This is a genomic window from Pigmentiphaga sp. GD03639 (assembly GCF_029845405.1).
GTDB lineage: Bacteria > Pseudomonadota > Gammaproteobacteria > Burkholderiales > Burkholderiaceae_B > Pigmentiphaga > Pigmentiphaga daeguensis.
The window spans coordinates 1-54,216 of the sequence record NZ_JAOCLR010000032.1 but is presented as its reverse complement, the minus strand read 5'-3'; the positions used below and the strand labels follow the sequence as shown (position 1 = coordinate 54,216).

General features: G+C 65.8%; 55 protein-coding genes and 12 pseudogenes. 51 read left to right on the top strand and 16 right to left on the bottom strand.

All coding sequences use genetic code 11. From position 1 onward, the window contains the following. Positions 1 to 61: 61 nt before the first annotated feature. The gene (gene apaG, locus N5K27_RS24450; RefSeq protein ID WP_279819760.1) at positions 62 to 436 is read right to left on the bottom strand and encodes a Co2+/Mg2+ efflux protein ApaG; all 375 of its coding nucleotides are present in this window, start codon (positions 434 to 436) and stop codon (positions 62 to 64) included. A 119-nt stretch (positions 437 to 555) separates the two neighbouring features. On the opposite strand from apaG, the gene rpe reads away from it, so the two are divergent. The 3 genes from rpe to N5K27_RS24435 all read left to right on the top strand — a co-directional run bounded on the left by rpe (position 556) and on the right by N5K27_RS24435 (position 3,800). After that, the gene (rpe, locus tag N5K27_RS24445) at positions 556 to 1,272 is read left to right on the top strand and encodes a ribulose-phosphate 3-epimerase (protein ID WP_279819757.1); all 717 of its coding nucleotides are present in this window, start codon (positions 556 to 558) and stop codon (positions 1,270 to 1,272) included. A gap of 27 nt (positions 1,273 to 1,299) precedes the next feature. Further along, complete coding sequence (locus N5K27_RS24440) at positions 1,300 to 2,010, top strand: phosphoglycolate phosphatase (protein WP_279819754.1); 711 nt, start codon at positions 1,300 to 1,302, stop codon at positions 2,008 to 2,010. A 269-nt stretch (positions 2,011 to 2,279) separates the two neighbouring features. Further along, positions 2,280 to 3,800, top strand: coding sequence for a chorismate-binding protein (locus tag N5K27_RS24435; RefSeq protein ID WP_279819751.1), 1,521 nt, complete (start codon positions 2,280 to 2,282; stop codon positions 3,798 to 3,800). 105 nt (positions 3,801 to 3,905) lie between these two features. Here the strand turns inward: N5K27_RS24435 and N5K27_RS24430 are convergent, their stop codons facing one another. Continuing rightward, positions 3,906 to 4,487, bottom strand: coding sequence for a LuxR C-terminal-related transcriptional regulator (locus N5K27_RS24430; protein WP_087840683.1), 582 nt, complete (start codon positions 4,485 to 4,487; stop codon positions 3,906 to 3,908). Between the two features lie 101 nt (positions 4,488 to 4,588). Between N5K27_RS24430 and N5K27_RS24425 the strand changes: the two genes are divergently transcribed. Genes N5K27_RS24425 through N5K27_RS24390 form a run of 8 tightly spaced genes read left to right on the top strand, consistent with a single transcriptional unit; the run spans position 4,589 to position 13,798 of the window. Continuing rightward, a complete protein-coding gene (locus tag N5K27_RS24425) occupies positions 4,589 to 5,557 on the top strand; it encodes a tripartite tricarboxylate transporter substrate binding protein (RefSeq protein ID WP_279819748.1) in 969 nt (322 codons plus the stop codon). 3 nt (positions 5,558 to 5,560) lie between these two features. After that, positions 5,561 to 6,781: a CoA transferase gene (locus N5K27_RS24420; RefSeq protein WP_087840681.1), complete on the top strand. Its 1,221-nt coding sequence runs from the start codon at positions 5,561 to 5,563 to the stop codon at positions 6,779 to 6,781. A 24-nt stretch (positions 6,782 to 6,805) separates the two neighbouring features. Next, positions 6,806 to 7,765, top strand: coding sequence for a hydroxymethylglutaryl-CoA lyase (locus N5K27_RS24415; RefSeq protein ID WP_087840680.1), 960 nt, complete (start codon positions 6,806 to 6,808; stop codon positions 7,763 to 7,765). Between the two features lie 16 nt (positions 7,766 to 7,781). Further along, on the top strand, positions 7,782 to 8,567 hold the full coding sequence (locus N5K27_RS24410; protein ID WP_087840679.1) for an enoyl-CoA hydratase-related protein: 786 nt from the start codon (positions 7,782 to 7,784) through the stop codon (positions 8,565 to 8,567). A 9-nt stretch (positions 8,568 to 8,576) separates the two neighbouring features. Further along, positions 8,577 to 10,577, top strand: coding sequence for an AMP-binding protein (locus tag N5K27_RS24405; RefSeq protein WP_087840678.1), 2,001 nt, complete (start codon positions 8,577 to 8,579; stop codon positions 10,575 to 10,577). Continuing rightward, the gene (locus tag N5K27_RS24400) at positions 10,574 to 11,728 is read left to right on the top strand and encodes an NADPH:quinone oxidoreductase family protein (protein WP_087840677.1); all 1,155 of its coding nucleotides are present in this window, start codon (positions 10,574 to 10,576) and stop codon (positions 11,726 to 11,728) included. Before N5K27_RS24405 ends, N5K27_RS24400 begins: the two co-directional genes overlap by 4 nt. A gap of 36 nt (positions 11,729 to 11,764) precedes the next feature. Further along, entirely contained in the window at positions 11,765 to 12,553 is a 789-nt protein-coding gene (locus N5K27_RS24395; protein ID WP_087840676.1) for an enoyl-CoA hydratase-related protein, read from the top strand. A gap of 33 nt (positions 12,554 to 12,586) precedes the next feature. Continuing rightward, a complete protein-coding gene (locus N5K27_RS24390; protein ID WP_087840675.1) occupies positions 12,587 to 13,798 on the top strand; it encodes an acetyl-CoA C-acetyltransferase in 1,212 nt (403 codons plus the stop codon). A 13-nt stretch (positions 13,799 to 13,811) separates the two neighbouring features. On the opposite strand, the gene N5K27_RS24385 is transcribed toward N5K27_RS24390, so the two are convergent. Genes N5K27_RS24385 through N5K27_RS24365 form a run of 5 tightly spaced genes read right to left on the bottom strand, consistent with a single transcriptional unit; the run spans position 13,812 to position 18,258 of the window. Beyond that, complete coding sequence (locus N5K27_RS24385; RefSeq protein WP_087840674.1) at positions 13,812 to 14,612, bottom strand: IclR family transcriptional regulator; 801 nt, start codon at positions 14,610 to 14,612, stop codon at positions 13,812 to 13,814. Then, the gene (locus N5K27_RS24380; RefSeq protein ID WP_165963320.1) at positions 14,609 to 15,400 is read right to left on the bottom strand and encodes a helix-turn-helix domain-containing protein; all 792 of its coding nucleotides are present in this window, start codon (positions 15,398 to 15,400) and stop codon (positions 14,609 to 14,611) included. Before N5K27_RS24380 ends, N5K27_RS24385 begins: the two co-directional genes overlap by 4 nt. Then, positions 15,387 to 16,592, bottom strand: coding sequence for an acetyl-CoA C-acetyltransferase (locus tag N5K27_RS24375; RefSeq protein ID WP_087840673.1), 1,206 nt, complete (start codon positions 16,590 to 16,592; stop codon positions 15,387 to 15,389). The genes N5K27_RS24380 and N5K27_RS24375 overlap by 14 nt, the downstream gene beginning before the upstream one ends. Positions 16,593 to 16,610: 18 nt before the next feature. Further along, positions 16,611 to 17,360 (bottom strand): 3-oxoacyl-ACP reductase FabG, encoded by a 750-nt coding sequence (fabG, locus tag N5K27_RS24370; protein WP_087840672.1) that lies wholly within the window; start codon positions 17,358 to 17,360, stop codon positions 16,611 to 16,613. A 16-nt stretch (positions 17,361 to 17,376) separates the two neighbouring features. Beyond that, on the bottom strand, positions 17,377 to 18,258 hold the full coding sequence (locus tag N5K27_RS24365; protein ID WP_087840671.1) for a MaoC family dehydratase: 882 nt from the start codon (positions 18,256 to 18,258) through the stop codon (positions 17,377 to 17,379). A gap of 241 nt (positions 18,259 to 18,499) precedes the next feature. Between N5K27_RS24365 and N5K27_RS24360 the strand changes: the two genes are divergently transcribed. The 3 genes from N5K27_RS24360 (at position 18,500) to N5K27_RS24350 (ending at position 22,855) form a co-directional block, all read left to right on the top strand. Beyond that, positions 18,500 to 19,654, top strand: a complete 1,155-nt coding sequence (locus N5K27_RS24360; protein ID WP_087840670.1) for an acyl-CoA dehydrogenase family protein — start codon at positions 18,500 to 18,502, stop codon at positions 19,652 to 19,654. 23 nt (positions 19,655 to 19,677) lie between these two features. Continuing rightward, positions 19,678 to 20,937, top strand: coding sequence for an acetyl-CoA hydrolase/transferase C-terminal domain-containing protein (locus tag N5K27_RS24355; protein ID WP_243724658.1), 1,260 nt, complete (start codon positions 19,678 to 19,680; stop codon positions 20,935 to 20,937). A 637-nt stretch (positions 20,938 to 21,574) separates the two neighbouring features. Further along, positions 21,575 to 22,855 carry an integrase arm-type DNA-binding domain-containing protein gene (locus N5K27_RS24350; RefSeq protein ID WP_060784731.1) on the top strand — a complete coding sequence of 427 codons (1,281 nt, stop codon included), beginning with the start codon at positions 21,575 to 21,577 and terminating at the stop codon, positions 22,853 to 22,855. A gap of 27 nt (positions 22,856 to 22,882) precedes the next feature. Here the strand turns inward: N5K27_RS24350 and N5K27_RS24345 are convergent, their stop codons facing one another. Continuing rightward, entirely contained in the window at positions 22,883 to 23,476 is a 594-nt protein-coding gene (locus N5K27_RS24345) for a cysteine hydrolase family protein (protein ID WP_060784732.1), read from the bottom strand. A 327-nt stretch (positions 23,477 to 23,803) separates the two neighbouring features. Here N5K27_RS24345 and N5K27_RS24340 point away from each other — a divergent pair. Next, positions 23,804 to 24,061, top strand: a pseudogene (locus N5K27_RS24340) (Arm DNA-binding domain-containing protein); the annotation flags it as partial. Then, positions 24,059 to 24,160: pseudogene (locus N5K27_RS24335) on the top strand (IS5/IS1182 family transposase); the annotation flags it as partial. The pseudogenes N5K27_RS24340 and N5K27_RS24335, both read left to right, overlap by 3 nt. Here N5K27_RS24335 and N5K27_RS24330 read toward each other — a convergent pair. Next, entirely contained in the window at positions 24,126 to 24,614 is a 489-nt protein-coding gene (locus tag N5K27_RS24330; RefSeq protein WP_279819727.1) for a hypothetical protein, read from the bottom strand. The pseudogene N5K27_RS24335 and the gene N5K27_RS24330 overlap by 35 nt on opposite strands. A gap of 249 nt (positions 24,615 to 24,863) precedes the next feature. Beyond that, entirely contained in the window at positions 24,864 to 25,271 is a 408-nt protein-coding gene (gene cadR / locus N5K27_RS24325; RefSeq protein WP_004364961.1) for a Cd(II)/Pb(II)-responsive transcriptional regulator, read from the bottom strand. Between the two features lie 95 nt (positions 25,272 to 25,366). Between cadR and N5K27_RS24320 the strand changes: the two are divergent. Further along, positions 25,367 to 25,669, top strand: a pseudogene (locus N5K27_RS24320) (cation transporter); the annotation flags it as partial. Positions 25,670 to 25,832: 163 nt separating this feature from the next. Here the strand turns inward: N5K27_RS24320 and N5K27_RS24315 are convergent. The 3 genes from N5K27_RS24315 to N5K27_RS24305 are packed head-to-tail and all read right to left on the bottom strand — an operon-like array spanning position 25,833 to position 28,641. Then, the gene (locus N5K27_RS24315; RefSeq protein WP_279819766.1) at positions 25,833 to 26,846 is read right to left on the bottom strand and encodes a zinc-binding alcohol dehydrogenase family protein; all 1,014 of its coding nucleotides are present in this window, start codon (positions 26,844 to 26,846) and stop codon (positions 25,833 to 25,835) included. Between the two features lie 41 nt (positions 26,847 to 26,887). Continuing rightward, positions 26,888 to 27,694: an SDR family NAD(P)-dependent oxidoreductase gene (locus tag N5K27_RS24310; protein WP_279819723.1), complete on the bottom strand. Its 807-nt coding sequence runs from the start codon at positions 27,692 to 27,694 to the stop codon at positions 26,888 to 26,890. A gap of 44 nt (positions 27,695 to 27,738) precedes the next feature. Then, positions 27,739 to 28,641 carry a hypothetical protein gene (locus N5K27_RS24305; protein WP_279819720.1) on the bottom strand — a complete coding sequence of 301 codons (903 nt, stop codon included), beginning with the start codon at positions 28,639 to 28,641 and terminating at the stop codon, positions 27,739 to 27,741. A 138-nt stretch (positions 28,642 to 28,779) separates the two neighbouring features. Here N5K27_RS24305 and N5K27_RS24300 point away from each other — a divergent pair, with 138 nt between their 5' ends. The 5 genes and pseudogenes from N5K27_RS24300 to N5K27_RS24280 all read left to right on the top strand — a co-directional run. Then, positions 28,780 to 28,968: a hypothetical protein gene (locus N5K27_RS24300; RefSeq protein WP_279819768.1), complete on the top strand. Its 189-nt coding sequence runs from the start codon at positions 28,780 to 28,782 to the stop codon at positions 28,966 to 28,968. Positions 28,969 to 28,977: 9 nt separating this feature from the next. Next, a pseudogene (locus N5K27_RS24295) lies at positions 28,978 to 29,214 on the top strand (integrase core domain-containing protein); the annotation flags it as partial. A gap of 263 nt (positions 29,215 to 29,477) precedes the next feature. Beyond that, entirely contained in the window at positions 29,478 to 29,600 is a 123-nt protein-coding gene (locus N5K27_RS24290; protein ID WP_279819717.1) for a zinc-binding dehydrogenase, read from the top strand. Between the two features lie 49 nt (positions 29,601 to 29,649). Then, positions 29,650 to 30,396: a CmcJ/NvfI family oxidoreductase gene (locus N5K27_RS24285; RefSeq protein WP_279819715.1), complete on the top strand. Its 747-nt coding sequence runs from the start codon at positions 29,650 to 29,652 to the stop codon at positions 30,394 to 30,396. Positions 30,397 to 30,449: 53 nt separating this feature from the next. Further along, positions 30,450 to 30,635 (top strand): annotated as a pseudogene (locus N5K27_RS24280) (transposase); the annotation flags it as partial. Between the two features lie 268 nt (positions 30,636 to 30,903). Here N5K27_RS24280 and N5K27_RS24275 read toward each other — a convergent pair. Together N5K27_RS24275 and N5K27_RS24270 are read right to left on the bottom strand one after the other, a co-directional pair. Continuing rightward, the gene (locus N5K27_RS24275; RefSeq protein WP_279819712.1) at positions 30,904 to 32,130 is read right to left on the bottom strand and encodes an FAD-dependent oxidoreductase; all 1,227 of its coding nucleotides are present in this window, start codon (positions 32,128 to 32,130) and stop codon (positions 30,904 to 30,906) included. Next, positions 32,127 to 32,834, bottom strand: a complete 708-nt coding sequence (locus tag N5K27_RS24270; RefSeq protein WP_279819709.1) for an FCD domain-containing protein — start codon at positions 32,832 to 32,834, stop codon at positions 32,127 to 32,129. Before N5K27_RS24270 ends, N5K27_RS24275 begins: the two co-directional genes overlap by 4 nt. A gap of 196 nt (positions 32,835 to 33,030) precedes the next feature. Here N5K27_RS24270 and N5K27_RS24265 point away from each other — a divergent pair. The 11 genes and pseudogenes from N5K27_RS24265 to N5K27_RS24215 form a co-directional block, all read left to right on the top strand. Continuing rightward, positions 33,031 to 33,902, top strand: a pseudogene (locus tag N5K27_RS24265) (alpha/beta hydrolase). Between the two features lie 7 nt (positions 33,903 to 33,909). Beyond that, the gene (locus N5K27_RS24260) at positions 33,910 to 34,332 is read left to right on the top strand and encodes a 2Fe-2S iron-sulfur cluster-binding protein (RefSeq protein WP_279819706.1); all 423 of its coding nucleotides are present in this window, start codon (positions 33,910 to 33,912) and stop codon (positions 34,330 to 34,332) included. A gap of 1 nt (position 34,333) precedes the next feature. Beyond that, a complete protein-coding gene (locus N5K27_RS24255) occupies positions 34,334 to 35,278 on the top strand; it encodes a catechol 2,3-dioxygenase (RefSeq protein ID WP_279819703.1) in 945 nt (314 codons plus the stop codon). A gap of 83 nt (positions 35,279 to 35,361) precedes the next feature. Next, positions 35,362 to 35,484, top strand: a pseudogene (locus N5K27_RS24250) (4-hydroxy-2-oxovalerate aldolase); the annotation flags it as partial. Between the two features lie 40 nt (positions 35,485 to 35,524). Further along, entirely contained in the window at positions 35,525 to 35,713 is a 189-nt protein-coding gene (locus N5K27_RS24245; RefSeq protein ID WP_279819700.1) for a 2-hydroxymuconate tautomerase, read from the top strand. A gap of 288 nt (positions 35,714 to 36,001) precedes the next feature. Continuing rightward, on the top strand, positions 36,002 to 36,982 hold the full coding sequence (locus tag N5K27_RS24240) for a tripartite tricarboxylate transporter substrate binding protein (RefSeq protein WP_279819697.1): 981 nt from the start codon (positions 36,002 to 36,004) through the stop codon (positions 36,980 to 36,982). A gap of 287 nt (positions 36,983 to 37,269) precedes the next feature. After that, positions 37,270 to 38,766 carry an aromatic ring-hydroxylating dioxygenase subunit alpha gene (locus N5K27_RS24235; RefSeq protein WP_279819694.1) on the top strand — a complete coding sequence of 499 codons (1,497 nt, stop codon included), beginning with the start codon at positions 37,270 to 37,272 and terminating at the stop codon, positions 38,764 to 38,766. Between the two features lie 65 nt (positions 38,767 to 38,831). Then, positions 38,832 to 39,332 (top strand): aromatic-ring-hydroxylating dioxygenase subunit beta, encoded by a 501-nt coding sequence (locus N5K27_RS24230; RefSeq protein WP_279819691.1) that lies wholly within the window; start codon positions 38,832 to 38,834, stop codon positions 39,330 to 39,332. Positions 39,333 to 39,544: 212 nt separating this feature from the next. After that, positions 39,545 to 39,886 (top strand): hypothetical protein, encoded by a 342-nt coding sequence (locus N5K27_RS24225; protein WP_279819688.1) that lies wholly within the window; start codon positions 39,545 to 39,547, stop codon positions 39,884 to 39,886. Beyond that, complete coding sequence (locus tag N5K27_RS24220) at positions 39,883 to 40,236, top strand: non-heme iron oxygenase ferredoxin subunit (protein ID WP_279819685.1); 354 nt, start codon at positions 39,883 to 39,885, stop codon at positions 40,234 to 40,236. Before N5K27_RS24225 ends, N5K27_RS24220 begins: the two co-directional genes overlap by 4 nt. Before the next feature lie 230 nt (positions 40,237 to 40,466). Further along, a pseudogene (locus tag N5K27_RS24215) lies at positions 40,467 to 40,838 on the top strand (phenol hydroxylase); the annotation flags it as partial. Here N5K27_RS24215 and N5K27_RS24210 read toward each other — a convergent pair. After that, positions 40,825 to 41,747 (bottom strand): annotated as a pseudogene (locus tag N5K27_RS24210) (LysR substrate-binding domain-containing protein). The pseudogenes N5K27_RS24215 and N5K27_RS24210 sit on opposite strands and share 14 nt — an antisense overlap. 126 nt (positions 41,748 to 41,873) lie before the next feature. On the opposite strand from N5K27_RS24210, the gene N5K27_RS24205 reads away from it, so the two are divergent. The 18 genes and pseudogenes from N5K27_RS24205 to N5K27_RS24120 all read left to right on the top strand — a co-directional run. Next, positions 41,874 to 42,245 carry a 2Fe-2S iron-sulfur cluster binding domain-containing protein gene (locus N5K27_RS24205; protein ID WP_008328848.1) on the top strand — a complete coding sequence of 124 codons (372 nt, stop codon included), beginning with the start codon at positions 41,874 to 41,876 and terminating at the stop codon, positions 42,243 to 42,245. Between the two features lie 21 nt (positions 42,246 to 42,266). Next, entirely contained in the window at positions 42,267 to 43,211 is a 945-nt protein-coding gene (locus tag N5K27_RS24200) for a catechol 2,3-dioxygenase (RefSeq protein WP_008328854.1), read from the top strand. 144 nt (positions 43,212 to 43,355) lie between these two features. After that, entirely contained in the window at positions 43,356 to 43,787 is a 432-nt protein-coding gene (locus N5K27_RS24195) for a heme-binding protein (protein WP_279819666.1), read from the top strand. 22 nt (positions 43,788 to 43,809) lie between these two features. Then, positions 43,810 to 45,264 carry a 2-hydroxymuconic semialdehyde dehydrogenase gene (locus N5K27_RS24190; protein ID WP_279819662.1) on the top strand — a complete coding sequence of 485 codons (1,455 nt, stop codon included), beginning with the start codon at positions 43,810 to 43,812 and terminating at the stop codon, positions 45,262 to 45,264. A gap of 188 nt (positions 45,265 to 45,452) precedes the next feature. Beyond that, a complete protein-coding gene (locus N5K27_RS24185) occupies positions 45,453 to 46,319 on the top strand; it encodes an alpha/beta hydrolase (RefSeq protein WP_279819659.1) in 867 nt (288 codons plus the stop codon). Positions 46,320 to 46,342: 23 nt separating this feature from the next. Next, entirely contained in the window at positions 46,343 to 47,128 is a 786-nt protein-coding gene (gene dmpE, locus N5K27_RS24180; protein WP_279819656.1) for a 2-oxopent-4-enoate hydratase, read from the top strand. A 19-nt stretch (positions 47,129 to 47,147) separates the two neighbouring features. Then, on the top strand, positions 47,148 to 47,936 hold the full coding sequence (gene dmpH, locus N5K27_RS24175) for a 2-oxo-3-hexenedioate decarboxylase (RefSeq protein WP_279819654.1): 789 nt from the start codon (positions 47,148 to 47,150) through the stop codon (positions 47,934 to 47,936). A 25-nt stretch (positions 47,937 to 47,961) separates the two neighbouring features. Further along, on the top strand, positions 47,962 to 48,291 hold the full coding sequence (locus N5K27_RS24170; protein ID WP_279819651.1) for an antibiotic biosynthesis monooxygenase: 330 nt from the start codon (positions 47,962 to 47,964) through the stop codon (positions 48,289 to 48,291). 57 nt (positions 48,292 to 48,348) lie between these two features. Next, complete coding sequence (locus tag N5K27_RS24165) at positions 48,349 to 48,552, top strand: hypothetical protein (RefSeq protein ID WP_279819648.1); 204 nt, start codon at positions 48,349 to 48,351, stop codon at positions 48,550 to 48,552. Then, positions 48,549 to 49,352 (top strand): SDR family oxidoreductase, encoded by an 804-nt coding sequence (locus N5K27_RS24160; RefSeq protein ID WP_279819644.1) that lies wholly within the window; start codon positions 48,549 to 48,551, stop codon positions 49,350 to 49,352. The genes N5K27_RS24165 and N5K27_RS24160 overlap by 4 nt, the downstream gene beginning before the upstream one ends. 32 nt (positions 49,353 to 49,384) lie before the next feature. After that, the gene (locus tag N5K27_RS24155; RefSeq protein WP_279819641.1) at positions 49,385 to 50,299 is read left to right on the top strand and encodes an acetaldehyde dehydrogenase (acetylating); all 915 of its coding nucleotides are present in this window, start codon (positions 49,385 to 49,387) and stop codon (positions 50,297 to 50,299) included. 14 nt (positions 50,300 to 50,313) lie between these two features. Then, positions 50,314 to 51,354, top strand: coding sequence for a 4-hydroxy-2-oxovalerate aldolase (gene dmpG, locus N5K27_RS24150; protein ID WP_279819638.1), 1,041 nt, complete (start codon positions 50,314 to 50,316; stop codon positions 51,352 to 51,354). A 12-nt stretch (positions 51,355 to 51,366) separates the two neighbouring features. Next, the gene (locus N5K27_RS24145) at positions 51,367 to 52,344 is read left to right on the top strand and encodes a tripartite tricarboxylate transporter substrate binding protein (RefSeq protein WP_279819635.1); all 978 of its coding nucleotides are present in this window, start codon (positions 51,367 to 51,369) and stop codon (positions 52,342 to 52,344) included. 18 nt (positions 52,345 to 52,362) lie between these two features. Next, entirely contained in the window at positions 52,363 to 52,554 is a 192-nt protein-coding gene (locus N5K27_RS24140) for a 2-hydroxymuconate tautomerase (protein ID WP_279819632.1), read from the top strand. Positions 52,555 to 52,565: 11 nt separating this feature from the next. Continuing rightward, positions 52,566 to 53,351: pseudogene (locus N5K27_RS24135) on the top strand (1,6-dihydroxycyclohexa-2,4-diene-1-carboxylate dehydrogenase). A gap of 11 nt (positions 53,352 to 53,362) precedes the next feature. Beyond that, positions 53,363 to 53,926, top strand: coding sequence for a hypothetical protein (locus N5K27_RS24130; protein WP_279819626.1), 564 nt, complete (start codon positions 53,363 to 53,365; stop codon positions 53,924 to 53,926). Next, positions 53,880 to 53,981 (top strand): annotated as a pseudogene (locus tag N5K27_RS24125) (IS481 family transposase); the annotation flags it as partial. The gene N5K27_RS24130 and the pseudogene N5K27_RS24125, both read left to right, overlap by 47 nt. A gap of 28 nt (positions 53,982 to 54,009) precedes the next feature. Continuing rightward, positions 54,010 to 54,216, top strand: a pseudogene (locus N5K27_RS24120) (integrase); the annotation flags it as partial.

Sequence of the window (54,216 nt, the reverse complement as noted above, 5' to 3'; positions counted from 1 at the left end):
CGCCGGTCCACCCGCATCGCCCCCTGGGGGGCGCCCGTAAGGGCGTAGGGGGGGACCTCATTCAATGCAGCGTGCGGGGCATGGCCAGGACGAACTCGGGGATGTCGACTTCGAAAGGCATGCCGTTCTCGCCCACGCAATGGTAGGTGCCGCGCATGGTGCCAACCGGGGTGGGAAGCGGGCAGCCGCTGGTGTACTCGAAGCTTTCGCCCGGCTGCAGCAGGGGCTGCTGGCCCACGACTCCCAGGCCCCGGACTTCCTGCTGCTGCTGATTGCCGTCGGTGATGATCCAGTGGCGGCTGATCAATTGGGCGGGTTCGGATCCGGTGTTGGTGATGCGGATGGTGTACGCAAAGACGTACTGCCGCTGGGCCGGGTCGGATTGGTCGGACAGGTAGCGGGGCTGTACGGTCACCGTGAGTTCGTGAGATTTCATGCGTGCGCCATAGGGATCTGACAAGCTTCTACAATGGGATGCATCCGGCCGGTCCGGAGTCCGCGGGCAAGGCGTCCGCAAAGACGTCCGGCACCTTGCTTCTGTAAACGGAATATCTTATGCCAGCCTTCACCATTTCCGGGCCCGCTTCCACGCGCATCGCCCCCAGCATTCTATCCGCCGATTTCGCCCGCTTGGGGGAAGAGGTGCGCAATGTCGTGGCCGCCGGTGCCGATTGGATACATTTCGACGTGATGGACAACCATTACGTGCCCAACCTGACCATCGGCCCCATGGTCTGCGAAGCCATCCGCCCGCACGTGCAGGTACCCATCGACGTGCACCTGATGGTCGAGCCGGTGGACGCCCTGATCCCCATGTTCGCCAAGGCCGGCGCCGATGTCATCACTTTCCACCCCGAGGCCTCGCGCCATGTCGACCGGACCCTGGCGCTGATCCGCGACCAGGGCTGTCAGGCCGGTCTGGTGTTCAATCCCGCCACCCCGCTGGACTGGATGGACCACGTGATGGACAAGCTGGATCTGGTGTTGCTGATGTCGGTCAACCCGGGCTTCGGCGGCCAGAGTTTCCTGCCGTCGGCGCTGGACAAGCTGCGCCTGGCGCGCGGCCGGCTGGACCGCTGGCGCGCCGAGACCGGACGAACCGTCCTGCTGGAGGTCGACGGCGGCGTGAAGACCGACAACATCGCCGCGGTTCGGGCGGCGGGCGCCGACACCTTCGTCGCCGGGTCGGCCATCTTCGGCAAGCCCGACTACGCGGCGGTCATCAAGGAAATGCGCGCGCAGATCGCCAAGGGCGATCCGTCCTGCGCCTGAGCGCAACCCGGCAAGCAAGGAGCCCGCATGACTTTTCGCGCCGTACTGATCGACCTCGACGGCACCCTGGTGGATTCCGTGCCCGATCTGGCGAGCGCCGCCAACGCCATGCGGGTCGAGTTCGGCCTGGCACCCCTGCGCGAAGACGTGATCGCCACGTTCGTCGGCAAGGGCATGGAGAACCTGGTCCATCGCGCGCTGTCGGGCAGCCTGGAAGGCCTGGCCGGCCAGGAGCGTTTCGCGCAGGCGCTGCAGACCTTCCGCAACGCCTACCATGTGGTCAACGGCGAGAAGGCGCGCATTTTCGGCGGCGTGATCGAGGGCTTGCAGGCCATGAAGGCACAGGGCTTGCGGATCGCCGTCGTGACCAACAAGCCGGCCGAGTTCACCGGCCCGCTGCTGGAACGGATCGGCCTGCGCGCGTACTTCGACGCGGTGATCAGCGGCGACAGCGTGGCCCGCAAGAAACCCGACCCCATGCCCATGCTGCACGCCTGCGGGCTGCTGGGCGTCGAACCCGTCGAGGCGGTGGTGGTGGGCGACTCGATGAACGACGCCTCGGCCGCCAAGGCCGCCGGGTGCCGCGTGCTGCTGGTGCCCTATGGCTACAACGAGGGGCGCGACGTGCAGGCGATCGAGTCCGATGGTATAGTTTCCTCGCTTTTGGACGCGGCGCAGTGGATTGCGCAGTCCCAGGTCCTGTCCCGGACCACGGTGGTTACACCGCCTTCGTTCTAGTTTCTTCCCAGGGTCTTTCCCGCACAAAATGGTTGCCATGACTCAGCCGTTCGCCCAATCCTGCGCCTGGTGGCGCTGGTGGCGTTCGTCCGCCGGGTAGTGGTGATTCTTTCCGGCCGTACGTCAGCGCGCTGACCGGCCACACAAGCAAGCATTCCGATACGAATCTCCCCGCCCGAGTCCTGCCGGATCGTCGGGGCATGTCTGCTCGTGCGTTCCGGACACGGCCTCCGGCGGAGCCGCAACATTCCACGCGATACGAGGCAAACATGACCGAAGTCGAATTCCAGGCCCTGGCCGCCCAGGGATACAACCGCATTCCGCTGGTATCCGAGACCTACGCCGATCTCGACACCCCGCTCGGGCTCTACCTGAAGCTGGCGCAGAACGGTCCGCGGCGCGGTGCCATGAGCTGCCTGCTCGAGTCGGTGGTGGGCGGCGAACGCTTCGGACGCTATTCGTTCATCGGCCTGCCGGCGCGCTCCTTCATCCGCGCCCGCGGCCGCAGCGTGGAAGTGGTGACCGACGACCAGGTGGTCGAGCGCCACGAGGGCGATCCGCTCGCTTTCATCGCCGAATACCAGAAGCGCTTCAAGGTTGCCCTGCGCCCCGGAATGCCCCGTTTCGTGGGTGGGCTGGCCGGCTACTTCGGCCACGACATGGTCCGCCACATCGAGCCGCGCCTGGGCCCCTGCACCAAGCCCGACCCCGTCGGCATGGGCGACCCGGTGCCCGACCTGCTGCTGCTCCTGATCGACGAACTGGCCATCATCGACAACCTGAGCGGACGGCTTTACCTGATGGTCTACGCCGACCCCTCCCAGCGGGAAGCCTATGCCCGCGCCCGCACCCGCCTGCTGGACCTGCGCACGCAGTTGCGCCGCCCGGTCGAGATTCCGTACAGCCAGGCCAGCATGGTCACCGAGGCGCGGCGCGACTTCCAGAAGCCGGACTACCTGGCTGCGGTGCGCAAGGCCAAGGAATACATCGCCGCCGGCGACCTGATGCAGGTCCAGGTGGGCCAGGTCATCGCCAAGCCCTTCCGCGATTCGCCGCTGTCGCTGTACCGCGCGCTGCGCTCGCTCAATCCGTCGCCGTACATGTACTTCTGGAACTTCGGCGATTTCCACGTCGTCGGTTCCTCGCCCGAGATCCTGGTGCGGCAGGAGGCGGTGCAGGAACAGGGCGAGACCCGCAGCCGGGTCACCATCCGGCCGCTGGCGGGCACCCGGCCGCGTGGCGGCACGCCCGAGGAAGATCTGGCACTGGCCGAGGAACTGCGCGCCGATCCCAAGGAGATCGCCGAGCATGTCATGCTGATCGACCTGGCCCGCAACGACGTCGGCCGCATCGCCGAAATCGGCTCGGTGCAGGTGACCGACCAGTTGGCGATCGAGCGCTATTCACACGTCATGCACCTGGTGTCCAACGTCACCGGGCTGCTGCGCCGGGACATGAGTTCCATGGACGTGCTGCGCGCGACCTTCCCGGCCGGCACGCTGTCGGGTGCCCCCAAGGTGCGGGCGCTGGAACTGATCGACGAACTGGAGCCCGTACGGCGCTGCGTATACGGCGGGGCGGCGGGCTACCTGAGCTACGGCGGCGAAATGGACCTGGCCATCGCCATCCGCACCGGCGTGATCAAGAACGGCATGCTGTACGCGCAGGCGGCCGCCGGCGTGGTGGCGGATTCGGAACCCGAGAAGGAATGGCTGGAGACGGAGGCCAAGGCGCGGGCGGTGCTGCGGGCGGCCGAGCAGGTGCAGCTGGGACTGGACGATCCGGTATGAGGATCGTCCGGTGCAAAGGCCGCCCGGTTGGTGAACCGGGCGGCCTGTCTTCGTGGCGGCAGGGCGGCGAACATGGCGCCGATCCCCTGCCGACGAGCCCGCTACCTACGCGAACCTGGATATCAACGCCGCAGTATTGGCCACCCCGGCTCGCTCGAGCAGCTGCGCGCGGTGCTTTTCCACGGTGCGCGGACTGATTTGCAGGGTCCGGGCGATTTCCTTGCTGGTCAGCCCCTTTCTCAGCAGCGCCAGGACCTCTTTCTGCCGCCGGGGCAGGCCGCCCATGCTCGTGTCCTGCTGGGCCGGATAGAGCGCCCATACCATCTTCGCAAAGGGATCCTTGGCGTCCAGGCTGCGGCCGAACGCCTTGATGAGCAGGGCCGAGCCCGTGCGGGTGCGCCAATGGACGATCGTTTCGCAATGCGGCGACGCCGCAAATGCGACGATGCCCTGCCTTCCGCGGGCGTCGTATTCCGATTCATTGTCGTAGAACGAGCGGAGGCTCTGGCCGCTTATTTCGGGAAGCTCGTAGTCCAGTAGTTCGGCGAATCGGTCGTTGCACCACAGAACGCTGCGTCGGGTGGTGAGACAGGTCGGCACCGGGGAGAAAAGGGACGCAAGAGCAGCCAGACTCATCATGTCGGCGACTCCGCGCGGGATGAACTGGGTATTCGTACGACCTTCCATTTGGAGAGCCTCCGTCTAGACTGCACCACTACGCGGATACCATAACATCATACGCGCAAACGAGACAACTGGCCTGTCATCCAGGCCCATAGGTGGTGCTCATGAATCGTCTGTTCAAGCCTTTGTTGCACTTGTTCTCGGCCTCCGTGCTGGTTGCCGGCAATGCCTACGCCGAGGCGTATCCGCAGCGGCCGGTAACGATCATCGTTCCATTCGCCGCGGGCAGCGGGACGGACATCTTCGGCCGAATCGTCGCCGAGGAACTCGGCAAGAAACTGGGTGGTTCGTTCATCGTCGACAACAAGCCGGGCGCATCCGGGGCGATCGGCTCGAGCGCGGTGGCGCGCGCCAAGCCGGATGGCTATACGCTGCTGATCACTTCCAGCGCGACGCATTCGGCCGCGCCGTGGCTGGTCAACAAGATCAGCTACGACCCCAAGGCGGATTTTTCCCATGTCACGGTTCTTGTCGAGGCCAACTACCTGTTGCTGGTCGGCGAGACCAGTCCCGCCAAGTCGCTGTCGGAATTCGTGAGTTATGCGGCCAGCAAGGGCGACCGGCTTACCTACGGGTACGGCAGTCCCACGTCGCAGGTCCTGTTTGCCGCCTTTGCGGATCTGCTGGGCATCCATGCCGAAGGCATTCCCTACAAAAGCCAGCCGCAGACCTTGACCGATCTGGTCGGCGGCCGGCTGGACGTGGCGGTGGCCGATGTTCCGGCCGCGCAGCCGTTCGTCGAAGGGAAGAAGGTGCGCCCGCTCGTCATCAGCACGTCGACCCGGCTGTCCGCCGTTCCGACCGTTCCCACGCTGGCCGAGAGCGGCTATCGGCCCCTCGGCATTTCCGGCTGGATGGGCGTGGCCGCGCCCGCCGGCACGCCGGTAGAGATCGTCGAGCGGTTGAACGCCGCGCTGAAAGAAATCGTGAACCAGGAAAATGTTTCGTCGCGCTTCCTGGGCATGGGCCTGAAGCCGAACTACATGAGCCTGGATGCGGTGACTGCCTTCGTCTCCAGCCAGCTCGAGGCGTGGGGAAACTATGCAAGGAAGGCAGGCATCAAGCCTGAGTGATTCATGACCGGTCCATTGTCCAAGTATCGAATCCTCGACCTCAGCACGATAGGGATGGGGCCTTATGCCACCCAGATCATGGGCGACCTGGGGGCGGATATCATCAAGATCGAGGAGCCCGGCGGCGGCGACATGATGCGCGCGCAGGCGCAAGGCAGAAACCCAGGCATGTCGCCGCTGTTCCTGACGCTGAACCGGAACAAGCGCAGCCTGGTGCTGAATCTGAAGTCCCCGCGGGGCCGCGAAGTCCTGCTCCGGCTGATCCGCGATGCCGACGCATTGATCACCAACATACGCCCCGGCGCGTTGAGCAAGCTGGGCGTGGATTACGAGTCGGTCAGGCACTGCAACCCCAGGCTGGTGTACTGCTCCCTGGTCGGCTTCGGCAGCAAGGGCCGCTATGCCGGCAGGCCGGCGTTCGACGACATCATCCAGGGAGTGTCCGGACTGGCGGGCCTGCACGCGCGCACCCACGGATCGCCGCAGCTCGTGCCGGCCTGGATCGCCGACCAGACGGTCGGGCTGGTCGCCGTCCACACGGTGCTGGCCGCCCTTCTGGAAAGAGAGGCGACGGGGCTGGGCCAGCACGTCGAGGTGCCGATGTTCGAGTCCATGGTGCAGTTCGTCATGACGCCTCATCTGTGCGCGCACACCCTGCAGCCGCCGACGCATCCGGCCGGCTACAAGCGGCTGTTCGAGCGCCGCGTCCACGCCACGAGCGACGGGCACATTTGCGGCGGCCCCTATACGCGCGACCAGTGGCATCGCTTCTTCGACATTGCCGGCCGGCCGGACATGGCGGCGTCGGGCCGCTATGACACGCAGCTGGATATCGCCGGGCATATCGACGAGCTCTACGACGCGTTCGCCGAGGCCTTGTCGCGGGGCTCCACCGCCGAATGGCTCGACAAGCTGCTGGCGGCCGACATCGCCGCCATGCCGATCCATACCCTGGAGTCCATCCAGGACGACCCGCATCTGAAGGACGAGGGATTCTTCGTCGATTCCCGGCATCCGACCGAGGGCCTGATCCGGACGATGAACGTGCCGACGGACTGGTCCCGGAGCGTACCGGAGCACCGGCGCCATGCGCCCAGCCTGGGCGAGCACAGCGAGGAAATCCTGAAGGAGCTTGGCTATGCGCCCGATGACATCCAGGCCCTGTTCGATTGCGGGGCGAGTCATGCGCACCGGGGATCCCCGGGCGCCGGGAACGATCTTTGACCGACGAGAATCAGGACAGGAACCATGAGCGATTTGCCAAGAGCGGTCGAGTTTCACGAGGAAGGGCCGCGCGAGGGTTTTCAGATCGAACCCGCCATTTATCCGCTCGAACAGCGGGCCAGGCTGGTGGAGCGGCTTGCGGCTAGCGGCCTGAAACAGGTGCAGGTCGGTTCGTTCGTGAGTCCGAAGGCGGTGCCCGCGATGGCGGACACGGCCGAATTGTTCGGCGCCATCCGCAAGCGCGACGGCGTCAGGTACACCGCGCTGTGGCTGAACGAAACGGGATTCCGCCGGGCCTCGGCCACGCCGGGCGTCGATCTCGACGGCAAGCTGATCTTCTATACGACCGATACGTTCTGCCTGATGAACAACAACTGCACGGCGGCGCAGCAGCGCGAGCGGCAGGCCGCATGGGCGCGCATGTACGTGGACGCCGGCGTGCCGCTCGAAAAAGCCTATGTGATCACCTCCTTCGGATGTAACTACGAAGGAGCGGTGCCGCTGGAGCGGGTGCTGGAGAACGTGCGCTTCCTGGTCGGGCTTTGCAAGGAGCTGGCCGTTCCGCTGCCGGCGATCTACCTGGCCGACACCGTGGGCTGGGCCGATCCCGAGGCCATACGCCGGGTGGTCGGCGCCGTGCGGACGCTGCTGCCCGAGGCGCGCATCGGCACGCACCTGCACGACACCCGCGGCATCGGCGCCGCCAATGTCCTGGCCGCGCTGCAGATGGGGGTCGACCTGTTCGACAGTTCGGTCGCGGGCCTGGGCGGCTGCCCTTTCGCGAAGCACGCCAATGCGCAGGGCGCCGGCAACATCTGCACGGAAGACATGGCCTTCATGTGCGAGGAGATGGGCATTGCGACGGGCCTGGATCTCGACGCGCTCATCGAGGCGGCGCTTTGCGCCGAGCAGATCATCGGCCGTCCCCTGGCCGGCAAGCTGATGCACGCCGGCCGGCCCGCACGCAAGCAACTGGTTTCCTGAACTGGAGAGATATTCCATGGAACAGCAAGACGATCTCCTCTTCACTGTCGACGAAGGCATCGCCACGGTGACGATCAACAGGCCGAAGCAGCGCAACGCGCTGTCGATCTCGGTCTCGAACGGCCTGGCGAAGCTGTGGCAGAAGATCGACGAGACCCCGTCCATCCGCGTGGTCATCCTGACGTCGGCGGAGTGCGGAACCTTCTGCGCCGGCCTGGACCTGAAGGAAGCCGCACGCATGAAGGCGGAAACGGGGGAGGACATATTGACGTTTCATCGGGACCCGTTCCAGACCCGCATGCGCCGGGTCAGGGTGCCCATCATCGCGGCGATGACGGGGCACGTGGCGGCGGGCGGCATGCTGTTGAGCCTGAACGCCGACATTCGCGTGGGGCTGGCGGGCGCGCGGATCGGCATCACCGAAACGAAGATCGGACGCGGATCGCCGTGGGGCATGCCGCTGGTCTGGATGCTGCCCGAGCCCATACTCATGGAAATGACGATGACCGGCGACATGTATCCGATCGAGAAGCTGGAAAAGCTGGGCTTCGTCAACTATCTCGAACCCGATGCCGCCAGTGTCCACGCGCGGGCCCGGCAGCTGGCGGAGCGCATCCGCGACAATGCGCCGCTTTCGGTGGCCGCGGGCAAGCGCGCGATCCTGACCGCGATGAGCGTCGGCTGCGACAACGCCGCCGAAGCGGCCTTCCACATTTATCGCAACGTGTACGCGAGCAACGATGCGCAGGAAGGGCCGCGCGCGTTTGCCGAAGGGCGTGCTCCCGTGTGGGCGGGCAACTGAGCCAGCACCATGCGGATTCCCAGCCATGATGCGGCCTCTTTCGCCTGGGTGCCCAGCGCGGAACAGATGGCGCGGTCCGTTCTTGCCCGCTTCCTGGGGCACACCGGGATGGCCGATTTCGCCGAGCTCGAACGGCGCGCGGACGCGGACCCGGGATGGCTGACCGAGCAGGTCCTGCGGTTCTGCGACTTTCGCTTCTATCGGCCCTATGCGCGGATTCTGGATACGAGCCGCGGCATCGAGCGCGCCGACTGGTGCGTGGGCGGCACGACGAATATCGTGCTGAACTGCCTGGACCGCCACCGCGGGACGGCCATATGGGACAAGGAATTCCTCGTCTGGGAAGGCGAGGACGGGCAGGTCCGCCGCTTCACCTACGGCGAGTTCGACCGGCAGGTAGGCCGGCTTGCGGCGGCGCTGCTCGCGCTGGGCATACGGCAGGCCGATCGTGTCGCCCTCTATCTGCCCAACATCCCGGAAGCCTTCGTCGCGCTGTTCGCGGTCATCAAGATCGGCGCGATCGCGGTACCCCTGTTCTCCGGCTTCGGCGTCGAGCCGCTGGTTTCGCGCCTGCGGGACGCCGGCGCGCAGGCGGTCATCACCGCCGGCGGCACGTGGCGCCGGGGATCTTTCGTGCCGATGAAAGCGGTGCTCGACGCGGCCCTGGAGGAGGTTCCCGGCGTGTCGAGCGTGGTCGTGGTCGGCCGGCAGAACAGCCCGCAAGCTCCGATGACACCGGGCAGGGACCGCGATTGGGACACGCTGCTCGCCGCCCAGCAGGCCATTCCGGACACCGCCGAGCTGCCCGCGGAGGCGCCCGCGATCCTGCTGTATACCTCCGGAACGACCGGCAAGCCCAAGGGATGCGTCTGGACGCAGGTCAGCTTTCTTGCGTCGATGGCGCTGCGCGACGTGCACATCTGCGGCGACTTTCGCCAGGACGACCGGCTTTTCTTCATGAGCGACATGGGGTGGATGGTGGGGCCGATGAGCGCGCTGCTGCCGTCCTATTTCGGCGCCAGCGTCCTGCTCGCCGAAGGCGTGCCGGACTATCCCCGGCCCGATCGATTCTGGAACCTGGCCGACGGCCATGCGGTCAGTTATCTCGGCGTCTCGCCCACCATCGTGCGCGGCCTCATGCGGTACGGCCCGGAAAGCGTGGACCGGCTTGCGCTGAGCCGTCTGCGCATCACCTGCTCGGGCGGCGAACCGTGGAACGATGCCGCCTGGCTCTGGTTCTTCGAGCACGTCTGCCGGCGCCGGATCCCCATCGTCAATCTGGTGGGCGGTACCGAAGTGTGCGGCTGCAACTTCGTCGGCACCGTGTGCCATCCCATGCAGCCGGGCTCGTTCTCGGCGCGCGGGCTGGGGTGCGGGGTGGATATCGTCGATGAACAGGGGAGCCCCGTGGCGGATGGCGTCGTGGGCGAACTGGTGCTGCGCAACCCCGGCATCGGCATGACCAAGAGCATCTGGGGCGACGACGAGCGCTATCTGGATACCTATTGGCGGACCTTGCCGGGCGTGTGGGTGCACGGGGACCTGGCGGTGCGCGATCGCCACGGCCTTTATTACGTACTCGGCCGCAGCGACGACACGATCAAGGTATCCGGCAAGCGCACCGGCCCGGCCGAGCTCGAATCGGTCCTGACCAACACCGGCGAGGTGATCGAGGCCGCGGTGATCGGCGTCCCGGACGACAAGAGCGGCTCGGCCATCGTCTGCGTCTGCGTGCCGATGAAGGGGGCGGCGGGCGACGAGGCCCTGGGCGCCAGGCTGTCGGATGCGCTGCGCGCCCGCATGGGCGCGGCATATCGGCCCAAGCACGTGTACATCGTGGACGATCTTCCCAGGACGAGAAACATGAAGATCATGCGCCGCGTGGTCAGGGCGGCCTACCTGAGCCTGCCCGTCGGCGACCTGTCGTCCTGCGTGAATCCGGAAAGTGTCGCCGCGCTCGGCCGGTACTTCGGCACGGCGGCGCAAGCGCAAAAAGGAGAAGAGCAATGAACAGGGCAAGCGATACCGGGGCATCTGCGTGGAAGGCCGGGCGGCGGGCGGTCTTCACCGAACTGGGCGAAGATCCCATGGACGCGCTGCAGAACTTCTTGCGGGTCGAGGAACAGCCGCCGCCGGATCCCCGTGGCTGCAAGCCGCATGAAGTCATCGTCCGCATCGAGAGCTCCGCCGTGTCTTGGATCGATCTGGTCATGGCCAGCGGCCAGTATCAGCACCGCTGCCATCCGCCCTACATTCCGGGCGTGGAATACAGCGGCGTGGTCGAGTGGACGGGAGACGAAGTCGATCCGGAGCAAATCGCCGTCGGCGACCGTGTCCTGAGCGATTTCATCGCCGCCGGCCCGCGTTCCAAGACTGATTACCAGAGCGCGGGCGGCTTTGCCGGCTACGCCGTGGTGCCCGCCTCGGCGCTGGCGCGGATCCCGGAAAGGCTGAATTTCGACCAGGCCGCCAACCTGCTCGCGAGCTACGAGACCGCCTACCATTGCCTGATCACGCGCGGCCGCGTGCAGGCGGGCGAGACGGTCCTGATACACGGGGCGTCCGGCGCCTCGGGCCTGGCCGCGGTGCAGATCTGCCGGATGCTGGGCGTTCGCGTCATCGCCACCGGCCGCTCGGATGAAAAGCTGGCGCTGGTCCGGTCCCAGGGCGCGGATGCGGTGATCAACCTGCGCGGCGGCGATCCGTCTTCGGGCCTGCGCCCGTTTCGCGACGAGGTGAAGGATCTGACCGGCGGCCGTGGCGTCGACGCGGTCTACGACGCGGTCGGCGGCGAGGTGTCGCTCGAAAGCCTGCGCTGCGTGGCCTTCGGCGCGCGTTTCCTGATCGTCGGCTGGACGTCGACCCCCGACGTGGCCGACGGCAAGGGTCGCCGCGGGTCGCCGCGCGCCAATCAGCTTCCGACCAATCTCATCCAGATGAAGGGCCTGGATGTGCTGGGCTGCCCGGCCGTCATCACGGTCGAGCGCGACCCGCGAAAGCGCGAGCCCCGCAAGTCCCATATCCTCGAATGGGCCGCGCAGGGCAAGATCGCGCCGCATGTCTCGCGCGTCTTCCCGATCAGCAAGGCCACGGACGCCTTGCGCGCGCGCTGGGACGGCGGCATCGCGGGGGGCTGCGCCGTGCGCCCGTGGGAATTCTGAAGCGGCCGCTCATCGGCCTACGAAAAGGGAAAGAACATGACGTTCCAGGACATCGTCTACGACAAGCGCCAGGGGGTCGCGCGCATCACCATCAATCGGGAAAAGGTGATGAATGCATTCCGCGCCGAGACCGTGGAGGAGATGATCGACGCCTTCCGCGATGCCGACCACGACCCGCAGATAGGCGTGGTGGTGCTGGCCGGCGCAGGCGAACGGGCATTCTGCACCGGCGGCGACCAGAGTTCGCACGAAGGCAGCTATGGCGGGCGGGGCGTGGTCGGCCTGCCCGTGGAGGAGCTGCATTCGGCGATGCGCGACTGCCGCGTGCCGGTCATCGCGCGCGTGCAGGGCTATGCCATCGGCGGAGGCAACGTGCTCGCCACGCTGAGCGACATCACCATCGCTTCCGAGAAGGCGGTGTTCGGCCAGGTGGGGCCCAAGGTCGGATCGGTGGACCCGGGGTGGGGAACCGCCTATCTGGCGCGGCTGGTCGGCGAAAAGAAGGCGCGCGAGATTTGGTACTTCTGTCGCCGCTATACCGCGGTCCAGGCTGAAGCGATGGGGCTCGTGAACGTGGTCGTGCCGCACGACCAACTGGATGCCACCGTGGATGCCTGGTGCGCGGAGCTGCTCGAGCGCAGTCCCACCGCCCTGGCCATCGCCAAGCGTTCGTTCAATGCCGACAGCGACAATATCCGCGGCATCAGCAATACGGGCCTGGAAGCGCTCGCGCTTTTCTACCAGACCGAGGAATCGAAGGAAGGCGCCAGGGCCTTTCGCGAGAAGCGCAAGCCCGACTTCCGGGCCGCGCGCGGCCGGACATAGCGGGATCCGCGGATCTACGGCGAGTGTCATGCCATGAGAGAAGCAGTGATATGCGAGCCGATCCGCACACCGGTCGGACGATATGGCGGTGTGTTCCGCGATGTGCCGGCGGCCGATCTGGGCGAGGCCGTGCTCCGGGCGCTGCGGGACCGCGCCGGATTCGACCCCGCCGCGGTGGACGAGGTCATCTTCGGCCAGTGCTATCCGAACGGCGAGGCGCCGGCCATCGGACGCATCGTCGCCCTGAACGCCGGTTTCGGCGCGCAGACGCCCGGCCTGCAGCTGGACCGGCGCTGCGGCTCGGGCCTGCAGGCGGTGCTGGATGCCGCCATGCGGGTACAGACCGGTGTGGCGGACTTCGTGGTCGCCGGCGGCGCCGAAAGCATGAGCCAGGCTGAGCACTATTCGCTCGGCGCCCGCTGGGGGGTGCGGGGCGATTCGACGCCGTTCTGGGATCGGATCGCGCGCGGGCGGATCACCTCCGGCGGCAAGTATCACCCGGTCCCGGGCGGCATGCTGGAGACGGCCGAGAATCTGCGGCGGGAATTCGGCATCTCCCGGGCAGACCAGGATCGGTTGGCGCTGCGCTCGCATGTGCATGCCGTCCAGGCCCGCGACAGCGGCCGCTTCGACGCCGAGATCGTGCCGGTGACGGTCGAGGGCAGGCGCGGGTCGCACGTGGTGGCGATCGACGAGCATCCCCGCGCGGATGCCTCGCTGGAGGACATGGCGGCCCTGAAGCCTGTCCGGCTTGCCGTGGATGCGCAGGCCACGGTGACCGCAGGCAATGCCAGCGGACAGAACGACGGCGCCGCCGCGTGCATCGTCACCACGCGCGAGAAGGCCGAAAGCCTGGGGATCCGTCCGCTTGCGCGGCTGGTCGCCTGGGCGGCCGCGGGCGTCGAGCCCGAGCGCATGGGCATCGGGCCGGTTCCCGCGACGGAGCGGGCGCTGCGGCGCGCGCGCTTGTCCCTGAAAGACATGGACCTGATCGAGCTGAACGAGGCCTTCGCGGCCCAGGTGCTGGCGTGCACGGCCGCGCTGTCGTTCCAGCCGGGCGATTTCGATCGCTTGAACGTCAATGGTTCCGGCATATCCCTGGGGCACCCGGTCGGCGCCACGGGCGTGCGCATCCTGGCGACGATGCTGCGCGAGCTGGATCGCCGGGCAGGGCGCTACGCGCTGGAAACCATGTGCATCGGCGGCGGCCAGGGGCTCGCGGCGATATTCGAACGATTGGCCTGAACGCCTGCCGGGATCACGGTTCGCCGTCGAATCCCCGCAGGAGCTTTTCCAGCCGCGCCGCCGCCTCGATCAAGGCCGGGGCGATGCGCCTGCGTTCGGCTTCGGCGGCCCTGGGCCGCAACAGCACTTTTCCGCAGCTCAGCGCCAGGAGGATGCGCCGGCGGCCGATGGCGACCGGCAATGCCACGGCGTAGGCGTCGCGCTGGTAGTCGCCCAGCACGGCGCAGGTTCCGGTAGCGTCGAGCTCCGTGAAACTGGCGTGGATCCGCGCCTTCAGGCGGGCCGGATCGGCGGCCTGTTTCTGCAATGCCCGGACGAGCGACGCGCGCTGCCTGGCGGGCAGGCCCCACAGGTAGGCGTGGCCGATGGCCGTGCGCCCCATGGGCAGCAGCGAACCCAGGCCCATCCTTAGCGTGGCCACCTTGTGGCTGGCCCGGTATCCCAGATAGAGCATGTCGAGCTGGTCGCGCGCGGCCAGGGCGACCGACACGTCGAGCCGGTCGGCAAGGTCCTGGAGCAGGGGGTTCGCAAGGCCGATGAGTTCGCTCGACGAGACGTAGGCGTGGCCGATGCCGAGGGGCATGGGCCCCAGTTCGAACGTCCGCCGGCCGGGCGACTGCCGCAGGAATCCCGTTTGCAGCAGCGTGCTGGTCAGCCGGGACACCGTCGCCTTGGGCAGGCCCGTGCGGCGCACGAGTTCGGCGTTGGAAAGCGCCTGGCGGTCCGAGCGGAACGCGCGCAGCACCTGCAGGCCCCGCGCGACGGTCAGCAAGGCGGGCTCGCCGGTTTCCCGGTCGGGGTGGGGGGCGTTCATGGCGTCAGAAGCGACTGGCAGATTTCTCTGCTCATGGCCGCGAGGTGCGGCCCCAGTTCCCGCTCCACGCGGATGCGCGACAGGCGGGCGGCCGGGCCGATGCACGACAGCACGAGCGGCGCCTGGCCGACCGCCGCGAGCGGTGCGGACACGATGCCCAGGTTCGGATCCCACTGCGCCGGGCCGGCGCAGAAGCCCTTGTCGTGGACTTGCGAGATGGATTCGCCCAGCAGGCGCCTGAGCGTCTGCCAATCGCGCCGCGCGCGCCGCTCGATCTTTTCGAACAAGTAGTAGCGCTCGGTTTCGGGAAGCGCCGCGAGCAGGGTGCCGCCTATCGGAAACGAGGCGAGGCCGACCCGCATGCCTGCCTCGAGGAGCGGCGGGGCGGAGGATGGCGCAGGCTGGAAGCGCCCGACCAGGACCATTTGCAGGCGATCGCGCGCGTGCAGCGTCACGAGGGTGTCGTGCCGAGCGGCGAAGGCCTGCATGCGCGGCGCCGCCGCCTGCGGGATGTTCGAGTCCGCGGCGGCGCCGTAGCCCAGGGACAGCACGGCGGGCGCCAGGCGGTACCGGCGCGCCGGCCCGTCGTGCAGCAGGTAGCCCAGGGCCAGGAGCGTTCGCGTGATCCGGCTTACCGTTGAGGGCGGCAGGCCGGTGCGCGCGGCCAGTTCCCGGTTGCCGAGCGCGCGGTCGCGGATGCCGAACGCGGCCAGCACGTCCAGCGCCCGGGCCAGGGGCGCGACGAACGGCCGCGGGCCCCGCGAGCGCGGAATGTCAGGCGCGCTCAACGATGGCGGCGAGGCCCTGGCCCCCGCCGATGCACATGGTTTCCAGCGCATACCGGCCCTTGCGGCGCCGCAGTTCGTGCAGCAGGGTCGTCATGATGCGCACGCCCGTGGCGCCGACCGGATGCCCCAGGGAAATGCCGGAGCCGTTGACGTTGAGCCGGTCTTCGAGTTCGTCCATCGAACGGCCCCAGCCCTGGACGCAGGCCAGCGCCTGGCAGGCGAATGCCTCGTTCAGCTCGATCAGGTCCATCTGGTCCAGGCCGAGGCCAGTGCGCGCCAGCACCTTCCGGGTCGCCGGCACCGGCCCGATGCCCATGCGGGACGGTTCGCAGCCGGCGGCGGCCCAGCCGACCAGCCAGCCCATGGGTTCCAGCCCGAATTCGCGCAGCTTGTCTTCGGCCACGATCAGGCAGGCCGAGGCCGCGTCGTTCTGCTGGCAGGCGTTGCCCGCCGTGACGACGCCGTCGCGCAAGATGGGCTTGAGCCGGGCCAGGTCCTCGGCGGTGGTGCCGCCGCGCACGCCTTCGTCCCGTTCGACGATCACCGGATCGCCCTTGCGCTGGGGCACGGCCACGGGAACGATCTCGTCCCTGAAGTGGCCGGCTTCCCAGGCCGCCGCGGCCCGCCGGTGGCTGCGCGCGGCGAACCGATCGCACGCTTCGCGGCCGATGCCGTAGTCGCGCGCCAGGTTCTCGGCGGTTTCTATCATGCCGCTGATCCGGCCGAAGCGGTGTTCCGGCTGGGAGCGCTCGCGCCCGCGGTCCAGCCGGTCGTGCAAGCGGACGGACCCCGCCCGGCTGCCCCAGCGCATCCGCGTGGTGTAGTACTCCACGTTGCTCATGCTTTCCACGCCGCCGGCCATGACTACGTCGGCCGCGCCGGTCTGCACCATCATGGCGGCCGTGGCGATGGCCTGCAGGCCGCCGCCGCAGCGCCGGTCCAGCTGCATGCCGGGCACGTCGACCGGCAGGCCCGCCTGCAGGGCGATCCAGCGGCCCGTGCAAGGCGTTTCGCCGCTCATGTAGCTGTGCGCGAACACCACGTCGTCGAGGCGTTGCGGATCCAGGCCCGTGCGCTCGACGATGGCGCGGGCGACGACGGCGCCCAGTTCCTCGACCGGGACGGTTCTGAACGCGCCGCCGAACGCACCGACGGGGGTGCGCAGCGGGGAAACGATGGCAGCTCTTCTCATGCTCGAATTCCCTGGGGATCAGCCGAACCGGCCGCCCGTGACGTGCAGGACCTCGCCGCTGATGAATCCGGCCCTTTCGCTGGCCAGGAACGCCACCGCGTCGGCGACGTCGCCGGGCTGCCCGGCGCGCTTGATGGGCTGCATCTGGACGGCCCGCTCCTTGATGATGTCATAGGTCGGCAGCGCCTGCACCATCTCCGTTTCCATGAAGCCGGGCGCCACGCAGTTGACCGTGATGCCGTAGCGCCCCTCTTCCATGGACAGGGCCTTGGCCATGCCGATCAGGCCGGCCTTGGCCGCGGAGTAGTTGGCCTGAGTGGGATTGCCCAGGTGGGCGCGCGAGCTGATGTTGATCACGCGCCCCCAGCCTTGCGCGATCAGGTGGGGCATGACCGCGCGCGAGGCGAGAAACGCGCCCTTGAGCATGACCTCCATGACCCGGTCCCAATCGTCTTCGCTCATCTTGACCAGGTGCTTGTCGCGCGGAAAGCCGGCATTGTTGACCAGGATGTGGACGCCGCCGAAGGTGGCCACGGTTTCGTCCACCAGGCGCTGGACGTCGCCGGGCCGGGTGATGTCGCCGATGACGCAGTGCGCCGCCAGCCCCGCGTCGCGCAACGATGCCGCCGTCGCCTCGGCCAGTTCGCCCTGGATGTCGGTCACGACCACCCGCGCGCCTTCCTCGGCCAGGCGCCTTGCGGCGGCCGCCCCCAGGCCGCGCGCCGAGCCGGTCACGATGGCCACTTTGTCTTTCAATCCCAGATCCATGATGTCTTCCTTGGCGTCAGTCGAGGGTGGCGCAGGCGTTGTCGAGCACGGCGACGCCGCGCTCGATGGCGGTGGTGCGCAGCGAGATGACGCGGCCGTCCGCCCACATCTCGGTACGCAGGGTGTCGCCGGGAAAGGCGGGGGCCGTGAACCGCACCCGCATTCCCGTGAGCCGGCCGGCGTCGTAGCCCAGCCACGTGCGCAGGACCGCGTGGGCGGCAACGCCCATGGTGGCCATGCCATGCAGGATGGGCCGGTCGAAGCCGGCCGCGCGCGCGGCGTCGGGCGCCGCATGCAAAGGATTGGAATCGCCGCTCAAACGGTAGATGAGGGCGGCCTGCGGCAGCGTGGGCAGGTCGCACACGGCGTCGGCGGGGCGATCCGGCATGGCGTGCGCCGGCGGCGGTCCGCCTGCGCTGCCGCCCTGGCCGAAGCCGCCGTCGCCCCGCAGCAGGCTGAGCTGGGTCACGGTGGCCAGCAGCCGGCCGCTGGCCGCGTCTCGGATATCGCGGCGCTGTTGCAGGAAGGCGCCTTTGCCTGCGCCCCGGTCCCAGAGCCCGCTGACCTGGTTGGTCCCCAGCACCCGGCCGCTCGCCGGCAGGGGAGCGTGCCACTCGATGGCCTGCTCCGCATGGACCACCCTGCGCCAGTCGATGCCGGTGTCGGGTTCGCGCGCCCAGAAGCCCGGATAGGCCAGCACGTTCGCCAGGGTGGGCATGGCCTTCAGGGCGAGGCCGTCCACGCCCTCGTAGACGTAGTCCAGCTGGCCGGCATCGAGCGGGTCGAAGCCCATGCCGATGCCGAGCGCGTAGAGCTGGGTATCACGGGCCGTGTAGGCATGTTCCATCGTGCCGAACCGGCGCGACAGAAGCGCGGTGGGGGAGATCGAGGTAGGCATCGTCGAGGTGTCCGCAGCAGGCCCCCACCTTGCGGCCGACCCGCGGGCATCGTCAATGAGGCCGTTCCCTTTGTTCCGTACGTCGGAATTACGGCGCAAGACGGAAGCGTGGGCGCATCGATGGCCCGGGGGGCGCTCCGGGCCGCGCAAACCGATGTACGGAACATGATCGGATGGAGCATTGACGCCATCGCGCCGGCCCGCCCAGGATGCAGCGTTCCCACCGAATCCGTTGGCCACCATGATCCGCGATCAAGAAACCCTGAACGGCCTGCTCGGCACCATTGCCCGTTTCGTGCGCGAGCGCCTCATTCCCAACGAGGACATCGTCGCCGAGACCGATGAAATTCCCGCGGACATCGTTGCCGACATGAAGTCCATGGGCCTGTTCGGGCTGACCATTCCCGAACGCTTCGGCGGCCTGGAACTCACGATGGAAGAAGAGGCGCTGGTCGTGTTCGAGCTGTGCCGCGCCTCGCCGGCGTTCCGCTCGCTCATCGGCACCACGGTGGGCATCGGTTCGCAGGGCATCCTGTTCGACGGCACGCCCGAGCAGCAGCAGAAGTACCTGCCGCGCCTGGCGACCGGCGAGCTGGCCGCCTCTTTCGCGCTGACCGAGCCCGAGGCCGGCTCCGACGCGGCATCGCTGCGCACCACCGCCATCCGGGAGGGCGACCATTACGTGGTCAATGGCACCAAGCGCTTCATCACCAACGCGCCGCAGGCCGGCATCTTCACGTTGATGGCGCGCACCGATCCCGCCGACAAGGGGGCGCAGGGCGTGTCCGCCTTCATCGTCGATGCGGACTCGCCCGGCATCGGCTTCGGCAAGCGCGACAGGAAAATGGGCCAGAAGGGCGCGCACACCTGCGACGTCATCTTCGACAACGTGCGCGTGCCTGCCGGGAACCTGATCGGCAAGGAAGGCCAGGGCTTCAAGACCGCCATGAAGGTGCTGGAAAAGGGACGCATCCACATCGCCGCCGTCTGTGTCGGGGTGGCCGAGCGCATGCTGGACATGGCGCTCGGCTATGCCATGGAGCGCAGGCAGTTCGGCCAGCCGATCGCCGGTTTCCAGCTGGTGCAGGCCATGCTGGCCGACAGCAAGGCCGAGATCTATGCCGCCCGCTGCATGGTGCTGGACGCGGCCCGCCGCCGGGACGACGGACTGCCGGTAAGCACCGAGGCGTCGTGCGCCAAGATGTTCGCCTCGGAGATGTGCGGCCGCGTGGCCGACCGCGCCGTGCAGATATTCGGCGGCGCCGGCTACATGAGCGAATACGGCATCGAACGCTTCTACCGCGACGTGCGGCTGTTCCGCATCTACGAAGGCACGACGCAGATCCAGCAGACCGTCATCGCGCGCAACATGGTCCGCGCGATGGGCGGGCGCTGAGGCGCCCGCGCGCGATCGATCCCGTGACCGCCGCCATGGAGCCCGCCGTGTTCGACCTCGCGCCGCACATCCGGCCCGGGGACACCGTGCTGTGGGGGCAGGCGCAGGCGCAGCCCCTGACGCTGATCCGCGCGCTGGTGGAGCAGCGCCGCCGCGTCGGGCGGGTGCGCGTCTTCCTGGGTATCGGCCATGGCCTCGAGCCGGTCCTGGCGCCCGAGCTGGCGGACGACATGGATTTCGTCGGATACTGCGGCGCGGGCTCCAACCGGACGCTGCTGCGCTCGGGCGTCATGGACATCCTGCCGGCGCACTACTCCGAGATGGACCGGATGATTCGCGCAGGGCGGCTCAAGGTCGACGTGCTGTTCCTGCAGTTGTCGAAACCCGACGAGGCGGGGCGCTACAGCCTGGGGATGGCCCGCGACTACCTGGTGTCCGCGCTGGACGCGGCCCGGACGGTGATCGCGGAAGTGGACGAGGACGTGCCCTGGACCTTCGGCGGCCCTTATCTGCGCGAAGGCGACGTCGACCTACTGGTGCCTGCTTCGTGCGGACCGGCGGTGCCCGGAGCGCCGGCCGAACCCGACGCAACGGCGCAGCGGATCGGCCGCCACGTGGCCGGCCTGGTGCCGGACGGCGCCACGATCCAGACCGGGATCGGCACGATTCCCGATGCCGTCCTGGCCGCGCTCGGGGATCACCGGGACCTGGGCGTCCACTCGGGCAGCCTGAGCGAGCGCATGGTGTGGCTGACCGAGGCTGGCGTGATCACCAACCGGCGCAAGCCGATCGACACCGGCGTGACTGTGGGCGGCCTGTTGTTCGGCGGAGAGCGGGTGCGGCGCTTCGTGCACAAGAACCCGGCGGTGCGGTTGCGCGAGACAGGCTACACCCATGCGGGCCCGGTCCTGGACCGCCTGGGCCGGTTCGTCGCCATCAACTCCGCGGTCGAGGTGGATCTGACCGGCCAGGTCAATTCCGAGGTGGCCGGCGGCCGCTATGTCGGCGCGGTGGGGGGGATAGCCGACTTCATGCGGGCCGCCGGCAGGAGCCGGGACGGGGTCCCCGTCATTGCGCTGCCCGCGACGGCGGGCGGGGCCAGTCGTATCGTCGCGAGCTTGTCCGGCCCCGTCACCCTGCCCAGAAGCGACGCCGGCATCGTCGTGACCGAGCACGGCGCGGCCGACCTGCGCGGATTGACGCTGCGCCAGCGGGCGCAGCGCATGCTGGCGATCGCGGCGCCCGAGCATCGCGAGGCCCTGGCCCGGGCAGCGGGCATTTGACGGGCCGGGCCTGCGGGGCCCGTGGCCGCCGATTGTTCCGTCCCCATTTCTTCCGTTCGACAAGCGAATCGCGGTCGCGATAGAATCGCCCCGGAGCAGAAACGCGCAACCTTGCCGCGGCTCCCAACTCGCGCCAGAAAGACATGAACCGCATCGTTCCGAATCAAGCAGCTCAGTGGTGGCGCTTCCGCTAGGAAGCGGCACGTCGTTGCGGTTCGAAACTGCACCCTGCCGCCGTACCCGGTGGCAGGTCGCGAATTCACACAGCTCCCCGGCACGGCGGCTCCCGATCCAGGAGATTGCCCGTGCATCCAGCAGTACTTCCCCTTGCTAGCCGAACCCCCGCGCATGCCTGCCGCGGCTCGTCGTTCGCGTGGCGGCGCCCGTTCGCGGACGGCGCGATCGCCGATGTGTTCCCGGCCCATGGCCGGCTCGATTCCAAGGGATGACCGACATGCTGCTGATGGTGGATAACTACGATTGAGGTCCACTGGCTTCCATCAACCTCCACGGAGAAACTCTAAGTCCTTGTTTTTAAAGGGTTGATCGTCCATCGAGCGATTCTGAAAGCTGGACAAATCCAGTGCTCATGTGTGTAATGGAGTGTGTAACGGGCCAATTTGGAGGCGTTATACACATGGCACTCACAGCACTCAATCTTCTCTCGGCGCGCAAAGTGGAAACGGCGCAGCCCAGGCCCAAGGTGTACCAACTCCGGGACGGAGGCAGCCTCTTTTTGCGCGTTCAGCCTAACGGCTCCAAGCTCTGGTGGTACCGCTACCGGCTGGGCGGCGCTGAACAGGTGTACTCGATCGGGGTATACCCAAAAATCACGCTGGAGGCGGCCCGTGCGGAACGGGACCGGGCAAAGGCGTTGGTCAAGAAGGGACTCGACCCCATCGTAGAGAAGAAGGCGGCGATCGCCCTCCAGGCCGACACATACGAACGCACGTTCGAGACCGTTGCTCGGGAGTGGATCGTCAGCAATGCTCACTGGAGCGAGTACTACACCAACCAAGTCACCAGCTACCTTGAGAAGGATGTTTTCCCCCGGATTGGCAAGTTGCCGATCAGCAGCATCAGGGCTCCACATCTGCGCCCCATCATCAAGGATGTGGCGGCTCGTGGCGCGAAGACTGTGGCGATCCTCATTCGCCAGTGGTGTGGGCAAATCTTCAGTTATGCGGCTGCCCAAGGTCTCTGCGAATTCGATCCTGCCGCCTTGCTCAAGGGACTGGTCAAGCGCCCTCAGGTCCGCCACAACCCTCCTTTGACATGGGCAGAGATCCCGGACTTTCTCAATCGGGTGGACAACGAAGGGGGTTATCAGACGACAGTCCTCGCCCTCAAGCTGATGGCCTTGACCTACGTGCGCACCGTAGAACTGCGCAAGGCCTCCTGGGAAGAGTTCGACCTGGACAACGCCATGTGGTCGATTCCGTCCGAGCGTATGAAGATGCGACGCCCCCATTTGGTTCCCCTGTCACGGCAGGCGGTGGCCGCTCTTAGGGAGCTACATGCTCTAACTGGCGGCGGCAAAGTATTGTTCCCGAGCTACAGGAAGCCGGGACAAGTGATGTCGGCAACGACGCTCAATCAAGCACTCAAGCGCATGGGTTATGGCGGGCGGTTTTCGTCCCATGGCTTCCGTTCGACCGCCACGACGATCCTTGGGTTGCTTGGGTATCCCGAAAAGCGGGTCGATCTCCAACTCGCACACTCGAAGAAGAACAAGGACTCCTCGCGCGCTCCATACGACCACACGAAGTTCGTGGAATCGCGCAAGGTGATCATGCAGGACTGGGCCGACATCCTCGACGCATTGAAGTCGGAGAAAAGCGTTGAAGATGTCACGAGGGCCTTCGGACCCATGTCGAAGCGTCGAACGGCTTTGCTTCGAGTTATCGAGCGCGAGTGACGCCAGCGCGTTAGCCGGGCGAGGCCTCTATCGGATCGACGTACCCGAACGCACCACGACCGCGTAGAGATCGGCGATCGTCGCCAAAGCGCCCTCATGCAGGGCCGCGGCTTCCACATTCACCACGTCCGTGCGGATGGCCCGCGTCGCGCAGGCATCGGCCACCACGGTGGGCTGGTTGCCGCGTAGAAATGCACCCTCGGCGGTGAACGTCACGCACATGTGGGTCATGAATCCCATGACGATGACCTGTTTGTTACCGGCCGCCTCAACGCGCTCGCCCAAATCGGTGCCGACGAATGCATTGGGCGCCGTCTTGACGACCACGGGCTCGTTGGGCAGCGGCGCGACGGCGGGATGAATCTGACCGATCTCGGCGGCGAGGTCGTAGGGCGAGCCCTCTCCACCGTCGTGAACGACATGGATGATGTTGGTGTCGGCGGCGCGCGCCCGGGTCAACAGTTCAGATGCCGAAGCCAGCGCCGGCTGCCAGCCGGCCAGTTCCATGACGCCGCGCGTGTAGGTGTTCTGATAGTCCACGAGGATCAAGGTGGCACCGTCTAACGTGGCCGGTGTGGGGTCCAGTCCGTTGAGCTGGCGCAGCGTGGTCGAGGAGTTCATGGTTGTACTTCCTTGAATGGGAGTGAAATCAGGTCCTTCGGGGACTATCGCCACTTATCGAAAATCCACCGTAACGTGTTGATTTCAAAGGAAATACGTCACGGCAGCTATCGGTGACTATCGCCGGGCAGCGAAACGGATTGACGGTAGAGGTGACGGTAGAAACCGGAGGCCGGATTAAGACCTCCTTGTTTACTATCGAGACCAAATCGGTCTTTGACGGTAAATCGCTCCTCTGGGAAGCTTGTTTCATGCGGCTTTCCGGGTATCAGCAGGTCTCCTGACCCCTGACGGTAAAAGCCGTCACGAACAGGAGGAAAAACCTCGATGCTTACCGACACCGCACTGCGCAATTTGAAGCCTAAGTCCTTGACTTATAAGGCTTCTGACCGGGATGGAATGTACGTGACGGTATCGCCCAGCGGTACCGTCACCTTCCGCTTCGATTACCGTCTCAACGGCCGCCGCGAGACCCTGACCATTGGCCGCTACGGGCCGGCGGGCATTTCTCTGGCGATGGCCCGCGAAAAGCTGCTGGATGCCAAGAAGGCCGTCGCCCAGGGCAAGTCTCCGGCGCACGAGAAGCTGCGTACTCGTTTCGAGCGCCGCATCGACATTCATGTCGCGTTGCTCTCGCTGGCCTGCTGCGTTATCTGCATTCGCCATCTCCCACCGTTTTGTTAGCCGCTCTAAATGGCCCATCCAAGGCGTGTTCACCGAGCAAGCCTGGCGACGGTGGCACACGAGCGCTGGTCAACTCGCACATCAAGCACCTGATTTCGGCCACGCGGGCGGGGCTCTGCATGCGTGCCGTCAACCGGAGTAGGTACAGCCCGAGCTGTTCCGCGCCCGAGCGCTCATAGACATCCGTGAGCAGGATCACATACCCGGCGTCACGTATCTGCAGGAACAACGACTCCATGCCGCTGCGCGCAACATCCAGCAGGTCTTCCATCGGCAAGCGATGGTCTTGCAGGGCAGTCGCGGTGAGGACGCGCGGCGGGTCACTGCGTCCCGGGTCGAGCCTGTGAACGCCCATCGACCGCTGCCTTGAGCGCTCGATCACGTCGTCTGCACGCCAGGACATGTCCGAGGTGGCCTCATGACCGGGTGCACTCCAGTGGCTGCTGAATGCCATGTTTGTCTCCTGGCTTTTTTCTCCTGGCGCCCGCATCAGGGCGGTTTCATCCAGGCGGTCGTGTCTGTCGCAATGTGGCGAGACCTACAAGCTCTGCCGCAGCCTCACCGCGACACCGTTAGCCTTTGCACGCTCAATGATAGGTCCGAAGCTCGAAAAAATGGGTAAGCGGATTAAATGGTTGATCTTACCTTTGCATGAGAGTGAGACAGACCGGCATCTCATCGGATTATCTGGTTGATGCTTCACCTACTGCTGGTGCATGTTTCCTTCGCTAATTCCAGCAAGAACCCCGCACGCCTCAACTTCCCGGTCATCGTTGCAACTCGCTCTCAGTGAAACGAGTTGTTTCTCAAGCGCTTGCAGAGCGGTTATCTGCGACCGCACATGAGAGATGTGATCATCGAGCAAGGCGTTGACGGCGGTACAAGGCTGATGAGGGTCGTCCTGATAGCTCTGTAGTTCGTGAATCTCAGCCAGTGACAGGCCCAGGATTCTGCAGCGACGGATGAAGGCCAGCCCCTCACCATGCTTCTCGGTATAGACACGGTAACCGTTGTCCTGCCGATCAGGCGGCGGCAACAAGCCCTGCTGTTCATAGAAGCGGATCGTCTGTGTTTCGACCCCTACCAACTGCGCCAACTGACCAATGCGCATCAGCCTCCTCCCCAACGGATTCTTTACTCTATTGACCTTATAGTAGCTTTATAGTTCTAAATGGTACCACAACATTGTTCAAGTGGAGTCGTATCATGAGCAAATCCTGTGGTGGCGCCTGTGGCGGTGATGCAACGTCCGCAGCGGATACCGATATACAGGCCTCCTCCGAGGCGCCAGGGAGATGGGTCAGTGTTTATGCCGTGCCGAAGATGGACTGTCCATCAGAAGAACGAATGATTCGCCTAGCCCTGAACGGCTTTGAGGAGATTCGGGCGCTGTCCTTCGACTTGTCGAACCGCCGGCTGAAGGTCGTGCATGACGGCGAGGTCGAGCCCGTCACCTCGAAACTGAAGACCTTGGGGCTAGGCGCCTCGCTTCAGGAAACCGTCGCTGCAAAATGACCATCTCGGGATTTGACCTGCCATTCACCAACCGTACCAAGCGGAGGTTAGTGAAGTCCGTCAACCACCAGGAGAAAGACGGACATGAAGAAGAGCAGATCATCCGGTTCTGGCGGCAGTCCGAGGCCGACCTGTCAATCGTATTCGTTGCGGCCCTTCAGAACCCTTCGAGCACGATCTTGCCGCGCGCCGTGCCGCTTTCGATTTGCGCGTGCACCCGGCGCAATGTCGCCGCATCGATCCTGCCGGCGGTTTCGGTGGCGGTCGACCGGATGCGCCCGGCATCCACCAGCGCCGCCACCTCGTTCAGCAACTGCCCCTGGCGCGCCATGTCCGGCGTGCCGAACATCGAGCGCGTGAACATCAGCTCCCAGTGCAACGACACGGCCTTGCCCTTCAGCGGCAGCGCGCTGAGCTCGGCCGGGTCGTCGATCAGGCCGAAGCGGCCCTGCGGCGCGATCAGCTCGACGATGTCGGCGTAGTGGTGGTCGGTCTGAGTGGTGGAGAACACGAAGCCAGGCGCGCCGAGGCCAAGCGCCTGCACCTGCGGCGCCAGCGGCTGGCGGTGGTCGATCACGTGGTGGGCACCGCACTCGCGCACCCAGGCCTGCGTATCGGGCCGCGACGCGGTGGCGATCACGGTCAGGTCGGTCAGCGCGCGCAGCAGCTGGATGGTGATCGAGCCCACGCCGCCAGCGCCGCCGATGACCAGGATGAGCTGGCCGCCCTGCGCCGTCGGGCGCTTCACGTCGAGCCGGTCGAAAAGCATCTCCCATGCCGTGATCGCGGTGAGCGGCAGCGCCGCTGCCTCGGGGTCGCTAAGGCTGGTGGGCTTTCGGCCGACGATGCGTTCGTCAACGAGGTGGTACTCGCTGTTGGTGCCGGGCCGGGTGATGGAGCCGGCATAGAAGACGGCATCTCCGGCCTTGAAGTCCTTCACATCGGGCCCGACGGCCTCGACCACGCCGGCGGCGTCGAAGCCGAGGATGCCCCACTCGCCGGCCGCTGGTGCACGGCGCACGCGCAGCTTGGCGTCCACCGGGTTCACCGAGACGGCATGGACCTTGACCAGCAGGTCGCGTCCGGTGGCCTGGGGTTTTTCGAGGGTGATGTCCTGCAGCGCGTCTCCGCGCTCGATGGGGCCGGGGGTCCGGTAGGCGACGGCTTTCATGGTCGTGGTGCTCATGTGGTAGATCGGGATGGATCGGTGGTTCAGGCTGGGTCGCGCAGCAGGGCCTCGATGGCCTTCACAAGCTGCGAGGTCTTGCGTGGGTCGAGCGCGTCGGGGTGGGGCGGGGCGAAGCGGCGCGCGTCGTTGTCGAAGTACTGGCCGCTGGCCTGTGCGAACTCGTCGGACAGCGCTGCGCGCACGAGGATGTCGGCGCCGATGCGGATGTCGTGTCCGGCCACGCCAAACCCTTCTTTCGCCATCTTGGTGGCCAGCAAGGAACCCGGGTTCACGGAGACGACCATCGGGCCCTTGTCACCCAGGGCTGTGGCCATCTGGCGCGACCACATGGTGATCGCCAGTTTGCTCTGCGCGTAGGCGGGCATGTCGCCCAGCCGGGTGCGGCCGGCCAGGGCTTCGAGGTCCACCGGCGCTTGCGCTGCAGACGACAGGTTGACGACCCGGCTGCCCGCGCCCAGCAGCGGCAACAGGCGCTGGGTCAGCAGGTAGGGTGCGAGGGTGTTGACCACGAAGCGCACATCCAAGCCCTCGGGCGTGCGGGTTTGAGGGGTCTTGAGCACACCGGCGTTGTTGATCAACACGTCGAGGCTCTTGTGCTGTGCCACGACAGCTTTAGCCATTGCCTCCACCTCGGTCAAGCGCGAGAGATCGGCCACAAAGCTTTCCACCGACCCTGCGCCTGGCAGCGCGGTCAATGCCTTGTGCACCTCAGCGAGCTTGGCCGCGTTGCGTCCATGGATCAGCACGGTGTGGCCTCGCGCCACCAGCGTTTGTGCGGTGGCCAGGCCGATGCCGTCTGTGGCACCGGTGATGAGGATGGTCTTGGGCATGGCTTGTGTTCCTTGTGATCAACAGTGAAGTCTGGCTGAACCGTTTAAAACGGCGCGAAGGCGTCGGTCCGGGCTTTCGGGATGGTCCAGCGTTCCTGCGGACTGATGGTGTTGTGGTGGGCGCCGTGCAGAGGGATCTGGTTACCCTCGCCGTAAAGCCAGAGCACGAGGTTGTGGCGCTCGCCTTCGGTGATGGGCTCCGAGGCATGCGGGACGCTGCCGTGGTGGATGAGGGCGGTGCCGGGCTCGAAGCTCAGGCTCTCGGACTTCCCAGAAACACGATCCATGAAGCGAACCCCGGATCCAGAAAACGCTTCGCCGGGCAGGTTCAGGTTGATGTTGAGCGTCACCGCCGAGGCGTCCGTATGAGGGCGCAAGGAGGTGTCTTTGCCGGCCTGCCACTGGATGGAAAATCCAAAGGTCTGGCTGTCGTAGCCATAGACATCGGGGAACAGCAGTCGCGAAATCGGCCGCATGAAGTGGTCCATCAGGTCGCGGTAGAACTTCTGGAACTCGGGTGCGGCCAGGTAACCCTCGGAGCGGGGATCCAGCATGGCGCCACCACGGTTGAGCACGATCCCGTAGGGAGGGCGCAGTGGAATGCCCGCATCAGCGACACGGCCCATGAAATGGCGGAGCTCTTTGAGGCGTTCAGGATCAAGGAACTGGGCCTTGTAGACGTTGGGAAAGACCTCCGTCTTCACCTCGCCCTCCTGGCTCGGGTCGGCCCAGCTGCGCTCGACGGCGTTGCGCAGACGGGGGTCGTACATCGACCGGTCCAGGCCGATGTGCCCGTGTTCACCGTTGGCTTGCCATTCCTGCCACGCGGCTTCAAACAGCTGTGCGTTCTGGTCCCAGAAGGCCTGGACGGCGGGGTGCCGCATGAGCATGGCTTCGCGGCTCGGCAGGGCGAGTTGGCGCGCTTGGGTCAGTGGAGATGTGGACATGGTTTGATGGCCTTTCAGGGTCGGGCGTAGCGCACAAGGGTGCGGCTCTCGATGCTTTTTCGAGGGGATTGTTGGCGCCGATTCAAATCTGACCAGGCGGGGGTGCGGCTAAAAACTTGGACTACCTGGAGGTAGTTCATGTATTCCTACGAAGACCGCAGCCTTGTCGCGGTTCGCAACGATGGGCGCGCGGCCGATCCAGCCGGTGAGGTAGCGAGACGCAACAGGGTGAACAAATGGGACCAGCCGGTCGTGCTGGTCACGGTCGCGCGCCAGACCGCTTTGCCGTCCGAGGTGGGCTGGAGCATGCCGTGGTCTTGCTGTTGATTTCCACGCATTGAGGTGGACTTCTCATTGCCCTCGCTACGTGTGATTCGGGTCTTGGAGCAAATCATGCAGTGGCGTGGCAAACCCCAAGTCATTCGCTGTGACAACGGGCCTGAGTACATCAGCGCAATACTGGAAAACTGGGCGAGCGCCAAAGGTATCTGCCTGGAATACATCCAGCCAGGTAAGCCTCAGCAAAATGCCTATGTGGAGCGCTTTAACAGAACCGTTCGCTATGAATGGCTGTCGCAGTAGCCGATGGGACCTTGGCCAGCGAATTCCATCAGGGACCGTGGCAGTGAGCTGCCGCACCAGTCCGGATATACGCGTGCAATCTTGACCTTCCCGCCATCACGAAGTGGAGGCTTGGCAAACCGGGGCGTCCATATACGCTCTTATCCACAGCCGACCATCACAACGTCGGCTTCCACCCCTGGCTCACGATTCAAGCGGCGCGGTGGCTCAGTTCTACTTCGGCGCGGACAATCCTGGCCAAGCTGGCCGCGATCGTGGACGCAGGCGCGCTCAAGCCCTTGCTGGACGAGCCGCGCTTCGGCCTCGCCGACGTCGGTCGGGCGTATGCGCGACTGGGCAGCGGGCAGGCCATCGGCAAGGTCGTCGTGGAGATCTGACCCTTTGCCGGGCTGATCGGCCCGCCCACCGAACCCGAAAGACCCGAGCATGTCGACCAAAGCCACCGTCAACTACCACGTCAGAAAGGATGCTCCGCAGGCGTTCGAATTCGATGTCGACGGCGTCGTGGGCCATCTCAAGTCCCCCGAACTGGTGTCCATTACGGTGTGCGTGGCTGACCTGCGGGGCAGCGCCCTGCAACCCAACTTCAGAGACGACGGGATCGCTTTTGTATCCAGTCCCTCCTGTGTGACCGACTTTGAAAGCGGCACCGAATGGCAAGCCGCCTACGAGCAGGAACTCGACGAGCTGCTGAAAGCACAGATTGGCGCGAAGGAAGTGATCGTCTTCGACCACACGGTTCGCATCGATGACTCGGGCGCCGCCCGCCGCCCGGCTCGCAACGTTCACAACGACTACAGCCGAACCGGCGCAGAGCAACGGCTGGTTGATATCGTTGGCGAAAGCCGCGCCCGGGCTTTCCACGCGGCGGGCTTCGGCTTCGTCAATGTCTGGCGGCCGGTTGAGCGGGTCATCCGTTCCAGCCCGCTCGGCTTCATCTGGCCCCGCTCGATGCGTCCCGAGGATTGGATGGACATCGGTCTCGTCTACCCCGACCGTATGGGACAGATTCTGGGCGTTGCCGCCAACCCGGAACATGAGTGGTTCTACACCTCGGGCATGAGGCCGGACGAGGTCACCATCTTCAACATTTACGACAACCGCGGGCGTCCACACCTGGCCCACAGTGCGCTGGATCTGCAAGGCGATGCGCAGGTGACATCCCCTTGTTGACGCCGACCGAAAACTGACCATCTGGTCAGATTTGAATCGGCGCCAACACGAAGAACCGCAACAAGTCGCGCATCCGCGCGCGGGTGGAGCACGTGTTTGGCGTGGTCAAGCGGCTATGGGGCTTTAGCAAGGTGCGCTACCGGGGTCTTGCCAAGAACGCCACGCGCGCATTCACGGCCCTGGCGCTGGCCAACATCTACCTGAGCCGATCAAGGTTGATGACACAGGTGCGCCCATGACCATGAGGGCTGCAAATGGGCCGAAAGGCCCGAGAAACAGGCTCCCGGGGGCCGCAGAAAGGGCGTTCGGCCACCTGCTGGAGCTACCTCGACCCGTCACGAACCCGAACGGGCTCTTTGGCGGGGCTTATTCAGCGTAGCCTTAAATCAGACCCTGGTGTTTTGGCAGGGCAGCTACGACGACGGCATGACGTACCTCCGACGGGTTCGGCAGCAGTGCCTTACGGATGATCCGGACCACGCTGGCCTGCCAACTCGGGGATCTGCCTCAAAAAATGCGGCGCGCCGCAAGCAGTTTGCGCAGATCCGTGCCGGGGTCGGCGAGCACAGCGCGGTCCGGCAGCGCCTCGTTACCCAGCAGTCGCTTGAGCGACGAAAACTCACGCACGTTGTTCATGCAGGTCACGCCGACCACGCGACCCCGATGCAATTGGATCAGCGAAAACTTGGCGCCGACCGATGCATCTCCACGCACGATCTCGTCGTCGCCCATCGAAACTCCGGCCACCTGGATGTGCAGATCGTATTGGTCTGACCAATACCAGGGGATGTCGGCATAGGGCGTTGCCGTCGGGTCAAGCAAGGTGCGCGCGACAGCCAGCCCTTGATTCTGGGCGTTTGACCAAGTCTCGATGCGTTCGAAGCGCCCGCTGACCGGGTTGCGCTGGCGGGTCACGTCACCAATGGCATAGACGCCGGGACAGGTCGTGCGGCCAAGGCGATCGACGAAGATGCCGTCGTCGCAGGCAATGTCGGCGGCGCGCGCCAGTTCGTCGTTGGCGACGACGCCGATGCCTACGACCACCAGGTCGGCCTCCAGCCGAGCGCCGTCGTCGAGCACGATCGCGTGACCGTCGAACCCGGTCACCTGACGGCCCAGACGAATGTCGACGCCTCGTTCGAGGTGCGACCGTGCGACGACGGCTGCAAGAGTCCCCGATGCGCAGCGGTTCATCAGCCGATCGAGGGCTTCGATGACGGTGACCGTGGCACCGAGGCCACGCGCCGTGGCCGCGAGTTCGAGCCCGATTACCCCGCCGCCGATCACCACCAGCCGGGCGCCCGGCGCGAGCCCGGCGCGAATGCGTTGCGCGTCGTCCAGGGTGCGCAGCGTGATGACCGGCATCGGGGCGTCCTGCAGCGCCGGCAGGCGGCGGGGCGTGGCGCCGGTGGCGAACACCAGGGTCCCGTAGCCGAGGCTGCGGCCGTCGGCCAGCAGCACTTCACGCCGCGGCGTGTCGACCTTGCACGCCGGCGTGCCGCGCAGCCACTCCACATCGCGCGCGCGGCTCAGATCGAGGCGGATCTTGTCGGCGACACCCTCGCGCAGGAACTCCTTGGACAGGGGCGGGCGGTCGTAGGGAGTCTCGACTTCGTCGCTGACGACGACAATGCCGCCACCGAACCCGCCGGAGCGCAATCCGCCGACGAACGACACGGCGGCCAGGCCACCGCCCAGCACGACCACGGGGCCTTGCAGCACAGCCTCGGTCATTTGAGCAGGCCGTCCTTGCGGATCACTGTCAGCGCCCGGTGCACATGCGACGTCAACACGGCACCGGCGAGGTCGGCATTGCGCGCCATCACGGCCTCGAAGATCGCCCTGTGCTCGTCGTGCACTTCGACCGGCGGCGGCCCCTTGGTGACCGAGACGCGGCGATAACGTTCGGACTGCTGGTACAGCAGTCCGCGAAACCTGAGCATCCACTGCGACGTGCAGGCCGCCACCAGCATTTCGTGGAAATGGCGGTTGCAGACCTCCCAGCCGTCGAACGCGCCTTGGGGATCGACGCGCAGGCGTTGCTCGGCCAAGGACAGCTTATGAAACGCACTGACGACACTCGCTTCCCAGTCGTCCTTGCCGAGTGCGATGCTCTCGCGCACCGCTTCGCATTCGAGCAGAGTGCGCATGCGCGTCAGGTCTTCGAGGTCGGCGAGCGACATCGGCGCCACACGGAATCCGCGCTGGCCTTGCGCCACGACGAGGGAATCGGACACCAACAATGCCAGCGCCTCGCGCAGCGTCCCCGCGCTGACCTGATAGGTCGCCTTCAGATGTTCGACGCGCAGCTTCTGTCCGGCTTGGTGGCCCCCATTGATGATGTCCCGGCGCAGCTGGCGATACGCCGTCTCGATCAGCGTTCGAGGCTTATCTGCGGCTTCATGGGCTTCCAAGACATCAGCGTCGGCGAGTGACATGGCGGGAAATGAGATTCTGGGTTGACGGTGGGGACGGAACTGATCACGATGATATCAGAAAAAATCTCGATGAAGTTAAGGGTTTGCACCATGCGCGTTCCGACCATCTATTCACAATAATCTCGATATTAAATGAACCTGTCGGGACTGGGTGCCAACAGCTCGGACGGCCATTCCTCTTTTTGATCGGATCGCAATGACTGCACCTCCGTCTCCCGAGATCGGCAAGAGCATTGTCGCGGCAGGGTTGCGCACCAACTACCACGATCTCGGCCAGGGCTTTCCGGTGCTGATGATCCACGGGTCTGGCCCTGGCGTCAGTGCCTATGCGAACTGGCGCCTGGTGATGCCCGAGCTTGCCAAGGATCGGCGTGTCATCGCGCCCGACATGGCCGGATTCGGCTTTACCGACCGTCCAGCCAGCGCTGTTTACACGATGGACGGCTGGGTCGCGCAGGGGATCGGTCTGATCGACGCCCTCGATCTGGCGCAGGTCGATCTGGTGAGTAATTCATTCGGCGGGGCGTTGTCGCTAGCGCTCGCTCATTCGGCGGGGCGTTGTCGCTAGCGCTCGCGATCCGTCATCCCGACCGGGTCCGCCGCCTCGTGCTGATGGGCGCCGCCGGTGTGAACTTCGAGCTGACCCCCCCGCTCGATGCGGTCTGGGGCTACACGCCGTCGTTCGAGAACATGCGCAAGGTCATGGACTGGTTTGCCTACGACCGCAACCTGGTCAGCGACGAACTGGCGCAGCTGCGCTACGAGGCGAGCAACCGCCCGGGCTTCCAGGAGTCGTATGCGGCGATGTTCCCGGCACCGCGGCAACGCTGGGTTGAGTCGCTGGCCAGCAGCGACGACGACATCCGCAAGCTGCCGCAAGAGGCACTGATCATTCATGGCCGCGAGGACCAGGTGCTGCCGCTGTCGAATTCGATCCGGCTTTCACAGCTGATCCTGCGCTCGCAACTCCACGTGTATGGACGCTGCGGGCACTGGACCCAGATCGAGCACGCGCAGCGCTTCGCCCAGCTCGCCGGCAATTTCCTGGCCGAGGCCGACGCTGCCTGAACGCGCGATGGACCCGACAAAGTCTGCGTCTACAGCTGCGGTGCCGGTCGCCGGTGGATGCCAGCACCTCGTTCGCCTCACCCAGACCGGGGAGTCCTATGACTGCGCCGAATCGGAGACCCTGTTGCAGGGCATGGTGAGGATCGGTCGCAAGGGCATTCCGGTTGGCTGTGTGAATGGCGGCTGCGGAGTCTGCAAGATCAGCGTGCGCGTGGGCAGCGTGCGCAAGGTGGGCGCGATGAGCCGGGCTCACGTGTCGGCCGAGGAAGAGGCGCGTGGGGTCTGCCTGGCCTGTCGGGTGTCACCGCTCCAAGGCGTCGAGGTCGAGGTAGTGGGCAAGATGAAGAAGGCGTTTAGCTTTCAGTGGGGTGCCGGCGCTTCGTCCCGAAGCGGCGCGGCTGGCGAAACGAATCAGTCGAAGGAGACATGAAATGAGTGTGATGAGAATCGGGCATGTCAGCATCAAAGTGATGGACATGGCGGCGGTGGTGAAGCACTACGAGAACGTGCTGGGCATGAAGCTGACGATGGAAGACAAACACGGCAACGTGTGCCTCAAGTGCTGGGACGAATGGGACAAGTACTCCGTGATCCTGACCCCGTCCGATCAGGCGGGCCTGAACCACGTGGCCTACAAGGTCAAGAGCGATGCGGATCTCGATGTTCTGAAGCTCAAGGTCGAAGCCAGCGGCATCAAGACCCAGGTGTTGCCCGAAGGCACGCTGCCGTCGACTGGCCGGATGTTGCAATTCACGCTGCCCAGCGGGCACGAGATGCGGCTGTATGCGATGAAGGAATGCGTCGGCACCGAGGTCGGCTCCATCAATCCGGACCCCTGGCCCGATGGTCTGAAGGGGGCTGGTGCGCATTGGCTCGACCACGTGCTGCTGATGTGTCCATTCGATCCTGGTCAGGGCGTCAACAAGGTGGCCGAGAACACAAAGTTCTTCATGGAAGTGCTCGGCTTCTTCCAGACCGAGCAGATCACCGTGGGGCCGGGCGGCGCGTTCCAGCTGGCCTCGTTCGTCTCGTGCTCGAGCAAGCCGCACGACATTGCGTTCGTCGGCGGCCCGACCCCCGGCCTGCACCACATCTCGTTCTTCCTCGACTCGTGGCATGACATCCTCAAGGCTGGCGACGTGATGGCCAAGAACAAAGTTCGCATCGACGTGGCGCCCACGCGCCACGGCATCACGCGCGGCGAGACCATCTACTTCTTCGACCCGAGCGGCAACCGCAACGAGACCTTCGCCGGACTGGGCTACCAGGCCCAGCCCGACCGGCCCGTGACCACCTGGACCGAGGACCAGGCGGCGCGAGGGATTTTTTACCACACCGGCGTGCTGCCGGGCTCGTTCACCGAGGTCTACACCTGAGTCGCAGACTGGTCTGTCAGACCCGCAGGAACCCCGGCACCGCGCTTCGGAGCCTTTTCACGCAGCCTTGAAATCGAGACCATGGACAAGCCTCTAACTACGGCTTCCCGGCGCACACCGACAAGGAATACCTCGGCACGGTGATCCCGCTGATGAAGCAGGCCAAGGTCTCGGCGCTGCTGATCCCCGGCATCGGCACCGTCGATCAGCGTCGAAATTCGGTTCGTCTGACGACAGAAGAAACACATGCCGTTCGCCCAGAGCTACATGCTCGAAGGCCGCACCGAGGAGCAAAAGCGTGCGGTGATCGAGAAGGTGACGCAGGCGCTGCACGAGGCGATCGGCGCGCCGAAGGAGAAGGTGCGTGTGTGGATCTACGACGTGCCCAAGGAGAACTGGGGCATAGCCGGGCAGACGGCCAAGGACAGCTTATGAAACGCACTGACGACACGATCAGCGTTCGAGGCTCATCTGCGGCTTCATGGGCGTCCAAGACATCAGCGTCGGCGAGTGACGTGGCGGGAAGTGAGATTCTGGGTTGGCGGTGGGGACGGAACTGTTCACGCTGCCATCAGCAAAAATCTCGATGAAAGTTAAGGGTTTACACCATAGGCATGTACATCAATATTCATGATAATCTCGATATTAAATAATCGTCCGGTCGTGCCGGAGCCTATCCTTGAACCTTGATTGAGAAAGATTGAGAAAGATTGAGAAAGAACCATGAATGCCCACCATTGCAAACGTATCGCTGTAGCCATTCTCTCGTTCGGCGTATGGATAGGTACCGCCTTCGCCCAGGGTTATCCGAACAAGCCGATCAAGGTGATCGTCGGCTATCCGCCCGGGGGGGATACCGATGCCATGGCGCGGCTGTTTTCCGAAAAACTGGCGGCGCGGCTCGCACAGCCGGTCATCATTGAAAACAAGCCGGGTGCCGGCACCATCATCGCAAACAGCCTGGCCAGTCGCGCTGCGGCCGACGGCTATACCTTGCTGTTCACGCCCAATTCGTTCACTATCGCGCAGCTGGTGATGAAGGTGTCGGGGTCGACCAGGTACGACGTGCTCGATGGTTTCGAACCCATCATCCACACGGGCGACCAAGTGTTGCTGCTGGTCGCCAACCCGTCCTCGGGCTTTACCAGCGTGAAAGACATGATCGCTTCGGCCAAGAGTGGCAAGCCTCTTAACTACGGCACCCCCGGTGCCGGTTCCCCGATGCATATCAGCGGCGAACTGCTAAACCGAGCGGCAGGCATCAAGATTCAGCACGCCCCCTATCGGGGGACCGCTCCGGCCGTCAATGATGTCGTGGCGGGGCATCTGCCGCTGGCGTATATCACCCTGGGTCCGGTTGCCCAGTACATCAACACGGGCAAGTTGGTGGCGCTCGCGGTCACCGATACGAAGCGCTCGTCGTTGCTGCCGAACGTTCCGACACTGTCCGAGTTGGGCTACAAAGACGCCGTCGTCGGCGCCTGGCATGGTTTCTTCGCACCGAAAGGAACTCCGCCCGAAGTGGTTGCACTGCTCAACTCGCACTTGAACGAAATCATCCGGATGCCGGATGTGGTGGAGAAGATGGCCGTCTTTGGTGCGATCCCTGTCGGCGGTCCGCCGAGCGCTCTCGCGAAGCTCAATGCCGCGGAGTTGCAGAGGATGACGCAGGTCATCAAGGAACTCGGAATTCAGGCCGATTGATCACCAGGCTCTCCGCTGCGCGCTATGCGGCCAGATTCGGATGGCCGAGCTCTTTTTCGATGCCGTCGGTTCGAAGGGTCCTCTAACGGCAGTTTGTCCAACCTCGATCGATCTGCGGTGCACGGGCGCTGATCGATCGCGCACCACCGGCCCGACTGGATTGGCGCAGTTCGCTGCGTGCGCCCGGGGTGCTGTCCGGCACGGTGCAGCGAGCGCATACGCGCGGACTTTCGCGCATTCGGGACGGGGTCGCGTGTAGCCCATCTTTACCCTTGAGGAATACTGCAATGAACAAACCTGAATCCACGCCGGCCGATGCGATGAATCGCAGCCACATTGGCGTCGAAGAGCTGATCGATGATCGGCGCGCCGAAGGAATATTCCGTGTCCATCGGAGCGCCTTCCTCGACCCTGGTATCTTTGAACTCGAGATGTCGAAGGTGTTCGAGTCAACCTGGGTCTTCATCGGGCTCGAGAGCCAAGTCGCGAGGCCGCACGATTTCATCACCAGCCACATTGGTCGCCAGCCGATCATCCTCACAAGGACGGCCGGCGGAACGCTGGGCTGCTTTCTCAACAGCTGCCGTCACCGGGGCCCGCTGCTCTGTCCGTTCAGCGGCGGCAACCAGAAATTTCACGTGTGTCGTTACCATGGATGGGTTTACGACAGCTCGGGTCGAAATGTCGGCATCACCGACCAACAGGAGGGTCAGTATCCAGATTCGTTTGCAAGCGGCGACCATGATCTCGTGCCGGTTGCCCGGCTGGAGAGCTATCGCGGTTTCGTATTTGCCAGCCTGTCGCCGAACGTTCCCGGCCTGCGCGAGCATCTGGGCGGTGCACATGTGTTTCTGGATATCGTTGCCGATCAAGCGCCGAACGGCCTGGAGTACGTCGCCGGGGCCATTGACTACACCTTCGATGCCAACTGGAAGCTTCAGTTCGAGAATGGGCTCGATTTCTATCACTTCGCGTCGACCCATAGTTCGTATGTCGACATCCTGAATCGTCGCATCCAACCCTCGGCGACGCCGGGTCCGACGTCTTCCGCAGTCAAACAGGAGTCGGCGCTCACCGGTCAGGGGACGTTCAGTTTTCCGCGCGGGCACTCGGTGATGTGGTCCACCCTTCGGCCGGGTCAGGCTCAGCATGCTGCGGGCGATGTCGGTGATGCGCCGTCGCCTGCCGCTGAGGGGGACGAGGGCGTCAGGAGAAAGTGGCGCATGCGCCAGCGCAACCTCACGATCTTTCCCAATCTGCAGATCATCGATATCCAGTCGATGAAGCTGTCACTTCAGCTGCGCACTTGGCAGCCGCTTGCGGTTGACAAGACGCGAATAAGCTCGCATTGCCTCGCTCCGGTCGGCGAGGCTCGCGGCGAGCGACGGTCGCGCATCCGCGCGTACGAGGACTTCTTCAACCCCAGTGGGCTCGCGACTTCCGATGACAATGTCATGTACGAGTTTTGCCAGAGCGGGTTCAGGGCCATCGCGGCGGGCCCGACGCAGGGCTATCTGCGCGGTTTGGGCGAGTTGCAGACCAATGGCATGGAGCACGCCGCGGAGCTGAATATCGACGACTGTGAATCGGCGTTTGGATCGATCACGTTTGGCAATGAAACCTGTTTTCATGCAGGTTATCGGGAATGGCAACGCCTGCTGCTCGCCGAGGACTCCAGGAGTTCCGTCATCGTCCACAGCCCGCGCGCTGCCGGCCAAGCGACGGCGGTTGAGCGACCCGTCGTTGACGACGCCGTCGCGACGGGTTTGAGGAAGTCGCCATGATGAGTTTGAGGAAGTCGCCATGATGAGTTTGAGGAAGTCGCCATGATGAGTTTGAGGAAGTCGCCATGATGAATCACGAGGCCACGGCAGTCGCCACGGAGATCTTGTTCCGGGAGGGGATGTATCTGGACCGGCGCAGATGGAAGGAGTGGGTTGGTTTGTATGCGCCCGATGCGGTGTATTGGGTTCCGGCCTGGCGCAACGAGTACGACGAGATCGACGATCCGGATACCGAGATCTCTTTCATCTATCACGATTCGCGCATCGGCCTTGAGGAGAGAATCAGTCGAATTCAATCGCGAAAATCGGTTACCGCCATGCCACTGCCGCGCACGACGCATTTTGTGAGCAATGTCATGGCGAGCCCGGCCGGGGCAGAGACGATCGAGGCCCAGTCGAGCTGGATGGTGCGCGTCTACGATCCCCGGACCGCCAAGCAGCACGTTCATTTTGGCTGGTACGAACTACAGATGAAACATAAGGACGGGCAGTGGTTGATTGCGCGCAAGAAGATTCATTTGCAGAACGACCTGGTTCCCGCGGCGATGGATTTCTATGCGCTCTGACCCGCTGCGCCGGCTGTCACGGGCAGTGCTGGTTTCTCCTCTGGCGGGAGGAAGGTTTGCAGAGCGTCGCCATGCTGTGCAGCGAGCGGTCAAGTCGAAGGCTGCTCGTGGGAAAGTGCTTACGTTGTGCTGCCCATCCCCGATCTGATGAACGACCCCATGGTGCGCGAGGCCTATCTCGGGCTCGGCGTCGAAGCAACGGAGACTGCCGCATGAGTCTGTGGCTGGATCTGCTGGGCGCCACCGTGCGCCACGTCGACACTCCAAGCTTCGGCAACATCCGCATCGTCGAGACTGGCGTGGGCAAGCCCGAAGCGCTGCTCCTGATGCACGGCATCGGCGGCCACCTGGAGGCCTATGCGAAGAAAGTGCTGGCTTATCGGCCGGCCCGACTATCACGTCTTCGCTTTCGACATCGTCGGCCGCGGTATTGCCGACCATTCGATGATCCTGAACGCCATCGTGACCGCCAGCTCGCTGGCTGCCGGGCGCGCCTTCCCGACCCTGCACTGACATGTCAGCAGCCCTTGCCCAACGAGAGGACCCTTGCATGAGCGACTCCAAGACGATGACATTCATCGCCCGCATCGACGATGTCGAGGCCGGCTACGCCCTTCAGGTGCCTGTCGAAGGCCGCGAGCCGGTGGCGCTGGTGCGCCTAGACGAAGGCTATTTCGTCATCGACGACACTTGCACCCATGGTGCGGCGTCGTTGTCCGAGGGCGACATCGTTGGCTGCGAGATCGAGTGCCCGTTCCACAGCGGCCGGTTCGACATCCGCACCGGCGCCGCCACCGCGTTTCCGTGCGTCAAGGCACTGATGATCTACCCGGTCAAGGTCGAAGGCGACGAGGTCTACGCCGCACTGGACGCGGGCACGCGTGCCGACGAATCCACTTCCTGAAGGAGCCTCACATGGACGCTGCACCCCAAACTCTGCTCGACGACGACGTTCACCACGAAGACGGGCAGCGCGCCGTCGATCGGCGCATCTTCGTCGACCCCGATCTGTTCGAACTCGAGCAACGCCAGATCTGGAAAAGGTCTGGGTCTATGTTGCACATGAGAGTCAGCTGCCCAAGCCCAAGGACTCCCGCGCTGATCTGGGAGTCTGGCGAGCGACCAGCACCTTTCGCGGGCGGGTGCACGCTGCCCATCACCCTGGTCTACGGCCAGCGTTCGCACGAGGAGCTGTACTACGACGCCGAGTTCCGCGCGCTCGCCGAACAGCACGCCAACTTCACGTACGTGCCGGCGCTCTCGCACGAGCCAGAGGGCTCGGACTGGGACGGCTTCCGCGGCTTCGTGCACGAAGCGGCCAAGGCGCATTTCGGCGGCAGCTTTGCGGGCCAGAAGGCCTACCTGTGCGGGCCGCCGCCCATGATCGAGGCCTGCATCTCCACCCTGATGCAGGGCCGCCTGTTCGAGCGCGACATCTACACCGAGAAGTTCCTCTCGGCGGCCGACGCGCAGGCCGCCCGCAGCCCGCTGTTCAGGCAGGTCTGAGGCCGTTGCCGCCCTTCGTTTCGCTCTTCCCATGCGCACGCACCACCTCCAGGAACATGGCCAGCACCGGCGACGGATCGCCGCGCCGGTAGAGGCAGCTCAACTCCAGGTCCTTGAGGTGGCGGCTGCGCAAGGGCACGAACACCACGCCCGGCAGGCGCAGGCTGGCGGCCGACCGGGTGGCGATGGTCAGCCCGAAGCCACTGGCCACCAGGGCCACGGCCGTCACCACGTCCTCGACGTCCTGCTCGACCGCCAGCCGCACGCCTTCCTGGCGGAAGGCCTCGGCCACTTCCTGCGCCAGCCCGTGGATGGCCTCGTTGGGGTAGAGGATCATGGGCAGCCCGTCGAGGTCGGCCATCCCGACCTGCTGGCGTTGCGCCAGCGGGTGCGCTTCGTGCATCGCCACCAGCAGCGGCTCGCGCAGCACCGACTCGACCACCAGGTCCGGCTCGGGCGGGACCAGTCGGTTGAAGCCCACTCTGATGCGACGTTCGCGCAGCGCCTGCAGCTGCTCGGACTTGGTGAGGTTGTGCAGCGCGATGCGCACCTCGGGCCGCTGCGCGTGGAACTTCGCGAGCACACGGGGAATGACGTCCAGCACGCCCGAGCCGTAGATGCCCACGTCGAGCTGTCCGGTCAGGCCCTGCGCCGCGCGCCGCGTGCGCTCGGCCGCGCGCTGCGCCAGGTGCAGCAGGTTGGGCACCTCGTCCAGCAGCGTCTGGCCCGCCTCGGTCAGCTCCACGCCGGCCGGTGTGCGCAGGAACAGCGGCGCGCCCCCATCTCGTCTTCCAGCGCCTTGATCTGGCGCGACAGCGGCGGCTGCGCCATGTGCAGGCGCTCGGCCGCGCGGGTGAAGTTGCGCTCTTCGGCGACCGCCAGAAACTGGCGCATGTCTTTGAGATCCATGGGGCCTCCTGGTTCGGCTTGCAATACCTCACCAGTATAGGGTCGCAAAAATTCGGTATTGGACGGTATGACCGCTCCGCCCTATCTTTGGCAGCTGAAGCTGCTGCGTTGAAGAAGAACTGAGACATGTCCCTGTTTGATTCCCGCCCCAAGTTCGCAGTGCACGTGGCCCAGACGGACGAGACCTTTCCCTGCGCCGGCAATGAAAGCCTGCTCACCGGCATGGTCCGCCTGGGCCGCAAGGGCATCCCGGTGGGTTGCGTCAACGGCGGCTGCGGGGTCTGCAAGGTCCGCATCGTCGAGGGACAGATCAAGGCCCTGGGGCCGATCAGCCGTGCACACGTGACGCTCGACGAAGAGAACCAGGGCTACACGCTGGCATGCCGCGTGGCGCCCCAGACGCCGGTGAACCTCGAAGTGGCCGGCAAGTTGAGCAAACCGTTTTCCAAGGGGCGCGCAGAGTCTGCGACTGCCAGCCCTTCGATTCAGCAGCAGTAACCAACCACCAGGAGACACAACATGGGTGTGATGCGCATCGGGCACGCGAGCCTGAAAGTGATGGACATGGACGCCGCCGTCCGGCACTACGAGAACGTGCTGGGCATGAAGACCACCATGAAGGACAAGGCGGGCAACGTCTACCTCAAGTGCTGGGACGAATGGGACAAGTACTCGGTCATCCTGACCCCGTCGGACCAGGCCGGCATGAACCACCTGGCCTACAAGGTCGAGAAGGAAGCCGACCTTGAAGCGCTGCAGCAGAAGATCGAGGCCTGGGGTGTGAAGACCACCATGCTCGACGAAGGCACCTTGCCCTCGACCGGCCGCATGCTGCAGTTCAAACTGCCCAGCGGGCACGAAATGCGCCTGTATGCCAGCAAGGAGTTTGTCGGCACCGACGTGGGCAACATCAATCCCGACCCCTGGCCCGACGGCCTCAAGGGCGCGGGCGCTCACTGGCTGGACCACTGCCTGCTGATGTGCGAGATGAATCCCGAGGCCGGCATCAACACCGTGGCCGACAACACCCGCTTCATGACCGAGGCGCTGGACTTCTTCCTGACCGAGCAGGTGCTGGTCGGACCCGAAGGCAACATGCAGGCGGCGACCTGGATGGCCCGCACCACCACGCCGCACGACATCGCCTTCGTCGGTGGGCCGCGCAGCGGCCTGCACCACATCGCCTTCTTCCTGGACTCGTGGCACGACGTGCTCAAGTCCGCCGACGTGATGGCCAAGACCAAGACGCGCATCGACGTGGCCCCCACCCGCCACGGCATCACGCGCGGCGAGACGATCTACTTCTTCGACCCGAGCGGCAATCGCAACGAGACCTTCGCCGGCCTGGGCTATCTGGCCCAGCGCGACCGGCCGGTGACGACCTGGACCGAAGACCAACTGGGCAGCGGGATCTTCTATCACACGGGCTATCTGGTGCCGTCTTTCACCGAGGTGTACACGTGATCACCCCCCTGCGCCACTGACGCGGCTTCCCCCCCTCTCTGGCGCGCCTTCGGCGCTTGGAGGGGGGACGGCACCTGAGGCCCGGCGGAGCCGGTTCCTCGGTGCCCCTCGAACTGGCTCCCCCTCCTTCTCATTGTTCTTCTGATGACAACCGCTCTTTCTGTTCCTTCTGCCGTCATCTCCGCATCTGCGGCTTCGCTGGCCTGCCAGGCGGCGGTGGCGCATGCGGAGGCATCGGGCATTCGCATCAACGTGGCCGTCACCGATGCCTCGGGCACGCTGGCCGCTTTTCTGCGCATGCCCAATGCCTTCCTGCATTCGATCGACATCGCGATCGACAAGGCCTACACCGCCGCGAGCTTCGGCTTTCCCACCTCGCAATGGGGCGGCGTCATCGGTGACGACGAGCTGCTGCGCATCGGCCTGAACCAGCGCCAGCGCCTGGTGCTGTTCGGCGGCGGCCTGCCGGTCGTGACCGACGGCCAGCGCATTGGCGGTATCGGTGTTTCCGGTGGCTCGGCCGAGCAGGACGAGGCCTGCGCCCGCGCCGGCCTGAAAGCCCTGGGCCTCGACTGATTTTTCATCTCACTCACGCACCATGAAACAGTTCCTGAACTTCATCAACGGCGAATTTGTCGCCACCGCCAAGACCTTCGACAACCGCAACCCGGCCACCAATGAAGTGGTCGGCCAGGTGCACGAGGCCGGCCAGGCCGAGGTCGACGCCGCCGTGGCCGCGGGCCGTGCCGCGCTCAAGGGCGAGTGGGGCCAGATGAGCGTGGTCAAGCGCGCCGAGCTGCTGCACGCGGTGGCCGACGAGATCAACCGCCGCTTCGACGACTTCCTGGCCGCCGAACTGGCCGACACCGGCAAGCCGCGTTCGCTGGCCTCGCACATCGACATCCCACGCGGCGCGGCCAACTTCAAGATCTTCGCGGACATCGTCAAGAACGTGCCGACCGAGAGCTTCCAGATGACCACGCCCGACGGCGGCACGGCCATCAGCTACGGTCTGCGCACGCCCCTGGGCGTGGTCGGCGTGATCTGCCCCTGGAACCTGCCGCTGCTGCTGATGACCTGGAAGGTCGGCCCGGCCCTGGCCTGCGGCAACACCGTCATCGTCAAACCCTCGGAGGAAACCCCCGCCACCGCGACCCTGCTGGGCGAGGTGATGAACGCGGTCGGCGTGCCCAAGGGCGTGTACCAGGTGCTGCACGGCTTCGGCCCAGGCTCGGCCGGCGAATTCATCACCAAGCACCCGGGTGTCAACGGCATCACCTTCACCGGCGAGACCCGCACCGGTGAAGCCATCATGGCCGCCGCCGCCAAGGGTGTGCGCCCGGTGTCGTTCGAACTCGGCGGCAAGAACGCCGGCATCGTGTTCGCCGACGCCGACTTCGACAAGGCGATCGCCGGCATCACGCGCAGCGCCTTCGAGAACTGCGGCCAGGTCTGCCTGGGCACCGAGCGCGTCTACGTGCAGCGCCCGATCTTCGACAAGTTCGTCGCGGCACTGAAAGCCAAGGCCGAAGGCCTGAAGATCGGCGGCCCCGACATGCCGGGCGTGGGCATCGGCCCGCTGATCTCGGCCGAACACAAGCAGAAGGTCATGGGCTACTACGCCAAGGCCAGGGCCGAGGGGGCGACCGTCGTCACCGGCGGCGGCGAACCGGCCATGACGGGCGAGTACGCCAACGGCCACTTCGTCCAACCGACCATCTGGACCGGCCTGCCCGAAAGCGCCAGCGTGATCCGCGAAGAGATCTTCGGCCCCTGCTGCCACATCGCGCCCTTCGACACCGAAGAGGAAGCGATTGCGCTGGCCAACGCCACCGACTACGGCCTGGCCACCACCGTGTGGACGCAGGATCTGGGCAAGGCGCACCGCATGGCCGCGGCCATCGAGGTCGGCCTGTGCTGGATCAACAGCTGGTTCCTGCGTGACCTGCGCACCGCCTTCGGCGGCAGCAAGGCCTCGGGCATCGGCCGCGAAGGCGGCGTGCACTCGCTGGAGTTCTATACCGAGCTCCGCAACGTGATGGTGAAGCTGTGATCTCCCCCCTGCGCCGCTGCGCCCTGGAAGAACGGCCTCGTGCGCCGACAGCGAGTGGGCCGGGGCGACTGGTGCAGTGAAGTAAAGGAGGAGGCGGGCGCGCAGCGACCGACGGGGGACATGAACGGAACCAGTCGTCCCGGCCCACTCGCCGCCCCTTCAACGCAAAGACCTCAAGGACAAGACACATGAATGCCCCACACAACCCTGAAATTGCGCTGAGCGTTCGCACAGGCAGCTTCAACACCAACGTGCACGACCTCGGCAGCTCCAAGCCGGGACAGCCTCCGGTGCTGTTCATCCACGGCTCCGGTCCGGGTGTGAGCGCCTGGGCCAACTGGCGCCTCGCCATGCCGGTCATCGCAAAGGACCGCCGCGTGATCGCGCCCGACATGGTGGGCTTCGGCTACACCGACCGCCCCGCCGGCATGACCTACAACATGGACACCTGGGTGCAGCAGGCGCTGGATGTCATGGACGCGATGGGCGTCGAGAAAGCCGACGTGGTCGGCAACAGCTTTGGCGGTGCGCTCTCGTTGGCGCTGGCGATCCGCGCGCCGCAGCGCGTGCGCCGCCTGGTGCTCATGGGCTCGGTCGGTGTGCCCTTCCCGATCACGCCGGGCCTGGACGCGGTCTGGGGCTACGAGGCTTCGCTGGACAATATGAAGCGCATCATGGACGTGTTCGCACACAACCGGGGCTTGATCACCGACGAGCTGGCCGAACTGCGCTACCAGGCCAGCGTCCGCCCCGGCTTCCAGGAATCGTTTTCGGCCATGTTCCCCGCCCCGCGCCAGCGCTGGGTCGACGCCATGGCCAGCCCCGAGGCCGCGATTCGCGCGCTGCCGCACGAGACGCTCATCGTGCACGGCCGCGAAGACCAGGTGATCCCGCTGCAGACCTCGCTGACGCTGAGCCAGTGGATTCCCAACAGCCAGCTGCACGTGTTCGGCCACTGCGGCCACTGGACACAGATCGAACACGCCGCGCGCTTCGTCCAACTGGTGTCGAACTTCCTCGCCGAAGCCGACGCGCAGGGCGCCGCGTCCGCCTGACCCCTTTTCCCACACAGAACACCATGGACAACTCCAAGATCCAGCACTACGGCGACGAGCTCTACCAGTCGCTGCTCGACCGCCAACCCGTCGCTCCGCTGACCGACCGCGAAGCGGACATCACCATCGAGGACGCCTACCAGATCCAGCTGCGCATGATCCAGCGCTGCCTGGACGCGGGCGAGCGCGTGGTGGGCAAGAAAATCGGCGTGACCAGCAAGGTCGTGATGGACATGCTCAAGGTCAACCAGCCCGACTTCGGCCACCTGCTCTCGGGCATGGTCTACAACGAAGGCCAGCCTATCCCGGTGGGCACCATGATCGCGCCCAAGGCCGAGGCAGAGGTCGCCTTCATCCTGGCGCGCGACCTCGAAGGCCCCGGCGTCACCGCGGCCGACGTGCTGCGCGCCACCGACTGCGTGATGCCGTGCTTCGAGATCGTCGAATCGCGCATCAAGGACTGGAAGATCAAGATCCAGGACACTGTGGCCGACAACGCCTCCTGCGGCGTGCTCACGCTCGGCGGCCTGCGCAAGAGCCCGCGCGACCTCGACCTCGCGCTGGCCGGCATGGTGCTGGAGAAGAACGGCGAAATCATCAGCACGTCCTGCGGCGCATCGGTGCAGGGCTCGCCGGTCAACGCGGTGGCCTGGCTGGCCAACACGCTGGGCCGCCTGGGCATCGGCCTGAAGGCCGGCGACATCATCCTCTCGGGCTCGCAGTCGCCGCTGGTGCCGGTGGTCGCGGGCGACAGCCTGTATTGCAGCGTCGGCGGCCTGGGCGGCACGTCGGTGCGTTTCGTCGCCTGAGCGGGAAGGAAACAACCACATGAAACTCGACAAGAACACCCTCGCCCAGCTCGCCGAGCACCTGGAAAAAGCCGAGCTGAAGGCGCACGACGTCACCAAGATCACCGACGACCACCCGGACATGGACTGGGACGACGCCTACGCGATCCAGGACATCATCCGCGCGCGCAAGGAAGGCCGCGGCAACAAGACCGTGGGCCTTAAGTGCGGCCTGACCTCCTACGCCAAGATGAAGCAGATGGGCGTGGACACGCCGGTCTTCGGCTTCGTCAGCGACTACATGGCCTGCGCCGAAGGCAGCGACATCAAGACCTCCGAACTCATCCACCCCAAGGTCGAGGCCGAGATCTGCGTCGTCACCAAGGCGCCGCTCAAGGGCCCGGGCTGCCACGTCGGCGCCGTGATGGCCGCCATCGACTTCGTGATCCCCGGCGTGGAGATCATCGACAGCCGCTACCGCGACTTCAAGTTCGACCTCAAGAGCGTGATCGCCGACAACACCTCGGCCTCGCGCTTCGTGATCGGAGGCCGTGCCCGCCGCGTGGACGAGCTGGACCTGCGCACGCTGGGCGTGGTGCTGGAGAAGAACGGCCAGATCGTGGCCATGGCCGCCGGTGCGGCCGTGATGGGCCACCCGGCCGCCGCCATCGCCGCCCTGGCCAACCACCTGGGTGCGCGCGGCCAGGAAATCCCGGCCGGCAGCTTCATCATGACCGGTGGCGTGACCGAAGCCATCGCGGTGCAGGCTGGTGACAGCGTGAACGTGCGCTTCCAGGACCTGGGCACGGTGGGCATGCGCTTCGTCTGAGCACCGCCCTGCGAAGCCTGCGCCCATGAACGCACCCGCCACCCCGTCGCGCGCCGTGACCGTGCTGGTCACGCGCCGGGTCGCGCCCGGTGCGGTGGCCGGCTTCGAGGCGGCCATGGCCGGCATGATCGAGGCGGCAACGCACTTTCCCGGCCACCTCGGCGGCCAGCTGGTGCGCCCCGGCGAGGCCGGCAGCGGTGACGAGCCCCTGCTCTACCACGTGGTCTTCGCGTTCGACAACGACGCGCACCTGGCCGCCTGGCAGGACTCGCCCGAGCGCTCGCACTGGCTCGCGCAAGTCGCCCCGCACACCATCGGCGCGCAGGAGATGCGCCGCGTCAGCGGGCTGGACTAATGGTTCGCGCCGGCGGGCAGCACCACCAAGGCGCCGCCGCGCTGGAAGGTGGCGGTTGTGACCTGGCTGGGCATCTTCCCGACCGTGCTGCTGCTGTTCCTCACCGTGGCGCCGCTGCTGGCCGACTGGCCGCTGGTGCCGCGCACCATGGTCATCACCGTGCTGGTGGTGGTCCTCATGACCTGGGTGGTGGCGCCGCGCCTGACCCGCTGGCTGGCCGGCTGGCTGCACGCCCAACCGCCCGCAGGAGAGCGCCCATGAGTCTGGCACCACGCCCCCTGGCGGGACAGACCGCCTTCGTCTCGGGCTCGACCGCCGGTATCGGCCTGGCCATCGCCCAGGCCCTGCTGGCCGACGGTGCCCACGTGATCATCAACGGCCGCAGCGAAGCATCGGTGCTGCGCGCGCTGCACACCCTGCGCGAACAGCGCCCGCAGGCCGAGGTGTCCGGCATCGCCGCCGACCTGGGCATCGCCGCCGGCTGCGAGCAGGTGGCGACCAGGCTGGCCCAGGTGGACATCCTGGTCAACAACCTCGGCATCTTCGAGCCCAAGCCCTTTGAGCAGATCGCCGACGCCGACTGGCAGCACCTTTTCGAGGTCAACGTGATGAGCGGCGTGCGACTTTCACGCGCCGCCTTGCCGGGCATGCTGGCGCGCAACCGCGGCCGCATCGTCTTCATCTCCAGCGAGTCGGGCATCTGTCCGCCGGCCGAAATGGTGCACTACGGCATGAGCAAGTCGGCCCAGCTGTCCGTGGCACGCGGCCTGGCCGAGTGCTGCGCCGGCACCGCCGTCACGGTCAACAGCGTGCTGCCCGGCCCCACGCTGACCGAAGGCGCACGCGCTTTCTTCGACACGCTCGCCACACAGCAGGGCCTGAGCTTCGACGAAGCCGCGGCCCGCTTCTTCCGGGAAGCGCGGCCCACCTCGCTGCTGCGCCGCTTTATCCGCCCCGACGAAGTCGCCGCGATGGTGGCCTACCTCTGCAGCCCGCAGGCCAGCGCCACCACCGGCGCCGCGCTGCGGGTCGACGGTGGCGTGGTGCGCACGCTCACCTGAACCTTTTTTCTTCTTCCCCCAGGAGTCAACCCATGACGAAAAAAATCAAGTGCGCCCTCATCGGGCCCGGCAACATCGGCACCGACCTGCTGGCCAAGCTGCAGCGCAGCCCCGTGCTCGAACCCGTGTGGATGGTGGGCATCGATCCCAACTCCGACGGCCTCAAGCGCGCCAAGGAGATGGGCATCAAGACCACCGCCGAGGGTGTGGACGGCCTGATTCCGCACATGAAGGCCGACGGCGTGCAGATCGTGTTCGACGCCACCAGCGCCTACGTGCACGCCGAGAACTCGCGCAAGGTCAACGAACAAGGCGCGATTATGATCGACCTCACGCCCGCCGCCATCGGCCCCTACTGCGTGCCGCCCGTGAACCTCAAGCAGCACGTCGGTCAGCGCGAGATGAATGTGAACATGGTCACCTGCGGCGGCCAGGCCACCATCCCCATGGTCTACGCGGTCAGCCGCGTGCAGCCGGTGAGCTACGGCGAGATCGTCGCCACCGTGTCCAGCAAATCGGTCGGTCCCGGCACGCGCAAGAACATCGACGAGTTCACCCGCACCACGGCCGGCGCGGTCGAGAAGGTGGGCGGCGCGAAGAAGGGCAAGGCCATCATCGTGATCAACCCGGCCGAGCCGCCGCTGATCATGCGCGACACGGTGCACTGCCTGGTCGAAGGCACGCCCGACGAGGCCGCGATCACGAAGTCGGTGCACGACATGATCCTGGAAGTGCAGAAGTACGTGCCGGGCTACAAGCTGGTCAACGGCCCCGTCTTCGACGGCAACCGCGTCTCGGTCTTCATGGAGGTCGAGGGCCTGGGCGACTACCTGCCCAAGTACGCCGGCAACCTGGACATCATGACCGCCGCCGCCGCGCGCACCGCCGAGATGTTTGCCGAAGAAATCCTGAAGGGCGAGCTCGTGCTCGAACCCGTCGCCGCCTGACCCGGAGCCCCACCATGAGCCAGCAAAAAATCACCCTGCACGACATGACCCTGCGCGACGGGATGCACCCCAAGCGCCACCTGATGACGCTCGACCAGATGAAGAGCATCGCCTGCGGCCTGGACGCCGCCGGCGTGCCGCTGATCGAGGTCACCCACGGCGACGGCCTGGGCGGCTCCAGCGTCAACTACGGCTTCCCGGCCCACTCCGACGAGGAGTACCTGGGCACCGTGATCCCGCTGATGAAGCAGGCCAAGGTCTCGGCCCTGCTGCTGCCCGGCATCGGCACCGTCGACCACCTGAAGATGGCGCACGGCCTGGGCGTGCACACCATCCGCGTGGCCACGCACTGCACCGAAGCCGACGTGAGCGAGCAGCACATCACCTACGCCCGAAAGCTCGACATGGACACCGTGGGCTTCCTGATGATGGCCCACATGAACAGCCCCGAAGGCCTGGTGAAACAGGCCAAGCTGATGGAGGGCTACGGCGCCAACTGCATCTACATCACCGACTCGGCCGGCTACATGCTGCCCGCCGACGTGAAGGCCCGCCTGCAGGCCGTGCGCGACGCGCTCAAGCCCGAGACCGAGCTGGGCTTCCACGGCCACCACAACCTTGCTATGGGCGTGGCCAACTCGGTCGCCGCCATTGAGTGTGGCGCCACCCGCATCGACGCCGCCGCCGCCGGCCTGGGCGCGGGCGCAGGCAACACGCCGATGGAAGTGCTGGTCGCCGTGCTCGACCGCATGGACGTGCAGACCGGTGTGGACGTCTGGAAGATCCAGGACGTGGCCGAAGACCTGGTCACGCCCATCATGGACTTCCCGATCCGCATCGACCGCGACGCGCTCACGCTGGGCTACGCCGGCGTGTACGGCAGCTTCCTGCTGTTCGCCAAGCGCGCCGCCGTCAAGTACGGCCTGTCGGCGCGCGACATCCTGGTCGAACTGGGCCGCAAGAAGATGGTCGGTGGCCAGGAAGACATGATCGAAGACACCGCCATGACCATGGCCCGCGCGCGAGATGCGCGCGAGCAGAAAAAAGCCGCCTGAGGAACACAGCCCATGCAACGCAGAGATTTCATCGCCTCCGTGGGGGCCGGCCTGGCCCTGGCACCCGCCGCTGGTTGGTCGCAGGACGCCTACCCCGCCCGTCCCGTCAAGCTCATCGTGCCCTTCCCGCCGGGTGGACCCACCGACATCATGGGCCGCACCGCGGCCAAGGCCATGGGCGACGCCCTGGGCCAGTCCTTCGTGGTCGAGAACAAGGCCGGCGCCGGCGGCAACATCGGCACCGACGCGGTGGCCAAGGCCGCGCCGGACGGCTACACCATCGGGCTGTCGGCCATCAGCAGCCTGGCCATCGCGCTCTACCTCTACGACAACCTGCCGTTCCAGGTGGAAAAGGACTTCGCCCCGATCTCGCTGGTGGGCACCACGCCCTGCGTGATCGTCGTGCACCCGAGCGCACCGTTCGCCGACCTCAAGGGCTTGGTCGCCTACGCCAAGGCCAACCCGGGCAAGCTCGGCTACGCCACGTCCGGCATCGGCACCAGCAACCACCTGGCGGCCGAGCTGCTGCAGTCGGTGGCCGGCATCGAACTCACCAACATCCCCTACAAGGGGTCGAGCCAGATCGTGCCGGACCTGCTCTCGGGCACGGTGATCATGAGCATGGAAAGCTCGTTGGCCACCACCTTGCAGCACATCCGCAGCGGCAAGCTCAAGGCGCTGGCCGTCACCTCGCCCACGCGCGCCAAGGACCTGCCGGACGTGCCGACGGTGGCCGAGTCCGGCTACCCCGGCTTCGCGGTGGAGACCTGGTTCGGCCTGGTCGCCCCCGCCGCCACCCCGGCCGCCGTCGTGCAGAAGCTGCACGACGCCTGGGCCAAGGGCGCCAAGACCGCCGAGGCCCAGGCCGCGTTCGACAACATCTCCGGCAACCTGCGCGTCACCACGCCCCAGGAGTTCGGCGCCTTCATCAAGGCCGAGAACAACCGCTGGGGCTCCCTGATCCGCAAGCTGGACATCAAAGCCAACTGACCCCGGGAGACCACCACCATGCCGTTCGCACAGATCTACATCCTCGAAGGCCGCACGCCCGAGCAGAAGAAGGCCGTGATCGAGAAGGTCACCCAGGCGCTGCACGAGGCCATCGGCGCGAAGAAGGAAACCATCCGCGTCTGGATCCACGAAATGCCCAAGGAGAACTGGGGCATCGCGGGCGTCAGCGCCAAAGACCTCGGCCGCTGACCAGGACCGGAATCGCCGCCTAGCGCTACCAGGGGCGCGTGGTCGTCGTGACCGGCGCCGCGCAGGGCATCGGCCGAGCCTGCGCGCTGCGCATGGCGGCCGAGGGCGCGCGCGTGGTGCTGGTGGACCGCGCCGCCGGCCCCTGCGAAGCGGTGCGCGACCAGATCACCGCTGCAGGCGGCGAGGGCCTGCTGGTGGCCGCCGACCTGGAGCAGCACGAAGGCGCGCAGGCCGTGGTGCAGGCGGCCCTGCAGGCCCACGGCCGCATCGACGTGTCGGTGCACAACGTGGGCGGCACCATCTGGGCCAAGCCGTTCTGGGAATACACGCCCGACGAGATGCAGCGCGAGATCAACCGCTCGTTCTGGCCCACGCTGTGGTGCTGCCGCGAAATGGCGGCGCTGATGAAGCGCCAGGGCGATGGCGCCATCGTCAACGTCGGCTCCATCGCCACCCGCGGCATCTACCGCGTGCCCTACGCCGCGGCCAAGGGCGGCGTGCACGCGATGACGGTGGCCATGGCGATGGAACTCGCCGAATTCGGCGTGCGCGTCAACTGCGTCTCACCCGGTGCCATCGACAACGGCCAGCGAATCGTGCCGCGCAACCAGCAGCCGCTGAGCGAAGCCGAAACCGGCTGGATGAAAGCCATCTACACGCAGTCGCTGCGCGACACGCCGATGAACCGCCTCGGCACACCGGAGGAGATCGCCGCGGCCATCGGCTTCCTGGGCGCGCCCGAAGCCTCGTACATCACCGGCCAGGTGCTGTTCGTGGGCGGCGGTGCCATCGGCTGAGGGCGGCTGGGATGAAGACGGTGGCCCAACTTGCCGAAGCGATCTGGGCCGCCCGCCAGGCCGGGCGCACGCTGGACGCCGACGCCACCGTCGGCTCGCCCGACCTCGCCACCGCCTACGCCATCCAGCGCGCGCTGCTCGGCCTGCGCCTGGCCGCCGGCGAGCGCGTGGTCGGGTGGAAGCTGGGTTACACGTCGGAAGTGATGCGCCGCCAGATGGGCATAGCCCGGCCCAACATCGGGCCGCTGACCGACCGGATGCTGCTGAACTCGGGCGACGCGGTGCATGAGCGCCTGGTGCAGCCGCGGGTCGCCTGCACATCAACCCGGTCAACGAACGGCTCCATCAAAGACGCCAGTGCAGCGGTTGCCGTCATCAGTGAGTGCAACTTTTCCTGGCCTTCGTTGACCGAATTCGGTGCCCCATTTGGCGTGGCGGCCTTGGAAACCAGCGGCCGGTTTGTGGTGAAGTGCTGCCATTCAACAGTCAGTGTCGAAAGTTGCTTGGAGTTGAACGTAAACCAAGGTGCTGGACTCCAGAACGCCTTTACAGGCCATGACGGACTGGTACGCTAAAAGGCCTGATTTGTTTGTCAAGCGCCGCTACGATCATCCGGGATGCGACAGCTAAGGGGCCCTCAACTCAATGGGAGACCATCATGGAAAGCTCTGGCAATTGCGTTCATCACGAGCCATGGAACAAGGGGAAGATAGTTGGGCAGAAGGCACCCTTCAAGGTCAAAGACGTTTGGGCCCTGCGCGTACGCCTTCAGATGCAAGGCCGGGTTCGCGAGCTCGCACTCTTTAAGGCTGCGCTGAATAAGTCGAGAGGTGGCGCGAGGTTTGCATGCATTGAGGCACCAGAG

Excerpts from the sequence above, each read along its gene's own strand:
- N5K27_RS24435 (WP_279819751.1), top strand. The coding sequence starts at position 2,280 with ATGACCGAAGTCGAATTCCAGGCCCTGGCCGCCCAGGGATACAACCGC.
- N5K27_RS24405 (WP_087840678.1), top strand. The coding sequence starts at position 8,577 with ATGCGGATTCCCAGCCATGATGCGGCCTCTTTCGCCTGGGTGCCCAGC.
- N5K27_RS24285 (WP_279819715.1), top strand. The coding sequence starts at position 29,650 with ATGTCGACCAAAGCCACCGTCAACTACCACGTCAGAAAGGATGCTCCG.
- N5K27_RS24305 (WP_279819720.1), bottom strand. The coding sequence starts at position 28,641 with ATGTCCACATCTCCACTGACCCAAGCGCGCCAACTCGCCCTGCCGAGC.
- dmpE (WP_279819656.1), top strand. The coding sequence starts at position 46,343 with ATGGACAACTCCAAGATCCAGCACTACGGCGACGAGCTCTACCAGTCG.
- rpe (WP_279819757.1), top strand. The coding sequence starts at position 556 with ATGCCAGCCTTCACCATTTCCGGGCCCGCTTCCACGCGCATCGCCCCC.
- N5K27_RS24195 (WP_279819666.1), top strand. The coding sequence starts at position 43,356 with ATGACAACCGCTCTTTCTGTTCCTTCTGCCGTCATCTCCGCATCTGCG.
- N5K27_RS24255 (WP_279819703.1), top strand. The coding sequence starts at position 34,334 with ATGAGTGTGATGAGAATCGGGCATGTCAGCATCAAAGTGATGGACATG.
- N5K27_RS24160 (WP_279819644.1), top strand. The coding sequence starts at position 48,549 with ATGAGTCTGGCACCACGCCCCCTGGCGGGACAGACCGCCTTCGTCTCG.
- N5K27_RS24205 (WP_008328848.1), top strand. The coding sequence starts at position 41,874 with ATGTCCCTGTTTGATTCCCGCCCCAAGTTCGCAGTGCACGTGGCCCAG.
- N5K27_RS24245 (WP_279819700.1), top strand. The coding sequence starts at position 35,525 with ATGCCGTTCGCCCAGAGCTACATGCTCGAAGGCCGCACCGAGGAGCAA.
- N5K27_RS24350 (WP_060784731.1), top strand. The coding sequence starts at position 21,575 with ATGGCACTCACAGCACTCAATCTTCTCTCGGCGCGCAAAGTGGAAACG.
- N5K27_RS24275 (WP_279819712.1), bottom strand. The coding sequence starts at position 32,130 with ATGACCGAGGCTGTGCTGCAAGGCCCCGTGGTCGTGCTGGGCGGTGGC.
- N5K27_RS24300 (WP_279819768.1), top strand. The coding sequence starts at position 28,780 with ATGTATTCCTACGAAGACCGCAGCCTTGTCGCGGTTCGCAACGATGGG.
- N5K27_RS24240 (WP_279819697.1), top strand. The coding sequence starts at position 36,002 with ATGAATGCCCACCATTGCAAACGTATCGCTGTAGCCATTCTCTCGTTC.
- N5K27_RS24220 (WP_279819685.1), top strand. The coding sequence starts at position 39,883 with ATGAGCGACTCCAAGACGATGACATTCATCGCCCGCATCGACGATGTC.
- N5K27_RS24200 (WP_008328854.1), top strand. The coding sequence starts at position 42,267 with ATGGGTGTGATGCGCATCGGGCACGCGAGCCTGAAAGTGATGGACATG.
- N5K27_RS24235 (WP_279819694.1), top strand. The coding sequence starts at position 37,270 with ATGAACAAACCTGAATCCACGCCGGCCGATGCGATGAATCGCAGCCAC.
- N5K27_RS24170 (WP_279819651.1), top strand. The coding sequence starts at position 47,962 with ATGAACGCACCCGCCACCCCGTCGCGCGCCGTGACCGTGCTGGTCACG.
- N5K27_RS24185 (WP_279819659.1), top strand. The coding sequence starts at position 45,453 with ATGAATGCCCCACACAACCCTGAAATTGCGCTGAGCGTTCGCACAGGC.
- N5K27_RS24140 (WP_279819632.1), top strand. The coding sequence starts at position 52,363 with ATGCCGTTCGCACAGATCTACATCCTCGAAGGCCGCACGCCCGAGCAG.
- N5K27_RS24375 (WP_087840673.1), bottom strand. The coding sequence starts at position 16,592 with ATGAGAAGAGCTGCCATCGTTTCCCCGCTGCGCACCCCCGTCGGTGCG.
- N5K27_RS24330 (WP_279819727.1), bottom strand. The coding sequence starts at position 24,614 with ATGGCATTCAGCAGCCACTGGAGTGCACCCGGTCATGAGGCCACCTCG.
- N5K27_RS24415 (WP_087840680.1), top strand. The coding sequence starts at position 6,806 with ATGAGCGATTTGCCAAGAGCGGTCGAGTTTCACGAGGAAGGGCCGCGC.
- dmpH (WP_279819654.1), top strand. The coding sequence starts at position 47,148 with ATGAAACTCGACAAGAACACCCTCGCCCAGCTCGCCGAGCACCTGGAA.
- N5K27_RS24440 (WP_279819754.1), top strand. The coding sequence starts at position 1,300 with ATGACTTTTCGCGCCGTACTGATCGACCTCGACGGCACCCTGGTGGAT.
- N5K27_RS24145 (WP_279819635.1), top strand. The coding sequence starts at position 51,367 with ATGCAACGCAGAGATTTCATCGCCTCCGTGGGGGCCGGCCTGGCCCTG.
- N5K27_RS24225 (WP_279819688.1), top strand. The coding sequence starts at position 39,545 with ATGAGTCTGTGGCTGGATCTGCTGGGCGCCACCGTGCGCCACGTCGAC.
- N5K27_RS24395 (WP_087840676.1), top strand. The coding sequence starts at position 11,765 with ATGACGTTCCAGGACATCGTCTACGACAAGCGCCAGGGGGTCGCGCGC.
- N5K27_RS24360 (WP_087840670.1), top strand. The coding sequence starts at position 18,500 with ATGATCCGCGATCAAGAAACCCTGAACGGCCTGCTCGGCACCATTGCC.
- N5K27_RS24430 (WP_087840683.1), bottom strand. The coding sequence starts at position 4,487 with ATGGAAGGTCGTACGAATACCCAGTTCATCCCGCGCGGAGTCGCCGAC.
- N5K27_RS24385 (WP_087840674.1), bottom strand. The coding sequence starts at position 14,612 with ATGAACGCCCCCCACCCCGACCGGGAAACCGGCGAGCCCGCCTTGCTG.
- N5K27_RS24270 (WP_279819709.1), bottom strand. The coding sequence starts at position 32,834 with ATGTCACTCGCCGACGCTGATGTCTTGGAAGCCCATGAAGCCGCAGAT.
- N5K27_RS24130 (WP_279819626.1), top strand. The coding sequence starts at position 53,363 with ATGAAGACGGTGGCCCAACTTGCCGAAGCGATCTGGGCCGCCCGCCAG.
- N5K27_RS24155 (WP_279819641.1), top strand. The coding sequence starts at position 49,385 with ATGACGAAAAAAATCAAGTGCGCCCTCATCGGGCCCGGCAACATCGGC.
- N5K27_RS24365 (WP_087840671.1), bottom strand. The coding sequence starts at position 18,258 with ATGCCTACCTCGATCTCCCCCACCGCGCTTCTGTCGCGCCGGTTCGGC.
- N5K27_RS24345 (WP_060784732.1), bottom strand. The coding sequence starts at position 23,476 with ATGAACTCCTCGACCACGCTGCGCCAGCTCAACGGACTGGACCCCACA.
- N5K27_RS24230 (WP_279819691.1), top strand. The coding sequence starts at position 38,832 with ATGATGAATCACGAGGCCACGGCAGTCGCCACGGAGATCTTGTTCCGG.
- N5K27_RS24260 (WP_279819706.1), top strand. The coding sequence starts at position 33,910 with ATGGACCCGACAAAGTCTGCGTCTACAGCTGCGGTGCCGGTCGCCGGT.
- N5K27_RS24390 (WP_087840675.1), top strand. The coding sequence starts at position 12,587 with ATGAGAGAAGCAGTGATATGCGAGCCGATCCGCACACCGGTCGGACGA.
- N5K27_RS24400 (WP_087840677.1), top strand. The coding sequence starts at position 10,574 with ATGAACAGGGCAAGCGATACCGGGGCATCTGCGTGGAAGGCCGGGCGG.
- N5K27_RS24420 (WP_087840681.1), top strand. The coding sequence starts at position 5,561 with ATGACCGGTCCATTGTCCAAGTATCGAATCCTCGACCTCAGCACGATA.
- N5K27_RS24425 (WP_279819748.1), top strand. The coding sequence starts at position 4,589 with ATGAATCGTCTGTTCAAGCCTTTGTTGCACTTGTTCTCGGCCTCCGTG.
- N5K27_RS24410 (WP_087840679.1), top strand. The coding sequence starts at position 7,782 with ATGGAACAGCAAGACGATCTCCTCTTCACTGTCGACGAAGGCATCGCC.
- N5K27_RS24310 (WP_279819723.1), bottom strand. The coding sequence starts at position 27,694 with ATGCCCAAGACCATCCTCATCACCGGTGCCACAGACGGCATCGGCCTG.
- cadR (WP_004364961.1), bottom strand. The coding sequence starts at position 25,271 with ATGCGCATTGGTCAGTTGGCGCAGTTGGTAGGGGTCGAAACACAGACG.
- dmpG (WP_279819638.1), top strand. The coding sequence starts at position 50,314 with ATGAGCCAGCAAAAAATCACCCTGCACGACATGACCCTGCGCGACGGG.
- apaG (WP_279819760.1), bottom strand. The coding sequence starts at position 436 with ATGAAATCTCACGAACTCACGGTGACCGTACAGCCCCGCTACCTGTCC.
- N5K27_RS24190 (WP_279819662.1), top strand. The coding sequence starts at position 43,810 with ATGAAACAGTTCCTGAACTTCATCAACGGCGAATTTGTCGCCACCGCC.
- fabG (WP_087840672.1), bottom strand. The coding sequence starts at position 17,360 with ATGGATCTGGGATTGAAAGACAAAGTGGCCATCGTGACCGGCTCGGCG.
- N5K27_RS24315 (WP_279819766.1), bottom strand. The coding sequence starts at position 26,846 with ATGAAAGCCGTCGCCTACCGGACCCCCGGCCCCATCGAGCGCGGAGAC.